General features: G+C 47.9%; 54 protein-coding genes, 2 pseudogenes and 1 riboswitch (2 of these 57 running past the window's edge). Of the genes and pseudogenes, 22 read left to right on the top strand and 34 right to left on the bottom strand.

All coding sequences use genetic code 11. The annotated features are described in order from the left end of the window. Positions 1-1,161, bottom strand: the 5' portion of a protein-coding gene (locus ACQ5DJ_RS04860) for a spore germination protein (protein WP_429841435.1). Its footprint begins 384 nt before the window's first position; the window shows 1,161 of its 1,545 coding nt (coding positions 1-1,161); it begins with the start codon at positions 1,159-1,161; its stop codon lies off the left edge, out of view. A gap of 64 nt (positions 1,162-1,225) precedes the next feature. Between ACQ5DJ_RS04860 and ACQ5DJ_RS04855 the strand changes: the two genes are divergently transcribed. From ACQ5DJ_RS04855 to ACQ5DJ_RS04845, 3 genes are read left to right on the top strand one after another with little or no spacing between them, the layout of a single operon-like run. Continuing rightward, complete coding sequence (locus ACQ5DJ_RS04855; RefSeq protein ID WP_429841434.1) at positions 1,226-2,410, top strand: endospore germination permease; 1,185 nt, start codon at positions 1,226-1,228, stop codon at positions 2,408-2,410. Further along, complete coding sequence (locus ACQ5DJ_RS04850; protein WP_429841433.1) at positions 2,397-3,905, top strand: spore germination protein; 1,509 nt, start codon at positions 2,397-2,399, stop codon at positions 3,903-3,905. Before ACQ5DJ_RS04855 ends, ACQ5DJ_RS04850 begins: the two co-directional genes overlap by 14 nt. A 1-nt stretch (position 3,906) precedes the next feature. Next, entirely contained in the window at positions 3,907-5,058 is a 1,152-nt protein-coding gene (locus ACQ5DJ_RS04845) for a Ger(x)C family spore germination protein (protein WP_429841432.1), read from the top strand. A 56-nt stretch (positions 5,059-5,114) separates the two neighbouring features. Here ACQ5DJ_RS04845 and ACQ5DJ_RS04840 read toward each other — a convergent pair whose 3' ends face one another. From ACQ5DJ_RS04840 to ACQ5DJ_RS04810, 7 genes and pseudogenes are all read right to left on the bottom strand, one after another. Continuing rightward, positions 5,115-6,893, bottom strand: coding sequence for an acyl-CoA dehydrogenase family protein (locus ACQ5DJ_RS04840; RefSeq protein WP_429841431.1), 1,779 nt, complete (start codon positions 6,891-6,893; stop codon positions 5,115-5,117). A 26-nt stretch (positions 6,894-6,919) separates the two neighbouring features. Continuing rightward, a pseudogene (locus ACQ5DJ_RS04835) lies at positions 6,920-8,097 on the bottom strand (acetyl-CoA C-acetyltransferase). An 18-nt stretch (positions 8,098-8,115) separates the two neighbouring features. Beyond that, positions 8,116-10,524: a 3-hydroxyacyl-CoA dehydrogenase NAD-binding domain-containing protein gene (locus ACQ5DJ_RS04830; protein WP_429841430.1), complete on the bottom strand. Its 2,409-nt coding sequence runs from the start codon at positions 10,522-10,524 to the stop codon at positions 8,116-8,118. A gap of 371 nt (positions 10,525-10,895) precedes the next feature. Continuing rightward, positions 10,896-12,017: an S-layer homology domain-containing protein gene (locus ACQ5DJ_RS04825; RefSeq protein ID WP_429841429.1), complete on the bottom strand. Its 1,122-nt coding sequence runs from the start codon at positions 12,015-12,017 to the stop codon at positions 10,896-10,898. A 230-nt stretch (positions 12,018-12,247) separates the two neighbouring features. Then, positions 12,248-13,915 (bottom strand): putative ABC transporter permease subunit, encoded by a 1,668-nt coding sequence (locus tag ACQ5DJ_RS04820; RefSeq protein ID WP_429841428.1) that lies wholly within the window; start codon positions 13,913-13,915, stop codon positions 12,248-12,250. Further along, positions 13,908-14,633 (bottom strand): ABC transporter ATP-binding protein, encoded by a 726-nt coding sequence (locus ACQ5DJ_RS04815; RefSeq protein WP_429841427.1) that lies wholly within the window; start codon positions 14,631-14,633, stop codon positions 13,908-13,910. The genes ACQ5DJ_RS04820 and ACQ5DJ_RS04815 overlap by 8 nt, the downstream gene beginning before the upstream one ends. Before the next feature lie 128 nt (positions 14,634-14,761). Continuing rightward, a complete protein-coding gene (locus ACQ5DJ_RS04810) occupies positions 14,762-15,178 on the bottom strand; it encodes a hypothetical protein (RefSeq protein ID WP_429841426.1) in 417 nt (138 codons plus the stop codon). 152 nt (positions 15,179-15,330) lie between these two features. Between ACQ5DJ_RS04810 and ACQ5DJ_RS04805 the strand changes: the two genes are divergently transcribed. From ACQ5DJ_RS04805 to ACQ5DJ_RS04775, 7 genes are all read left to right on the top strand, one after another. Then, a complete protein-coding gene (locus tag ACQ5DJ_RS04805; RefSeq protein ID WP_429841425.1) occupies positions 15,331-15,948 on the top strand; it encodes a hypothetical protein in 618 nt (205 codons plus the stop codon). Between the two features lie 350 nt (positions 15,949-16,298). Continuing rightward, positions 16,299-17,399: a glutamate 5-kinase gene (gene proB, locus ACQ5DJ_RS04800; RefSeq protein ID WP_429841424.1), complete on the top strand. Its 1,101-nt coding sequence runs from the start codon at positions 16,299-16,301 to the stop codon at positions 17,397-17,399. Between the two features lie 39 nt (positions 17,400-17,438). After that, a complete protein-coding gene (locus tag ACQ5DJ_RS04795) occupies positions 17,439-18,707 on the top strand; it encodes a glutamate-5-semialdehyde dehydrogenase (RefSeq protein WP_429841423.1) in 1,269 nt (422 codons plus the stop codon). Positions 18,708-18,727: 20 nt separating this feature from the next. Further along, positions 18,728-19,567 carry a pyrroline-5-carboxylate reductase gene (gene proC, locus ACQ5DJ_RS04790; RefSeq protein WP_429841422.1) on the top strand — a complete coding sequence of 280 codons (840 nt, stop codon included), beginning with the start codon at positions 18,728-18,730 and terminating at the stop codon, positions 19,565-19,567. 81 nt (positions 19,568-19,648) lie between these two features. After that, complete coding sequence (locus ACQ5DJ_RS04785; protein WP_429841421.1) at positions 19,649-20,455, top strand: hypothetical protein; 807 nt, start codon at positions 19,649-19,651, stop codon at positions 20,453-20,455. 102 nt (positions 20,456-20,557) lie between these two features. Then, a complete protein-coding gene (locus tag ACQ5DJ_RS04780) occupies positions 20,558-20,878 on the top strand; it encodes a ferritin-like domain-containing protein (RefSeq protein ID WP_007718471.1) in 321 nt (106 codons plus the stop codon). A gap of 13 nt (positions 20,879-20,891) precedes the next feature. Beyond that, complete coding sequence (locus tag ACQ5DJ_RS04775; RefSeq protein WP_429841420.1) at positions 20,892-21,224, top strand: spore coat protein; 333 nt, start codon at positions 20,892-20,894, stop codon at positions 21,222-21,224. A gap of 44 nt (positions 21,225-21,268) precedes the next feature. On the opposite strand, the gene ACQ5DJ_RS04770 is transcribed toward ACQ5DJ_RS04775, so the two are convergent. After that, a complete protein-coding gene (locus ACQ5DJ_RS04770; RefSeq protein WP_429841419.1) occupies positions 21,269-22,717 on the bottom strand; it encodes a PLP-dependent aminotransferase family protein in 1,449 nt (482 codons plus the stop codon). A 146-nt stretch (positions 22,718-22,863) separates the two neighbouring features. Here ACQ5DJ_RS04770 and ACQ5DJ_RS04765 point away from each other — a divergent pair, with 146 nt between their 5' ends. The 3 genes from ACQ5DJ_RS04765 (at position 22,864) to ACQ5DJ_RS04755 (ending at position 25,201) form a co-directional block, all read left to right on the top strand. After that, positions 22,864-23,475, top strand: a complete 612-nt coding sequence (locus tag ACQ5DJ_RS04765; RefSeq protein WP_429841418.1) for a LysE/ArgO family amino acid transporter — start codon at positions 22,864-22,866, stop codon at positions 23,473-23,475. An 81-nt stretch (positions 23,476-23,556) separates the two neighbouring features. Continuing rightward, entirely contained in the window at positions 23,557-24,174 is a 618-nt protein-coding gene (locus tag ACQ5DJ_RS04760; protein WP_144619322.1) for a DUF47 domain-containing protein, read from the top strand. Between the two features lie 19 nt (positions 24,175-24,193). Beyond that, on the top strand, positions 24,194-25,201 hold the full coding sequence (locus ACQ5DJ_RS04755; RefSeq protein WP_376893646.1) for an inorganic phosphate transporter: 1,008 nt from the start codon (positions 24,194-24,196) through the stop codon (positions 25,199-25,201). A 155-nt stretch (positions 25,202-25,356) separates the two neighbouring features. On the opposite strand, the gene ACQ5DJ_RS04750 is transcribed toward ACQ5DJ_RS04755, so the two are convergent. The 6 genes from ACQ5DJ_RS04750 to ACQ5DJ_RS04725 form a co-directional block, all read right to left on the bottom strand. Then, entirely contained in the window at positions 25,357-25,914 is a 558-nt protein-coding gene (locus ACQ5DJ_RS04750) for a DUF4825 domain-containing protein (RefSeq protein WP_429841417.1), read from the bottom strand. Then, positions 25,895-26,584 carry a permease prefix domain 1-containing protein gene (locus ACQ5DJ_RS04745; RefSeq protein ID WP_429841416.1) on the bottom strand — a complete coding sequence of 230 codons (690 nt, stop codon included), beginning with the start codon at positions 26,582-26,584 and terminating at the stop codon, positions 25,895-25,897. Before ACQ5DJ_RS04745 ends, ACQ5DJ_RS04750 begins: the two co-directional genes overlap by 20 nt. After that, complete coding sequence (locus ACQ5DJ_RS04740; protein WP_429841415.1) at positions 26,584-26,931, bottom strand: PadR family transcriptional regulator; 348 nt, start codon at positions 26,929-26,931, stop codon at positions 26,584-26,586. Before ACQ5DJ_RS04740 ends, ACQ5DJ_RS04745 begins: the two co-directional genes overlap by 1 nt. A gap of 141 nt (positions 26,932-27,072) precedes the next feature. Further along, positions 27,073-28,521 carry a hypothetical protein gene (locus tag ACQ5DJ_RS04735; protein ID WP_429841414.1) on the bottom strand — a complete coding sequence of 483 codons (1,449 nt, stop codon included), beginning with the start codon at positions 28,519-28,521 and terminating at the stop codon, positions 27,073-27,075. Beyond that, positions 28,502-29,044 (bottom strand): RNA polymerase sigma factor, encoded by a 543-nt coding sequence (locus ACQ5DJ_RS04730; RefSeq protein ID WP_087343560.1) that lies wholly within the window; start codon positions 29,042-29,044, stop codon positions 28,502-28,504. The genes ACQ5DJ_RS04735 and ACQ5DJ_RS04730 overlap by 20 nt, the downstream gene beginning before the upstream one ends. Before the next feature lie 16 nt (positions 29,045-29,060). After that, on the bottom strand, positions 29,061-30,680 hold the full coding sequence (locus tag ACQ5DJ_RS04725; RefSeq protein ID WP_429841413.1) for a YcdB/YcdC domain-containing protein: 1,620 nt from the start codon (positions 30,678-30,680) through the stop codon (positions 29,061-29,063). A 237-nt stretch (positions 30,681-30,917) separates the two neighbouring features. On the opposite strand from ACQ5DJ_RS04725, the gene ACQ5DJ_RS04720 reads away from it, so the two are divergent. Continuing rightward, on the top strand, positions 30,918-31,307 hold the full coding sequence (locus ACQ5DJ_RS04720) for a cupredoxin domain-containing protein (protein WP_429841412.1): 390 nt from the start codon (positions 30,918-30,920) through the stop codon (positions 31,305-31,307). Here the strand turns inward: ACQ5DJ_RS04720 and ACQ5DJ_RS04715 are convergent. The 3 genes from ACQ5DJ_RS04715 to ACQ5DJ_RS04705 form a co-directional block, all read right to left on the bottom strand. Beyond that, the gene (locus ACQ5DJ_RS04715; RefSeq protein ID WP_429841411.1) at positions 31,297-32,517 is read right to left on the bottom strand and encodes an MFS transporter; all 1,221 of its coding nucleotides are present in this window, start codon (positions 32,515-32,517) and stop codon (positions 31,297-31,299) included. The genes ACQ5DJ_RS04720 and ACQ5DJ_RS04715 overlap by 11 nt on opposite strands. A gap of 68 nt (positions 32,518-32,585) precedes the next feature. Continuing rightward, complete coding sequence (locus tag ACQ5DJ_RS04710; protein WP_429841410.1) at positions 32,586-33,521, bottom strand: 4-hydroxy-3-methylbut-2-enyl diphosphate reductase; 936 nt, start codon at positions 33,519-33,521, stop codon at positions 32,586-32,588. A 60-nt stretch (positions 33,522-33,581) separates the two neighbouring features. Further along, positions 33,582-34,511 (bottom strand): ketopantoate reductase family protein, encoded by a 930-nt coding sequence (locus tag ACQ5DJ_RS04705; RefSeq protein ID WP_429841409.1) that lies wholly within the window; start codon positions 34,509-34,511, stop codon positions 33,582-33,584. Between the two features lie 225 nt (positions 34,512-34,736). Between ACQ5DJ_RS04705 and glnA the strand changes: the two genes are divergently transcribed. Next, positions 34,737-36,155 (top strand): type I glutamate--ammonia ligase, encoded by a 1,419-nt coding sequence (glnA, locus tag ACQ5DJ_RS04700; protein WP_429841408.1) that lies wholly within the window; start codon positions 34,737-34,739, stop codon positions 36,153-36,155. A gap of 187 nt (positions 36,156-36,342) precedes the next feature. After that, complete coding sequence (locus ACQ5DJ_RS04695) at positions 36,343-36,984, top strand: L,D-transpeptidase family protein (RefSeq protein ID WP_429841508.1); 642 nt, start codon at positions 36,343-36,345, stop codon at positions 36,982-36,984. A gap of 381 nt (positions 36,985-37,365) precedes the next feature. Here the strand turns inward: ACQ5DJ_RS04695 and ACQ5DJ_RS04690 are convergent, their stop codons facing one another. The 7 genes from ACQ5DJ_RS04690 to ACQ5DJ_RS04660 form a co-directional block, all read right to left on the bottom strand. Continuing rightward, positions 37,366-37,452, bottom strand: coding sequence for a YjcZ family sporulation protein (locus ACQ5DJ_RS04690; protein ID WP_016742908.1), 87 nt, complete (start codon positions 37,450-37,452; stop codon positions 37,366-37,368). Positions 37,453-37,598: 146 nt separating this feature from the next. Further along, complete coding sequence (locus ACQ5DJ_RS04685) at positions 37,599-38,531, bottom strand: iron-hydroxamate ABC transporter substrate-binding protein (RefSeq protein WP_429841407.1); 933 nt, start codon at positions 38,529-38,531, stop codon at positions 37,599-37,601. 27 nt (positions 38,532-38,558) lie between these two features. Continuing rightward, entirely contained in the window at positions 38,559-39,578 is a 1,020-nt protein-coding gene (locus ACQ5DJ_RS04680) for a FecCD family ABC transporter permease (protein ID WP_429841406.1), read from the bottom strand. After that, on the bottom strand, positions 39,579-40,514 hold the full coding sequence (locus tag ACQ5DJ_RS04675; RefSeq protein WP_429841405.1) for a FecCD family ABC transporter permease: 936 nt from the start codon (positions 40,512-40,514) through the stop codon (positions 39,579-39,581). A 148-nt stretch (positions 40,515-40,662) separates the two neighbouring features. Beyond that, positions 40,663-42,339 (bottom strand): AraC family transcriptional regulator, encoded by a 1,677-nt coding sequence (locus ACQ5DJ_RS04670; protein ID WP_429841404.1) that lies wholly within the window; start codon positions 42,337-42,339, stop codon positions 40,663-40,665. Positions 42,340-42,453: 114 nt separating this feature from the next. Then, a complete protein-coding gene (locus tag ACQ5DJ_RS04665) occupies positions 42,454-43,008 on the bottom strand; it encodes a delta-aminolevulinic acid dehydratase (RefSeq protein ID WP_429841403.1) in 555 nt (184 codons plus the stop codon). A gap of 228 nt (positions 43,009-43,236) precedes the next feature. After that, on the bottom strand, positions 43,237-43,731 hold the full coding sequence (locus tag ACQ5DJ_RS04660) for a hypothetical protein (protein WP_069848909.1): 495 nt from the start codon (positions 43,729-43,731) through the stop codon (positions 43,237-43,239). 113 nt (positions 43,732-43,844) lie between these two features. Here ACQ5DJ_RS04660 and ACQ5DJ_RS04655 point away from each other — a divergent pair. Then, positions 43,845-43,979 (top strand): annotated as a pseudogene (locus ACQ5DJ_RS04655) (DIP1984 family protein); the annotation flags it as partial. A gap of 281 nt (positions 43,980-44,260) precedes the next feature. On the opposite strand, the gene ACQ5DJ_RS04650 reads toward ACQ5DJ_RS04655, so the two are convergent. The 6 genes from ACQ5DJ_RS04650 to ACQ5DJ_RS04625 all read right to left on the bottom strand — a co-directional run bounded on the left by ACQ5DJ_RS04650 (position 44,261) and on the right by ACQ5DJ_RS04625 (position 48,729). Then, positions 44,261-44,425: a hypothetical protein gene (locus tag ACQ5DJ_RS04650; protein ID WP_167403227.1), complete on the bottom strand. Its 165-nt coding sequence runs from the start codon at positions 44,423-44,425 to the stop codon at positions 44,261-44,263. 56 nt (positions 44,426-44,481) lie between these two features. Then, positions 44,482-45,330 carry an energy-coupling factor ABC transporter ATP-binding protein gene (locus ACQ5DJ_RS04645; protein ID WP_429841402.1) on the bottom strand — a complete coding sequence of 283 codons (849 nt, stop codon included), beginning with the start codon at positions 45,328-45,330 and terminating at the stop codon, positions 44,482-44,484. Between the two features lie 2 nt (positions 45,331-45,332). Then, positions 45,333-46,124, bottom strand: coding sequence for a cobalt ECF transporter T component CbiQ (cbiQ, locus tag ACQ5DJ_RS04640; protein ID WP_429841401.1), 792 nt, complete (start codon positions 46,122-46,124; stop codon positions 45,333-45,335). Beyond that, positions 46,121-46,405 carry an energy-coupling factor ABC transporter substrate-binding protein gene (locus tag ACQ5DJ_RS04635; RefSeq protein ID WP_007718520.1) on the bottom strand — a complete coding sequence of 95 codons (285 nt, stop codon included), beginning with the start codon at positions 46,403-46,405 and terminating at the stop codon, positions 46,121-46,123. The genes cbiQ and ACQ5DJ_RS04635 overlap by 4 nt, the downstream gene beginning before the upstream one ends. Further along, a complete protein-coding gene (locus ACQ5DJ_RS04630; RefSeq protein ID WP_429841400.1) occupies positions 46,402-47,166 on the bottom strand; it encodes an energy-coupling factor ABC transporter permease in 765 nt (254 codons plus the stop codon). Before ACQ5DJ_RS04630 ends, ACQ5DJ_RS04635 begins: the two co-directional genes overlap by 4 nt. 144 nt (positions 47,167-47,310) lie before the next feature. After that, positions 47,311-47,504, bottom strand: a riboswitch (cobalamin riboswitch). Between the two features lie 133 nt (positions 47,505-47,637). Then, entirely contained in the window at positions 47,638-48,729 is a 1,092-nt protein-coding gene (locus tag ACQ5DJ_RS04625) for a quinone-dependent dihydroorotate dehydrogenase (RefSeq protein WP_429841399.1), read from the bottom strand. 151 nt (positions 48,730-48,880) lie between these two features. On the opposite strand from ACQ5DJ_RS04625, the gene ACQ5DJ_RS04620 reads away from it, so the two are divergent. From ACQ5DJ_RS04620 to ACQ5DJ_RS04610, 3 genes are read left to right on the top strand one after another with little or no spacing between them, the layout of a single operon-like run. Continuing rightward, positions 48,881-49,981 carry a GerAB/ArcD/ProY family transporter gene (locus ACQ5DJ_RS04620; RefSeq protein ID WP_429841398.1) on the top strand — a complete coding sequence of 367 codons (1,101 nt, stop codon included), beginning with the start codon at positions 48,881-48,883 and terminating at the stop codon, positions 49,979-49,981. Beyond that, positions 49,971-51,353, top strand: a complete 1,383-nt coding sequence (locus ACQ5DJ_RS04615) for a spore germination protein (protein ID WP_429841397.1) — start codon at positions 49,971-49,973, stop codon at positions 51,351-51,353. The genes ACQ5DJ_RS04620 and ACQ5DJ_RS04615 overlap by 11 nt, the downstream gene beginning before the upstream one ends. Then, the gene (locus tag ACQ5DJ_RS04610; protein WP_429841396.1) at positions 51,350-52,531 is read left to right on the top strand and encodes a Ger(x)C family spore germination protein; all 1,182 of its coding nucleotides are present in this window, start codon (positions 51,350-51,352) and stop codon (positions 52,529-52,531) included. Before ACQ5DJ_RS04615 ends, ACQ5DJ_RS04610 begins: the two co-directional genes overlap by 4 nt. Before the next feature lie 56 nt (positions 52,532-52,587). Here ACQ5DJ_RS04610 and ald read toward each other — a convergent pair whose 3' ends face one another. The 3 genes from ald to ACQ5DJ_RS04595 form a co-directional block, all read right to left on the bottom strand. Then, on the bottom strand, positions 52,588-53,712 hold the full coding sequence (gene ald, locus ACQ5DJ_RS04605; RefSeq protein ID WP_144619298.1) for an alanine dehydrogenase: 1,125 nt from the start codon (positions 53,710-53,712) through the stop codon (positions 52,588-52,590). A gap of 131 nt (positions 53,713-53,843) precedes the next feature. Further along, positions 53,844-55,082, bottom strand: a complete 1,239-nt coding sequence (locus ACQ5DJ_RS04600) for a PucR family transcriptional regulator (protein ID WP_429841395.1) — start codon at positions 55,080-55,082, stop codon at positions 53,844-53,846. A gap of 81 nt (positions 55,083-55,163) precedes the next feature. Beyond that, positions 55,164-55,733, bottom strand: a complete 570-nt coding sequence (locus ACQ5DJ_RS04595) for a helix-turn-helix domain-containing protein (protein ID WP_429841394.1) — start codon at positions 55,731-55,733, stop codon at positions 55,164-55,166. Positions 55,734-55,958: 225 nt separating this feature from the next. Here ACQ5DJ_RS04595 and ACQ5DJ_RS04590 point away from each other — a divergent pair, with 225 nt between their 5' ends. Further along, positions 55,959-57,260, top strand: coding sequence for an MFS transporter (locus ACQ5DJ_RS04590; RefSeq protein WP_429841393.1), 1,302 nt, complete (start codon positions 55,959-55,961; stop codon positions 57,258-57,260). A 17-nt stretch (positions 57,261-57,277) separates the two neighbouring features. Then, positions 57,278-57,671 carry the 5' end (the start) of an ornithine cyclodeaminase family protein gene (locus tag ACQ5DJ_RS04585; protein WP_429841392.1) on the top strand. Its footprint extends 593 nt past the window's final position, so the window shows 394 of its 987 coding nt (coding positions 1-394); the start codon lies at positions 57,278-57,280; its stop codon lies off the right edge, out of view.

The raw sequence follows: 57,671 nt of genomic DNA, 5'->3' as shown, positions 1-57,671 counted from the left end.
GATCCCCCCTACGATACCGACTGTTTGTCCGATAGGCGCTGGCAAGCGAATTCCCGATTCCCTAAGCATTTCAAGCGTGAGCTCCATAATGAATGCTTCTAACAAGGGAGGGAATGGGACCTTTTCGCGGGACTCTCCTACTGACAAAATTAAATCCAGCGGGATAACCTCATAATTGAAAGAAATCAACGCAATATAAATCGCAGGCAAAAAAGTAGCAATCAAGAAAGCCAAGTAACGAAGCAAGCGGATGAACGTAGCGACTGGCCAGCGAGTACCATAATCGTCAACGTTTTGAAAAAAGGAAACGAAAGTAGCCGGACCGATTAATACACTTGGAGAGCGATCGACAACGACAGCAATCTTCCCTTGCAAGATGTGAGAGGCTACTGTATCTGGCCGTTCTGAAGTCAAAAACTGCGGAAACAGAGAGTAAGGATTATCCTCGATATACTCCTCCAGTTCAGACGCATTGAGAATCGAGTCAACCTTGATGCTCTTGAGCCGATCTTCCAGCTCCTGTAATATTTCCGGATTCGCCACATCAGCCAAATAAATGATCGAGAGCTTTGAAAGGCCTCGCTCTCCTAACCATATTTCTTTGATTTTCAATTCACGGTTGGGAATATAGCGGCGAATGAGGGCAATGTTCTGCGTGTCCGTTTCGACAAACCCTTGGTGCGCACCCTTCAGGGCAGCCTCCAACTGCGGGTCTTCTATCGCCCGCTGCGGCCATCCATTCGTTTCGATCACAAGCACTTCTTTCCGACCCTCGATAAACAAAAGACTGCCCCCAAGCAAAATCTCGGTTTCTACTTTCCGAAAGTCGTAGGCAACTGATACCTTTCCCACAGATAACAGGTCAAAGACACTCGATTTCTCACCCTCTGTGTGTGACAAAAGCGGACGAAGTACATTGTTGTTAATCGAGTTTTTGTCAACCAAGCCGTTCAAGTAGACGAGGGTAACCATGCTATCTATCTGCTTGCACGCAAACGTCCGAATGACTAAATCGGGTGTCAGCGTGAATATCGCATTTAGCTCCGCAATGTTTTCACTTAATTGCTCACTGATTTCACGAACCCGGATAGGCGCACCCGAGTGGCTCATCCTGTCTTTGACAGATGTCTTTTTTCTTCTCAGCCACCCTCTCATCGCCATCTTCTACAGCTCCTGCCCTTTTACGAAGTATGTTCCATTAGCGTTCGTGAGAGCTTCCCAAAATATGCATGCGACTTGGCACATTCTGCCGATTGATCGAATAAATCCCAAATCCCTGCAAATACTGTTGGGAGTACGAGATTACTATGGCGGGGAAATCATGAAAAACGGATTATCTTTTACACAAATCGTCGTCATGCTGCTTTTAACCAACGGATTGATGAACCATGTTATCGTCATTCCGATGATGCTAGATTCGGCCAAAAGAGACTCCTGGATCTCGGTTTTGTTAGCTGGGGTGCTTTACTTGTTGTGGACTGGTTTACTCTATTCGGTCTATAAAAAAACAGAAAATGAGCATCTATTCCATTGGATCAAAAAGACTTACGGTTTCCCGCTCTATTGCGTATTGGCGCTTCTAACTTGCGTCTACTGCTTTACAATCGCCACCATGACGATGACCGATACGATTACGTGGGTCAATTTATCGTTTGCTCCAGAGACACCGCTGGAGGTACATACAATCTTGTTTGCAGTCCTTTGTCTCGTCAACGCGATGTTTGGAATCCGCTCCATCGCAATGACCTCTTCTGTACTTTTGCCATTCGTTGTCCTTTTGGGATTTTTCGTGATGTCTACTAACTTTCCAAACAAAGATTACAGTCTGCTCCTCCCTATGATGGAAAACGGGATTGCCCCTGTTTTACGAGGAATGATGTATGCGGGCACAGGCTTTGTCGAACTGATCCTCCTGTTATTTATGCAGCATCACCTTCAATCGAGAGTGCCGTACTATCAACTTTTCATTTTGGCGTTTGTCATAATTGGCCTCACATTCGGGCCAACCTTAGGTGCTATTGTAGAATTCGGTCCGGATAAAGCCGGAAAATTGCGCTATCCTGCCTATGAGGAATGGCGACTCGCCAATATTGGCCTATATATCGAGCATCTCGATACTCTGAGCATATACCAATGGTTTAGCGGTGCCTTTACGCGCATTTCCCTCTCGCTTTTGCTGATTGTCGAAATACTGATGATTCCGTATGGAAAGAAACGGATTTGGTGGTTAATCGGGCTATTTTCCTTATCATCTGCCCTCTCCCGCTATCCCATAAGTGCGATCCAATTTTACAGCCTGTTATCAAAAAAGCTTTTGCCCAGTCTTTTCGTATTGGCCCTGTCTCTTTCCATCGTTTTTGCTCTCTTGACAGCCTTCGCCTCTAGGAGGAAACAACATGACGAATCGTAGGTTTGCCAAGGTCAAAGGGTACACGCCAGCAATAACCGTTAAAGAAATGCCTTCGATTTCGCTACAGGCATTTCAAAATTTATTTGAAGACTGCAATGACATATGCATAGATACGCACTCCCTCGTCCCAGGACACTCTCCCACTCGCGTGCATTTTATCTACGCCGACTGCTTGTGCGATTTGAACCAGATCAGCGAGTATTTGATGCCGCAGCTCGTGCAGCTTTTTGTGAACGAAGACATCCTAGATGCTGAGGATTTATTTAAAAAACGGCTCTTTTTCATGAATGAGCTGACACAGCCGACGAATATTGACTGGATATGCAGACACGTTTTCTCCGGAAATTTGTTGATGGTGTTTGAAGACTTTCATACTGTCTATTATGTAGAGACGGGAAATCCCCCCCGCCGCGAACCTGAGGAAACCAATACCGACGCATCGATTAGCGGCCCCCGCGATGGATTTACGGAAGAAATCAATACGAATCTGGGTCTGATCCGAAAAAGGCTTCGGACGTATCAGCTAAAATTCGTTCCGTATATCGTCGGGAGCCACACTCATACGCGCATTGGTTTATTGTATTTGCAAGACCAAATCGATCCGATTTTGTTGAAGGAAATTCACGACAGAATGGATTCGCTTGATAGCAAGGGCATTGTAAGCGGTATGCAAGTAGAAGAACGGTTATCTCGATCTCCCTTTACTCTTTTGCCAGAATTTCAGTACACCGGAAGGCCTGATTATGTAGTGAACGCTCTTTTAAAAGGTCGGTTTGCCATGTTGATCGATGGCTCACCTATTTCATTAATTGGCCCGGTTAACTTTTTCATGCTGCTAAACGCTGCCGAGGATACCAGCTCATCTGTTTTTTCCGTAGTGTTTGTCCGTATTCTGCGGATAGCTTGCGTGATCATTGCGCTCTTTTTACCCGGACTTTGGGTCGCGCTTATTACCTATCATCAGGAACAGCTTCCCTACACCTTGATTGCCACCATTGTGAAGTCACGACAAGGCGTTCCGTTGCCAGCTGCATTGGAAGTTTTGCTCATGGTGCTCTTGTTTGATTTGTTTAAAGAGGCTGGTTTGCGCCTTCCTCTATCGATTGGTCAAACACTGTCCGTTGTTGGAGGCCTGATCGTTGGACAAGCAGCGATATCTGCCGGTTTGACCTCTACAGGCAGTCTTGTCATTGTCGCGCTTTCCGTAATGGCTACCTTTACGTTATCGAATCAACATATCGTCTCGTCTGTTACCTTGTTTCGGTTCGGGATATTGCTCTTATGCTCCCTTCTCGGGATGTTTGGCTTCATGATGTCGCTTCTAGCAATGGTTCTATTCTTTTCCAACATGCGCTCCTTTGGCTTGTACTATTTATCGCCGCTTGCCCCGACCTCTTGGCCTGACTTGTATAAAACACTGTTCCGCACACCATGGCGAAAAGTAGAGAAAAGCCCTGAATTCCTGCATGATCCCTCAAAAAGGAAGGGCTCCTGATATGGCTCGCATCCGCGTAATGGTTGTCATCCTCCTCCTCCCACTCCTGCTAAGTGGCTGCTGGAACGCACGTGAAATTGAAAATCTGCTTTATGTCAATGCACTTGGGGTCGATTATGTTGACAATAAATTCGAGGTGTACGCCCAAATGCTGAACTTCTCTACCATCGCCAAACAAGAAGCGGGAGGAGAACGATCTGCAAGCGGGGTGGCCATTGCAAAAGGAAGCGGCGATTCTTTTGTGAGCGCCCTTTTTAGTCTGTATCCCACGAATCAGGCGCAAATGACTTGGAGTCATATTCGTTCCTTGGTTCTCAGTGAACAGGTATTGAAACGCCCGCTTCTCGATCAAGTCATCGATGAGCTCGACCGGTTTTACGAATTTCGTTACACCATCTGGACGTATGTGACCAAAGAACCACTGATGGATATTCTTACGCCCAAGCAAGTATTCAACCAGCCTGCCATTTACTCGCAATTGTCCAATCCACAGGATCTTCACAAGCAAAACTCGGCGATTTACCCGATGAAGCTGTTTCAATTTGTCAGGAAAAGAGATGAACCCAACAAAGTCGTTTATTTGCCAATGCTCTCCATTAACAGAAAGACCTGGTCGGAGGACAACAAACGATTACCCCAACTGAAAACAACGGGTGCCTGCATGCTTCAAAACAAGGAGGTGAAGGGTTGCTGGCCGCGCTCTGAGCTGCTCGGATTGCGCTGGCTAGACGAGCATACCAATCGATCGTTACTGACCGTAAAAAAGGGCAAACAACCTCTGGCAAATCTCGTCTTGCAAAAACCAAAAGTAAAAATACTGCCGCTGCTGCGCGACAATCAAGTCAGGTTTCAGATCGATGTGGAGCTGCTGGGCTTCATACCGCTATACCATCACATAAGCCCCGTTCGGGAAATCGAGAAAGAAGCCGCGAAAAAAATTGAAGAGCAGATTCGGGGGCTGTACGAAAAAGGACGGAAGCAACAGATGGACACGCTTCAACTGGGGCACACCCTTTATCGCAAATATCCGCAAGAATGGAAACGAATGCAGCAAAATGAAGCGCTACCGCTTAACCCGTCCTCTCTGGAGGCGGTGAACGTCAAAGTGACGATTTTCGATGGCGGGATTTCGAAGGTGAAGCAAGAGCGTTAAAATGGAAAAGGAGCAAAGCTTTGAGCTTTGCTCCTTTTCCATTTAACTATTTAGAACTACACCACATATGCTCCCGCTTCGATCACACGATCCGCAATCGAACGTTTGAGTGCCACCGTATTGATCGGCGTGCGGCGGGTCAGCTTTTTCAGGATCGAGAGGCGTAGACGAAGCTCGTCACCCTCTTCCATCGTCGCCAATGCTTCCTTCGCCCAGCCTTCGATACGGTCGAATGCCTCATGCACATAGACAGCGGTCATTTCCAGCTTTTGCTGCTCGGCTTCGATGCCATTTGCCGCCATTGCTTTCTCTGTACGCTTCACGATGCTATCCATTGCATATAGCTCGATCAGCATGTCAGCTGCGAATGCCAAGAGTTCCTGTTCTTTGGACATCGCTTGTTGGTATTTCATCATCGCAGAACCAGCCACCATCAAAATGATTTTGCGTGTGATGTTGATCAGATGCTTCTCCATAGCTAAAGGTGCATCTTCAATCTCTTCTGGGTAATAGCTCATCAGCTCTGCTTGCAGACTACCTGCTGCTTGCATGAGCGGCAATTCGCCTTTCATCGCCTTTTTCACGAGCGTATCCGGGATGAGCATGCGGTTGATTTCGTTCGTTCCTTCGAAAATGCGGTTAATCCGCGAGTCACGGTACATGTTCTCGATCTCATACTCGGACATAAAGCCGTATCCACCATGGATTTGCACACCTTCGTCCACGCAGTAATCCAAAACCTCAGTGGCAAATACTTTATTGATCGAGCATTCAATCGCATAATCCGCAATCGCCTTCGCAACCTCCGCGCCATCATCCGCTTTTTCACCCAAGCGAGTCAGTGCTGTATCAAACAGACCCACTGTCCGATAGACGGAGCTTTCAGCCGCATACGTTTTCACTGCCATGTTCGCCAGCTTGTTTTTGATTAAAGTAAAGTTGGCAATTGGCGTTTTGAACTGCTTGCGTTCTTTTGCGTAGTTCGTCGCGAGTTCCACCGCTTTTTTCGCGGAGCCGACTGCGCCCACCGCGAGCTTGTAACGACCAACGTTCAAGATGTTGAACGCGATCACGTGACCTTTTCCAGGCTCACCGAGCAGATTATCTACTGGCACAGGTACATCTTGTAAAATGACCGTACGTGTCGAGGAGCATTTGATCCCCATCTTCTTCTCTTCCGGTCCAAACGAAACACCTGGGAATGTGCGCTCGACGATAAAGGCAGTAAATTTCTCGCCATCAATTTTCGCGTATACGATGAATACATCAGCAAAGCCAGCGTTAGTGATCCATTGCTTCTCTCCGTTGAGAATATAGTGCGTGCCATCTGCGGAGAGAGTCGCTGTCGTTTTCGCACCCAGCGCATCCGAGCCAGAGCCTGGCTCTGTCAGGCAGTAGGCAGCGATTCGTTTTCCAGACGCCAGATCAGGCAGATAGCGCTGTTTTTGCTCCTCGTTTCCAAAGTACACGATCGGCAGTGACCCGATACCAACATGGGCGCCGTAGCTGAGCGCAAAGCCGCGAGCTAGAGAGAACTTCTCTGTGACGAGTGCAGTGCTGACTTTATCCAGCCCCAGTCCCTCGTATTTCTCTGGAACGTCACCAGCCAACAGACCGAGCTCCCCTGCTTCCTTCAACAGACGAACCGAAATATCAAATTGGTGGTTTTCAAGCTCTTCCAGATGAGGACGAACTTCATTATTTACGAAATCCTCCGTCGTCTTGGCAATCATCTTTTGCTCTTCGGTGTATTCTTCTGGCACGAATACATCATCTGCTGAACCTGCATCGATCAAAAAGCTTCCACCGCGGATCAAATCTTTTGTTTCTGCCATTACTATCCCACTCCTTATTTTTAAAATTAGATCATCTCAAAAACGCCAGCTGCTCCCATTCCACCACCGATACACATCGTAACGACTCCGTATTTGCCACCTCTGCGCTTCATTTCATTCAAAAGCTGGACGGTCAGCTTGGCACCACTGCAACCGAGTGGATGCCCTAATGCAATTGCCCCACCATTTACATTGACCTTTTCAGGATCGAGTCCCAGCTCGCGAATGACGGCAATCGATTGAGAAGCAAAAGCTTCATTTAACTCAAACAGATCGACATCCTCCAAGCTAATTCCCGCTAGCTTCAAAGCTTTTGGAATCGCGACAACCGGACCAATCCCCATGACATCAGGGTCTACGCCGCCAACCGTAAAGGAACGGAACTTGGCAATCGGCTCGACACCCAGCTCGGCTGCCTTTTCGGCAGACATCACGAGAACTGCCGCCGCGCCGTCGCTCGTTTGCGAGGAGTTTCCTGCCGTTACGCTGCCTTGCACATGAAAGACCGGCCTGAGCTTGGCGAGTGCCTCCATCGTCGTGTCCGAACGCGCTCCTTCATCTTTGTCAAAAACACGTTCCTGGACGTGAACCTTGCCAGCTTCATCTACAAAATGCTGCTTGATTTTCAATGGTACGATTTCATCTTGGAATTTCCCTGAAGTTATCGCAGCCGTCGCACGCTGATGGCTTTGCAGAGCAAAAGCATCCTGATCCTCACGAGAAATGTTGTACCTCTTCGCTACTTCTTCAGCCGTATGGCCCATGCTCATGTACGCTTCCGGCTTCGTTTCTACCAGAATCGGATTGAGTGCGATTTTGTGACCGAGCATCGGCACCAGACTCATGCTCTCCACCCCGCCAGCGACAACCACATCGGAGCTGCCAACCATGATTTGCTGAGCAGCGTAAGCAATCGTCTGCAAACCAGAGGAGCAAAAGCGATTGATCGTGATTCCCGATACATTTGTCGGCAATCCGGCACGCAGTCCGATCAAGCGAGCCATATTCATGCCTTGCTCAGCTTCCGGTACAGCCGTCCCTATGATGATATCCTCGATATCAGCTGGATCGAGCTGTGGTACGCGGCGCAACAGGTCACTTACAACTGCAGCTCCCATATCGACTGGGTGAAAATCCTTGAGACTTCCTTTTTTCGATTTACCGATAGCGGTGCGGCGCCCGCGACAATAACTGCTTCTCTCATCGTTATCCCTCCCTCTCCCTAGTTACGCAAAGGCTTGTTTTTGGTCAGCATGTGCTGCATCCGTTGCTGGCTTTTCGGTGTCTTGATCAGTTCGAGGAACGCTTGCTTTTCCAACTCCAGAATGTAGCTCTCTGTCACTTCTGTACCCGCTGGCACGTTACCACCAGACATGACATAAGCAACTTTGCTTGCGATCAGCTCATCATGCTCGGAAATATATCCACTCTTCTTCATGGCATAAATATTTTGGCGCAGGTTCGCATAACCCGTTTCACCGATGACGCGAATTTTGCGTGGCGCTGGCGGCGTGTAGCCCTCTTTATCCATCGTGAGCACCAGCTGCTTCGCATCGTATAACAAATGATCGGCATTCACGCTGATGCGGTCAGTCGGTCGAAGGTACCCCAGGTTGATAGCTTCCTGACCACTCGTAGATACCTTTGCCATAGCAATAGCTTCAAACGCCTTCGCCACGAACGGGAACGGATCAACTGGCACGCTGCCTCCCTCTGGAACGTTTTCCATTGCTCGGAACAGCATCTCCTTCGTTCCTCCGCCACCAGGCAGAAGTCCTACTCCCACCTCTACCAGTCCAAGGTACGTCTCTGCTGATACCTGTACACGATCCGCGAGATAGGCCACCTCAACACCGCCGCCAAGCGTCATCCCAAACGGTGCTGCGACGACTGGACGATGCATGTAGCGCAGTGCCCGTGCTGTTTTGTGGAAATTCGAGACGAGCATATCGAGCTCCAGCCAGTTCTCATCCTGTGCTTCCATCAACGCCATTGCGAGATTCATCCCGACGCAGAAGTTTTTGCCTTGATTACCGATGACCAGACCAGCGAAGTTCTTCTGCACTTCTTCTGCGGCCTGACTCGCCATGTGCAGAACATCCATCCCGAGCGCATTGTGCGGAGAGGTGAATTCCAGACATGCGACTCCATCTCCTAAATCGATCAAGGCGGCACCCGCATTTTTCTTGATCAGCTTGCCTTGCTCCTTAAGTGCTGCCAAGTTGATGTTTTCCTTGCTCTCTTCGACGTCCTTGTAGGTGCCTCCGATAGAAAACACGCTGCGCTTCCCTTGCTCTTGTTGATAAAAGGAGGTTTTCCCACTCGCGAGCAGCTCCTCGACGAGTGCCGGAATCTTCTCGTTTTCCTCACGCATTCTCGCCACTGACTTTTCTAGACCGATGGCATCCCATGTTTCGAATGGTCCCATCTCCCAGCCGAAGCCCCACTTCATGGCCTGATCAACAGAGACGATATCATCTGCGATCTCATGAGCCTTTTCCGCAGAGTACAGCAGTACCTTTTTGAAAACACTCCAGACAAACTCACTGCCCTTGTCCTTGCCGTATGCGAGGACTCTCAACTTCTCAGGCAATGTCTTGGCTGTTTTCGCTGTTTCGAGGGAAGGGAACTTTGGCCTCACACTTGGACGGTATTCTAACGTGTCAACCGACAGTGCCATGATCTCTTTGCCTTTCTCCGTCTTCACCTGCTTGAAAAAGCCTTGACCAGCTTTTTGCCCAATCCATCTTTTCTCTACCATTTGCAGAACGAACTCCGGCACTTCGAAAACCGAGCGCTCCTGTTCATCCGTGCTTTTGTTCCTGACGTTACCCGCCACATGTACGTACGTATCCAGTCCGACGACATCCAGTGTGCGGAACGTAGCGCTCTTCGGACGGCCGATGACCGGACCTGTCAACGCATCTATCTCATCTACCCCAAGCCCCAGTCGCACCATTTCGTGGATCGAAACCTGCAATCCATATGTACCGATGCGATTGGCGATGAAGTTAGGCGTATCCTTGCAAACGACCATTCCTTTTCCGAGCACATGCTCACCAAAATGCTTCATGAAAGAGATAACTTGCGGGTCTGTATCTAGACCTGGGATCAGCTCCAACAGTTTCAAGTAGCGCGGTGGGTTAAAAAAGTGCGTGCCAAGGAAATGCTTGCGGAAGTCATCAGAACGTCCCTCTGCCATTTCATTGATAGAAACACCGGACGTATTGGAAGACACGATTGTCCCTGGCTTGCGATGCGCTTCTACCATAGCGAAGACGCTTTTCTTCACCTCGATGTTCTCGACAACTACCTCAATAATCCAATCGACCTCGCTCAAGCAAGAAAGATGGTCTTCGAAGTTACCAACTGTAATCAGGTCGATGTTCTTTTTATCGTAGAGCGGCGCCGGCTTCTCCTTCAAAAGTCGGTCACGGCCCGCTTGTGCGATCCGGTTTTTCACCGCGCTATCAGACAAAGTAAGTCCTTTATTACTCTCATCTGCTGTCAATTCACGCGGCACGATGTCCAGTAAATAAGTGGGAATACCGACGTTGGCTAAATGTGCTGCGATCCCAGCGCCCATGACGCCTGAACCGAGAACTGCCGCCTTGCGAATTTTGCGTTCCATCTCCAAATCCTCCTTTTTAAAAACCTAGTCATGGCTTATTCATGGTAAAAAGAATGGCCTCGCAACAGTGAATACCTAATATTCAGACTAGCAGAGCATTTTTAAAACTTCTACTTTCTCTATAGATATTCCTGTGCACATCAGCACATGTCTCTTGTTGAATGAATGCTCATTCAGTATGTGGGTTAAAAAATGACATCCCACGTTTTGGCTGTCTTACACGCCCGGAGATGTTACGCTCCCACCAACTGAATCACCGTTCAGTTTTTATTGTAATCGAAAATTCTGTCAGTTGCAATCGTCTCTTGTCGCTTCTTTGTAAGAAAGAAAAGAAAAGGGACACTCGATTGTCCGGTGCCCCTTATTCTGTACTATTTTTGCGAGTAAATCAGCGTGGTGATCTTGCGTCCGTAAGCGTTGGACGCGTCTCCTTCCAATCGGTATTCAATCTGGAAGTCACCGTTTTTCGGGTCTAGATAATGAGCAATCACCCAGAGGGTTTTCGAATTGTTTTCGTCTGCCTTGACCGATACTTTTACGGGTCCGTTGTACGTGGGCACTTGCTCCAGCTTTGCCATGCTTTTGAGCGTATCGTCTGTAAAGAGTACAGACAGCTGCTTCTGATTTTTGGTTTCGTATGCCAAATTCGCTGCTCGTACATACACCTGCGCAATGTGCTGCTGATTCGCAGGTGAACCACGGAACTGCGAAGCTGCATCCATCCGGTAATAATCAATCAGTCGATGCATCACGACAACGTATTCTGCACGCGTCAGGATCTTGTTTGGAGAAAAGGTCTTGTCCGTGAGAAACAGATTGAATTCCCGGATCGCCAACGGGTACGGTGAATATGTATCCCGATAGAATCGGTCGCGCTTCCATTCGTAATAGCTGTTAAAGAAAGAGACTGTATCTTGTGGTTTAATATTGGCTGTACGGAATTTTTGCGGTGCCAGCATATGAAACAGCATCAAGCTGGCCTCTTCTCTCGACAATGGCCACTGCATGCCGGCACTGGACATCCACCAGTCCGGATTTTCCTTCTCTTGCCTTTTCATCAGGTGTCCGGTTTCAGCCAAATATAGATAGTACAGCATCCGGTCTCCTGGATCAAACTTGCCCAGATCGTCTGTTTCGATTCTCATCATGGTCTTTAGATTGCTCAGCAGTTGATCTACTTCCCCCCGGAGTAGATAGCGATGATCCAGGTTTGGCTTGCGTTCTGGCTTTTCTATCGGTCCATATACCGTCTCAAATACGCGATTCAGCATAGCCAAAGCTTCGCCTCGAGTAACTGGCTTGTTTGGGTAAAAAGGCTGATATCCCTTCCTCTTTACGATGCCCAGATCCGCCATTTCGTTGATGTGCTCACGCGCCCAATGTTCTTGTATATCCGTATACATGCCAGGTGCAGCCGCATTCGCACTCCCTGAAAAAACGCTTTGCACCACTAGCAGTGCCAAGAGAAAAACGATAGCAAAACGCTTTACCATGACTTACGATAGCTCCTTTCTTTCCATGATCAATTCCTTACTCCCTTTTTTTTGGAATTCGTCCCCAGTAGCATCCATTCCTGCCATATTGGTCTATTTTCCTGGGTCTGATCTCTCCCTTTCTTGTATCGGGATGAAAACGGAACTTTGTTATACTTTTTCAAAACAAATGAAAAAGAGCCGCACTTTGTAGTAGCGGCCCAATTATATCCTTTTTCACTATGCACTGACTATCCTTCAATCTGCTCTAACCAGCCTGGTCCCTTGGTCACAAGCAACCGATATAAGAAAATGTTAATGAGAGTGAACAGGACAAAAATCCCAAGAGCCGTTTCTAACATCGATGTCCCCAACGAAGAGCTGGCTAGGACGACTAGGCCTCCTGCCATAAGGCCTATTACCAGCGGGAAAAGGGGATTGAGATTTTGCTTGACGGCCTCTTGTTCGGAGCTCCAACGCAGCTTAGGCAACTGCAAATCCACCAAGATTCCGACCATGTTGATAAAAATCAGCCCCGGAATTCCACTCACGATGGCAAGTATGATAATGGCAGGAGAAAGCTGTAAAAACCATACGGCCTCTGCAAGCAGCAGCAGCATACTCAGTGCACTTAGCACGAATCCTGGGAACAGTTTTGCCAACAGGATGTCGCGATATGGCATGGGCAGTAGCTTGTTCGTAAAGAATCCCTGTCCCTCTCTGGATATGGCAGTTACAGAGGTGCTATTCATGGCACCCATGATAAGGAAAGCAGCAAAGGCGATCGCTATTACCATACCCGCTACCGAGCCCCTCTGCATGACAGTTTGAACGAATGAAATCATTTCCCCACTGTCACGACGGCTAAGAAAGGGGATCAACATGAGTATCGGAATCAGAATGCTGGATAACGTACAATTCATCAGAAATGCCGGTGTCCGCCATAACATTCTCCATTCCTTGAGCGCGTATGCCAGTATAGCCGGACGTTTTTGGACAAGCTTGGCGAAAGCAGTATCGACAACTTCTTTTCGTTTGGCGACTGACTCGCTCATTCCCATCACACCCGAAAAATAGAGATACGTTCCGGCGTAGAGAAAGGCGGCTATAGCTATAATCGCCACGAGAAGGAAAGCAAACAGATAGCCGAGAGAACCCCAAGTACCGCTGTCTATCAAAGCAAGGGCAGCCAGATTACTTCCAGGGAACAGCTGGGTGACTAAGCCCAACAGCCCATTTTCTTGTGTCAACAGCATTTGCTGAATTTGCTCAATACCAAATTCACTTCCGCTAGACTGACGTTGGAACAGCGCTTGAAAACCCACGACAATTCCAATCCCGATCAGCCCTCCGATGATACGGAAGCGCTCCTTGTATTTTTTGACGTTTGTAAAACGCATGAACAGCATCACAACAAGAGCAGCCAGCACAAGCGGCAAAACAGGAACAACCAAAAAGACAAGGATTGCTAGTAGATAATACATGATCCCTGCGCCGCTTTTCACGCCGTACGTAATGAACAAAGGCCCCAGGAAAACCAGCGCTGTATAATATTCATACACGAGTGCAAGAGAAAATTTGGCTCCGAGAATATGTCCTGGAGCAAGCGGCATCGGCAACAAATGCTCAACATCCTTGGAATAGTAGAAGACACTCAAGACGTACAAAATCCCGAATAAAAAGATGACAAGCGATGTCACGGCTACGCCAAATCCGAGTATAGCCCCCTGCTGTCCGATCAGCGCCAATCCGTCATACAACTCAGAAATCACCAGTACAGCCGAAGCCATCATGGGAAGGACGCCTAGTGCAATGACAATAAGTAACAGAGCGGTCTTCCAGCCACTCCCTTTCTCCACTCTCCAGGCTGGCTCCGCGTTTTTCATCATCATCTTCGTCAAAATCAGCACTTTATTCATGCTTGGTCAACTCCAGGAACAAGCTTTCCAGTGATACGTCTGACTGATAATGCTCGCGCAGCTCAGCAAAGGTTCCACAGAACAAGATTTTACCTTTGTTGATGATTCCGACTCGATCGCACAGCTTCTCAGCAACCTCCAGTACGTGTGTCGAAAAGAATACGCTTCGACCGCTATCCGCATGTTCACGCATCATTTCTTTTAACGTAAAGGATGACTTGGGATCGAGCCCGGTCAAAGGCTCATCGAGAATCCACACTTCAGGCTGATGGATGAGCGCCCCTATGATCATGATTTTTTGTCGCATGCCATGCGAATAGCTCTGAATCGGATCCCCTAAAGCGTTCTTCATGTCAAAGCGATCCGCCAACTGTAAAATCCGTTTTCCTCGTACCTCTTGGGGTACTTCGTAAATATCTGCCATGAAGCTGACATACTCCAGACCTTTCAGGCGCAAAAAAAGATCAGGGCTATCCGGTACATAACCGAATTGGCGTTTTGCTTCGAGCGCTTCGGATCGAATATTTTTTCCATTGATCGTGATCTCACCTTGATCCGGACGTGTGATACCTGTGATCATTTTGATCGTGGTTGTCTTACCAGCTCCATTTGGGCCGAGGAAACCAAAAATTTCTCCTTTGGGCACTGTGAGATTCATTTGATCAACTGCTTTTATCGTGCCGTTATAGCTTTTCGTCACATTGACAAGTTCTATCATCGCTGTTTCTCCCCTCTCCCCGCCGTTTCCATTTTCCAATTTACTTCCACTCCATTTACTACGAGTAGCTCTAAGAAAAGTTCCGGGAAAAGAAAAAGAGCCGTCGGTTATCCCAACGACTCTCATGATTAGTTTTGTGGTACAAAGCTACCATCACGCAGCATAGTCAGCTCGCCCATGATGAATGCTAAATCTTCGTTTCCGTCCAGTTTTCCATTTTCCTCCAACGCTTCCAAACGACGCAGAAGCATATTGGCAAAATCTTGAATTTGTACCGGCTGCGCCTCCATATCTGCATCATCCAAAATTTCAAAACTAGTCAAGGCTTCTAAGTGGGTTACGATACGGAAACCGCCGATTTCCCCAAGGAACTCTTGCTTGTTCATTTTTGATTTTTCCAATTTTTGCAGCATGGACAAAATATCATTCGCTACCACGCTAGGAAAAGCAACCTGATAAAAGTTGCGATTTTTCGCTTCGTCGGTTTTGATAATCAAAACATCAATACCGTCCGGCTTTTTTGCCTTTTTGCCAAACCCAAACATATATTCCACCTCAATCGTTCGATCTGTCCAACTCTCTCCATGATAGACATAATCCGAGAGTCAGACAACCCCTATCCATATATTAACTGGGCTATTTCTCTTTTTTGACACACAGGCTAACGTAAAACGACTGCTCCCAAGTGAGGTGCGCCATGAAAGTCAACTGGAAAAACTGGATGTTTATTCTCGCTCTTTCTTTGCTCGTCACTGGATGCATGACGCAAGTAAAGCAGCAGCAAGCAAAGACCAAGGTCAAAACACAGAGCAAGCCTGCCAAACAGTCTGCCATCCAAAAGCTTGGCGATAACAAAATGGATGTGGTCCTCTTTTTGACGCAAGCCGAGCATCAGCTGGAAAATGTATATTATGCTGCTGCGGACAATGCGAAAGGAAAATCTATGATTGAGGATGGTCTCGTCTTTCGTGAATTGCCTAAGCGCTTCGACAGTAAAGACAAGATAACGGGGTACTTCGGTCGTTTTTGGAGCCGTCCACTGGCAGAAGCCATGTACGACAACATGACAACCAAGCTGGTGAAGGAAAAAGTATACGTAGCAATCCCACGCGTCGACTATCCGACTTTGATCTCGGTACGAAACACGACTGTCCAAAAAAACAATGGAGAACTCAGTGTGACCGTGGATGATGTAACCGATTCTTCCTTTGCTTCTGACCGTACGCTTCGCTACCGGCTCGTACGCGATCAAAAGACCAAACGGTTCGAAATCAAATCACGGATGGGCGCTTATGGGAATGAACAATTTCAATAAGCCTCTTGACATTTCTTGCAGACCAAGCGAATAATAGTGAATTAATAAGCACATAGTGAGCGGCAATGACGGGGAATAGTAAAACCGCCCTTCAGGTCCAGAGAGCGAAATCCACCGGCTGAGAGGTTTCGTCCTTGAATCGGTTTGAACCCACCCCAGAGCATCCAGGGAAGACCTGGACAGGTTTCTTTCACCTGTTATCAAAGAAAGAGAGCCGGGCGTTTCTTGGCTGAAGTATGTCTTCAGTCCAAAACGTCAAATAAGGTGGTACCGCGTGAGGTTATCAAGCCCTTTCGTCCTTATCAAAGAGACGAGAGGGCTTTTTTGTATGCAAGAAGGGGGTTTTACGCATGAAAAAGACTAAGTTGCGTTTGGTAGTAAAGGTGGGGAGCAGTTCGATTGCAGCAGCTACAGGCGGTGTTGATCCGGCGAAAATGTCGCTGCTCGTCTCGGCTATCAGCCAATTGCGCGAAGCGGGTCATCAGGTTGTCTTAGTCTCCTCGGGAGCTGTCGCCAGCGGCTATCAAAGTCTCGGCTATCAGCAGCGACCGCGATCCTTGGCAGCCAAGCAAGCAGCGGCGGCCATCGGGCAAAGCTTGTTGATGCAAACCTATACGCAAATGTTTGGTGCTCATAACTTCAGCGTGGCGCAAATCTTGCTGACACGCGGTGACTTTTCACATAAGGAACGGTATCAGCACGCATTTTCTACGTTGTCACTTCTTTTGGATAAAAACATTTTGCCGATCATCAACGAAAACGACACGGTATCCGTTGCGGAATTGACCTTCGGAGACAATGATATGCTTGGCGCACTCGTCGCTGGTCTCATCCATGCTGATTTGTACACGATCCTGACTGATACGAATGGTTTGTATGATAAAGACCCACGTTATCATGCTGATGCAAAACATATGGGCTGGCTCGAATGTGTGACGGACGAAATCGAGGCACTTGCCGGCGGAGCTTCCCAACTGGGAACAGGCGGTATGCGCTCCAAGCTGATCGCAGCAAAAACCGCCCAATCATTAGGAATTCCGAGCTTTATCGGAAAATTAACGAATACCACTGATTTGCTGGATGTCCTTACTGGCAACGGGAATGGTACCTATGTCAACTATCATCCAGAAGCACCTGCAACGAACAGCGTTCCTACACGCAAGCAATGGATTGCGCTTCACTCCCCTACCCGCGGAAAAATCACGGTTGATAGCGGTGCAGCGGAAGCGATTTTGGAAAACAGCAAAAGCTTGCTCTTGGCAGGTGTCCGCGATGTATCCGGCATGTTCGAGCAAGGTGAGGTTATCGAGGTTTACTATGAGGGTACGTTGATTGGTCGCGGTATCAGCAGATTTACTGCAGCACAGTTAAGTGATTTTCTTTCCCCTGATAACGTAACGCGACACAGCGGTACTGTTATACATCGGGATGAATGGACGCCTGTCATCTAAACGAATCCATGTAGATAGAAAGAAGGAGTTGGAGAAACCATGGAAAGCTTGAAAGAAAAAGTGCATACACGAATGACCCTGGCCAAACAGGCTTCACGAAAAATGGCAATACTCTCTCGCAAAGAAAAAGACCAAGTGCTCGTCGCAATCGGCAACCAGTTGCTGGCTGATGAGACCGTCATTCTCTCAGAAAACGCCAAGGACCTCGCCATCGCGGAAGCAGACGGTCAGCCAGCCTCCTATCTGGATCGTCTCCTGTTGACGCCTGAGCGAATTGCACAGCTCGTGGATAGCATGACGCAGCTAGTATCCCTCGATGATCCAGTCGGAGAACGCATCGACTCGTGGACACGTCCAAACGGACTTTTCATCGAACAAATCCGCGTCCCTCTCGGCGTCATTGGAATGGTGTACGAAGCCAGACCGAACGTCACCGTTGACGCAGCAGCTATCGCTATCAAAACGGGCAATGCGATCGTCTTGCGCGGCAGCCACAGCGCTGTTCACAGCAATCTCGCGTTGGCGACTAGCATTCGTCAAGCACTCACTGCGACCGGACTTGACGCAGAAGCGGTGCAGTACTTGCCTTTTGCCGAACATGCCTCTGTTGATTACTTGTGCACCGCCAATGGTCTCGTCGATGTCATCATCCCTCGGGGTGGCGCAGGACTGATCCAGCGGGTTCTGCAAATCGCAAGTGTTCCTGTACTCGAAACAGGCGTCGGCAACTGCCACATTTATGTGGATGTAGCGGCTCAGTATGACATGGCTGAAAGCATCGTGATCAATGCCAAAACGAGTCGGCCTGCCGTATGCAATGCTGCCGAAACACTGCTCGTGAACCGCAGTTGGCCACAGGAAAATCAACGAGCCTTGCTCCAAAAGCTACTGGCGAAGGGCGTTGAGCTCCGTGCTTGTGAGCGTACGATAGAGCTGCATTCCGACCTCAACTCTCAACTACAGGATGCAACGGCAGATGACTGGGATACGGAATACTCTTCGCTAATTCTGGCGGTTCGCACTGTCGATAGCCTGGGCGATGCCATTGAACATATTACAGCGCATACTTCCGGCCATTCAGAGGCAATTGTAACGGAAGATGAAGTCGCAGCCCGTCAGTTTTTGACTGCGATCGATGCCACAGCGGTATATCACAACGCCTCTACCCGCTTTACAGATGGTGGAGAATTCGGCTTCGGTGCCGAGATCGGCATCAGCACGCAAAAGCTTCACGCTCGTGGGCCAATGGGCTTGCCAGCGCTCACTTCTTACAAGTATGTCGTACGCGGAAACGGCCAAATCCGATAGTCCAAAGGGAGGGAATCACCATGAGTAACCAAGCAACAGCGATTACAGAGGGACGGATCGGTTTTCTCGGTGCAGGCTCGATCGTGGAGGCCATGCTTTCCGGTATTGTAAAGAAAGGCTTACTCCCTTCTGAGCGTATTACCGTCTCCAACCGCAACAATATGGAGCGTTTGGAACAGTTGGCAAATGACTACGGGGTAATTGCTACTCAGGATAAATTTGAGGTAGTCCGTTCTTCCGATATTTTGATTTTGGCCATCAAGCCGAAGGATGCAGCAGAGGCTTTGCACGATTTGCGTGGAGTTGTTCGTTCCGACCAATTGATCATTTCAGTGGTTGCCGGCGTCTCCACCAGCTTGATCGGAGAGTGGCTCGGTGCAGAGTGCCCGATCATCCGTACAATGCCCAACACTTCGTCCGCGGTTGGTTTGTCTGCTACAGGACTGTCCGCGAATCCTTTTGTCCAGGAAGAGCATCGCGAGCTGGCTACCAAACTTTTCGAAGCAATTGGCACCGTATATGAAGTCGCCGAGGAAGAACTGGACATCATTACTGGATTGTCTGGAAGTGGTCCTGCTTATATTTACTATTTGGTAGAAGCCATGATGGGGGCAGGTGCCACAGCGGGACTCGATCGGGAAATGGCACGCCAATTAACGCTGCAAACCGTGATCGGCGCGGCACATATGCTGCTCGATACACGCGAAGAGCCTTCTATTCTCCGCAAAAAAGTAACGAGTCCGGGTGGAACAACCCAAGCAGGACTGGAAGTATTGGAGGCTTATCAATTCCAGGAGGCCGTCACTGCAGCCATCCTGCGTGCTGCGGAAAGATCGCGGGAGATGGGGGCACAATACTAGTAAAGTCGTTTTGTCCCCCCTCCTTGTCATGTATAATAAAAAAGATCAAGCATAGTCGAGAAAAATGACGAAGGAGGTCCCATGGAAATTTACGCCTTGTACGGCACCAGTGGAACAGGAAAAAGCACCAGTGCATTAGAACTTGCTCACCGAATGAACATCGACGCCATTATTGATGATGGCATCCTGATTTACCAGGGACGTAAGGTGGCCGGAACCTCTGCCAAATATGAGAAGACAAAAATTCAGGCGGTAAAACGAGCTATTTTTCATTATAAGGAACACGCTGAAGAAGTACGGCGAAGTCTTGGCGAGATTCAACCAAGCCGACTACTCGTGTTAGGTACTTCGCAGCGGATGATTGGTCGTATCGTCGAAGCGCTGCATTTGCCTTTTCAGGTGGACTTCATCCCGATTGAATCCATCAAGCCTCCGCAGGAAATCGAAGCTGCCCGCTACGTGCGGGAAACAATGGGCAAGCACACGATACCGATTCCGCGTGTGGAGGTAGAAAAAGACTTCCTCCAGCGCCTCATCTCTTCTGCCCAACAGATTTTCAGCTCGAAAAAAGAAGTGATTGGGGAAACAACCGTGGTTCATCCTCCGTTTTCAGGTGGACGTATCATGATTCATCCTCAAGTGTTGCGAAAAATCGTGGATGCGACCTGCAACCAGTTTGACGAGGTCCATCATGTGGTCAAGATCGTCTCCAGTTTTGAGGATTTGCCACGGTTTCAGGTTTCGATTGCTCTTCATCTACCTTACATGACAAATATTCCAGCACTTATCCATGAACTTCAATCTACGTTGTACAAAGAAGCTCAATATTGTCTCAATATCGCTCCCGCCAGCATCGACATCATCGTTTCTTCGCTGGAGCTATCCTGATCCGGTCCTTTGCGACCGGATTTTTTTGGCTGCAATCCTCAGGGGTTACTTCCTGAGTTGTTGCTCATCCTATATATGATTCCATCTGAAAGGAGCAACCCGATGCCATCCATCCTGTCTTCCAAACCCTTTACACAAGCTCCGATTCCCGAACCGCCTAAGGTCATTACGACAAAGGACTTGAGCTATCTCAAGGATGCTTTGTCATGGGAACTGATCGCTTTCAAAAAGCTACATGCTTTCGCACAGCAAGCTACTGATCCCCAGGTCAAGCAATGTCTAGAACAGCAAGGACAAATGCACCAGCGACACTACCAAAAACTACTGAGTCACCTGCAAAACAACAACACCGCAGTGATGGCGACCATTCCACAGACACAGTCCCAGCAACAGCAATCCCAGCCACAACATCAAATGCAATAAGGGAGGAATCGGGATGCCAAACCAAAACCAGATCGCCAATCCGCAATCCGGTCAGCTACCACAAGTAAAAGGCCCGGAAATGAACGATCGTGACTACCTCAACGACTGTCTGGCTACATGCAAGTATTTGACGGATAACTTTAACGTTGCCGTTCGGGAAGCCAGCCATCAGCAGCTTTATGATGACATGGTACAAATTTTGAATGAAACCCATCAGTCAGCACGCGATGCTTTCAATCTCATGTTCCAAAAAGGCTGGTACAAGCTGGAGGCTGCCGAACAGCAACAACTACAGCAAGCTTATCAGCAGTTTAGCGGGTACTCCACGCAGTTCCCTTATCATTGAAATAGCAGAAGACACATGCCCCAAAAGCAGGTGTCTTCTTTCCATTAACCCCTGCCACGCAGGAGCTGCGCTAAGACAAATAACGCCTTTTCCATGTCGGCTTCCTCTGCGTACACATAGGACAAGCGAAGATGATGACTATCCGTCTGATCATAAACAAAGCCGGGATTTAACAGGACACCTTTTGCCAATGCTTCCGTAAAAAGCTTGCGCATCGAAACCGCCTGATGCAGACGCAGCCAAATATAAAAACCACCATGTGGAATACGCCAATCTGCTAAATCGTCAAACCAGCGAGTAAGCCATTCGCACATTCTGTCCCTTCTGTGTCGCAGTGCCGCTCTTAGCTGATCCAGATGCCGGGAATATCTCTCGCTTGTGAGCCACTCTGTCGCCACCCATTGGGAAATAGCACTCGCTCCGTAGTCCGTCTGCATTTTCACATCGGCAAGGCGTTCAATGACAGGCTCAGGCCCTACAATCCAGCCAATTCGCAGCCCCGGACTCAGTGTTTTGGACAAGCTGCCCAAATACAAGACCAGCCCACTCTGATCCCTCGCCTTCAACGGCAACGGCCCTGGTTCGTCTAACCACAATTCTCCATAAACGTCATCTTCCAACACAGGCAGTCTCTCCCGTTCACATGCAGCCAGCACTTGCTCCCTTCGATTCTCTGATAGGCTAATCCCCGTCGGATTGTGGTAAGCCGAAATCGTATAGAGGAGTGCCGCGTTATGCACCTGTTTTTGTCTCGTAAGCACTTGGGGAGAGATTCCTTCTTCATCCATCGGTACACCAACCAGACGCATACCCGATGATTGAAACAAAGGCAGTGAGAATAAATACGAAGGCTGTTCGAGCAAGATGGCAGATCCACGGTGAAGGATGCCAATCGATATCAACTGCAAGGCTTGAAGGGCCCCCGAAACGACCAAAATAGAAGCCGGAGAAGCTTCGATCCCCCTGCTCCGCAAATGGTTGCTGATCGCCTGACGCAAAGGCAACAGTCCTTTTGGCTCTGAATATCCGAGATGTGTCATTTTGCCCTGCAAGCTAGCCATGACCTCTTCCATCTCCGCAACAGGAATCAAGCCGGGCGACAGCTCACCTGTCCCCAATCGAATGTACCTCGGGTCTGGCTCATAACGATTGATATCCTGGATCGTCTGCGAGTTGGGTAGATGCGCCCCTGCCTGAACGTATCCCAGCCAATTCGGAGGAGGTGCAGTCGTCAGCAGGGACCACGTGTTGTTGCTAACGACGGAGCCACTGCCTACTGTTGCTTCAATGAAGCCATCCGCTTTTAGCTCTTCCAACGCCGTCACCACCGTACTGCGGTTTACATCAAAGGCTTGCGCTAACGCTCTTTGTGTTGGCAATTTACTATTGATCGGCCACTCACCGCCTGCGATTTTCCCCTTGATATATGCCACAATCTGTGCGTAGATCGGTATGTCAGATGATTTGTCAGGCTTCCAGTCTATCGTCAACACAAGCACATTCCTCCTCGTCTTATCATTGTACAAATTGGTTGGTTTGGATGTAAACCAATTGGCTGGAGACAACAGATTCACAACCGTGAATAATGACAGTAATGCAAATAGCCTTTGCATCCAGAGAGAAACGGGGAGGAATGATCATGCTGGAAGCGATTTTGCACGGTTTTGTGCTTGCTTTTGGACTTATTTTACCGCTCGGTGCACAAAATGTTTTCGTTTTTAATCAAGGGGCTCTACAACCAACATTACTTCGTGCCATGCCCGTCGTACTGACTGCGGCACTCTGTGATACCCTGCTCATTTTATTGGCGGTATTGGGAGTCTCTTTGGTTGTATTGACAGTCACATGGTTAAAAACAGTTCTATATGTCATCGGCTTCTTCTTTTTGATGTACATGGGATATTTAACGTGGCGTAGCCGTCCCAATACTGAGGAGGGAGAGAAAGAACGCTTTTCCGCCAAAAAGCAAATCATGTTTGCTGCCTCTGTCTCTTTGTTGAACCCGCACGCGATTCTCGATACGATCGGCGTGATTGGCACCAGCTCACTCAGCTATACCGGAACAGAGAAATGGGGCTTTACGATTGCCTGCATCCTCGTATCCTGCTTCTGGTTTTTCGGACTTTCCGTAGCTGGTCGTACGGCAGGACGATTGGATCGGTCTGGAAAAATGCAGCGTGGCCTGAATATGGTTTCCGCTGTGATTATGTGGGGAGTGGCTATCTATATGGCAGCCCAATTACTCCCGTAAAGAGTTAGTGAAAAAGTGCATAATCCCCACCTCCTCCACTCAAAATACTCCTATTCGGGTTTTCGAAGTGGAGGTTTGTTTATGCTTTTTACCAAATCGGACGCACTCTTGGATGACTTGTATGAGATTGCGAAAAATGTGCATCAAACAGCGATCTATTTTAATGAATACAAGATTACTTCATTGGAGACTGTCAAAACCTTTTCTACTGAAATGAAAGAGTACGAAACAAAAGGCGACAAGCTCATCCATGAAATCATCGTGCAAATCAACAAGACATTTATTACCGCTATCGAGCGTGAGGACGTTCTGGACCTTGCCGTCAAATTGGATGACGTACTGGACGGTTTGGAGTTTTGCGCTTCGAGACTCTATATGTACGACATCATGGAAGCAGATGAAACGATGGTGAGATTCGGGCAGCTCATCGAAGAGGCTACCAAGCAAATTCTTCTCGCCATCGAGCTGCTCCAAAAGCAAAAGCTGTCTGCTATGAAGGAGTACATCATCCGCATTAACGATTTAGAAAGCGAAGGAGATGAATTGGTGAGAGGGAGCATCCGGCAATTGTTCAAAACCTCAAGCGATCCGATTCACATCATGCAGCTCAAAGAAATTTACGAAGTGCTCGAAGATGTCATGGATCATTGCGAGGATGTCGCGGATGCGATGGAATCCGTGATCATGGGCAACTCTTAAACCAAGGAGACCTACTTTCATGCATACGAGCCTTCCTCTAGTTATTGCGGTTATCATCCTGGCTGTTTCCTTTGACTTTATCAACGGATTTCACGATACAGCCAATGCCATTGCAACCACCGTATCCACCAAAGCTCTCCCACCTAAGATTGCCATTGGTCTAGCAGCTATCATGAACTTTATCGGTGCCCTGACATTTACCGGGGTCGCCAAAACGATCGGTGGAGATATCGCCGATCCAGCCAAGCTGGAATTCGGAGTGCTTGTGGTTATGGCTGCTCTCCTATCGGCGATTCTTTGGAATTTGATTACGTGGTGGTACGGTATCCCGAGTAGTTCGTCTCACGCTCTCATCGGCTCACTTGTAGGTGCAGTCCTCGCTTCCGCTGGGAGCGCGCAAATCAACTGGGCTGGATTTTTAAAAATCTTCCAAGCGCTCATTGTGTCACCGGTTATCGCGCTGGTTGCCGCTTACCTCATGATGAATTTGGTTTATTTCATTTTCAGTCGGATCATGATTCCCCCTACCAAGGTCAACCGGGGATTTCGCCTCTTTCAGATTTTCACGGCGGCTCTACAATCCTTTACACATGGAACGAATGACGCACAGAAAGCGATGGGCATCATCGTGTTTGCTCTCGTAGCGGCTGACCTGCATGCAGATACGAGCACGATTCCTTTCTGGGTGCAGTTCATTTGTGCCCTCGCGATGGGCTTGGGAACCTCTGTCGGAGGCTGGAAAATCATCAAGACGGTCGGGGGCAAAATCACCAAAATTGAACCAATCAATGGAGCCACGGCCGATCTCACATCGTCCTCGATCATTTTTACCTTTACGCAGCTAGGATTGCCTGTCAGCTCTACCCATGTCATCTCTTCCGGGATTATGGGGGTCGGCGCAGCCAAACGTCTAAAGAGCGTCAATTGGGGCGTCGCCAAACGCATCGTGATCACTTGGTTTATTACGCTGCCGATTTCTGCCTTGCTCGCTGCAGCTACGTATTTGTTGCTACATGTATTTATCTAAAAGCAAAAGGGACGAGTAACAGGCTCGCCCCTTTTTTCTTTATTCTATTGAAAAGCCTAAGTAAGACTCTCCATTCTGTAAAGATAATCGCATATTGGTTTTTTACCGTATCTGATACCATTGCTCATTTCCCTTCTTCCGTTTTACCTCTTTCCCTATATACTCTCTATTTTCTTCATACCCTCTTCAATAAATTGGTCATTCCGTAACTTGTCCTGCACACCTGTCCGCCACTTTTCTTTCGTCAACAGCGATGCCAAATCATCACCGAAGAGGCCTTGAATAGCAACTCGTGTGGCCACAATCGTCGTATCAGAAAAACGATATTCGACTGTTTGCAAATTGTCTACCAGCGCAAAGGCTGCCATAGAATTATACAGCATCGCTTGCTTGAACAATTTCGCCTCGATGTCGGTCGTCATGTCCTCGTAATGAATCTCAATTGTAAACTTCTCCGGACGGAGCTGGAAGGTGCGCTTGAGATCACTCAACGGCAGATGATTGAACATGACCAGATTCGAAGTAGCGCCCATGTACTTGTTTTTGTATGGCAAAATGGATTCCAAATCGTGAGTCAGTGGGCTTTGCTGAGCCAATTGATATTGCTCGGATTGCGCTTCGTTCTCCGGGAGAATGACAATCTGAATGACCATGAACAGGACAACCCCGACGAGAACCAAGGCAAGTATGATTTTATTTCGCAATGATGTCACCTTCCCCTGCATCGTATTTCAGAATAAGCCGTGGAATGGCGTGGAGCCACAGTGGAATGAGGATAGAAAGAAAAGGCAGCGCATACGCTACGGCAATGGTAGCGAATTGATACGGTCCAGTAAGATTCACTGGCGTTGAAAACCATAGATTGCTGCCAAAATAGAGCGCTGTCGTAAAACCGATTTTCCCGACCATATAAAGCGCCCAAAGTATCCAGCCCGTTTTCCGCAGCAAAAAGGCAGACCGTACATTCATACTGGTCAAATTTTGCGAGGAAGCCGGTCGGTTGATCCCGAGTAAAATCAAATAGACGATTCCAATGAGTATGCAACTCGCAAACAGACCATAGTTCAAAAAGATACCCATGCCCCAAATTCGCAGTGGCATAGTCACAATCCAGGCAATGAGTGTGTACAGCAATCCGAGCTGCAACCATTCTTGCAGGAGTGGAAGTATGTATACGTTGCGGCGTTCTCCGACAATCGAATCAATCGAAGGCAGATTGGCCTTTGCTTTTTTCACGGCTTCATCCAGTGATAGCCCATCTGCGACCAAGTCGGCGACCTTTGCCTCCAAATTGCTCAATACTTCCCATTTGAGCTCCTCGATTTGTTTACTTCCTCTATATTTTTGAAACAATTGATCGACATAGTGCTGTAAACTCTCCATCACACTTCCTCCCGCCTTTCGATGAGCTGGTCAATCAATTCTTTGGCGACCTTCCAAGATGCCAGCGCTCTTTCGTACGACTCTCTCCCCGCTTCTGTCACCTGATAATATTTGCGTCTGCCCCCCTGGCTCTCATCTCCCCAGTACGAAGCGATCAGCTTTTGTGACTCTAATCTTTTCAGACTGGTATACAAGGAAGGCTCTTTCAGCTCGTAACGCCCGCCGCTGTTTTTGAAAATGGCTTTAATGATTTCGTATCCATAGTTATCGCCGTCACACAGGACACGGAGAATAATCGTATCGATATGACCGCGGATAATGTCACTGCTGATACTGCTGTCACTCATCTCGTTCACCTCGCAGCTATAGCATAACACATACTACTATGTGTGACAAAGTAATATGTGTTGAATTGCTTTTTCCCTTCATAAAAAAGACCCCTCAAAAAATCTTGAGTGGTCTTAAGCGGATCATTACTCTATCGTTTCTTACTGTTTTACCTGATACACAAGATAAGGTGCTGACGTCCTTTTTCCGTTTCTTTCCGGCCAAACATAAATCAGTTCCAGTGGGGGACCGTTACCTTTAATAGGCTCAGTTAATACCTTCCCGCCCTCAGTAAAATCCCCCTCCATCCCTATTACTTGCTTGCTCGTGCCATCCACCCAGACTTTATACGGGTGACTGTCTAATCGTACTCCCTGTGCAATGGCAGTAAAATCAAGCCTGATGGCAGACCCCTCCACCGCCGCACCATCCATTGCAAGCTGCGTGATCGATGTTGGCAGATAGGACTCCAGTTTTTTAGCCCCCATTTGGGCAGCTTCTGCTTGGGACAGTTCCGGGAGAGTTTCTGAATCCGTCCGTTTTTTCATTCGATATGTCAGCAATTGACCAGACGGGCTTGCAAATCGTGCAGTGAGATAGGTAGCATCTGCGACTTTCCATGTGTATTCCATGTACGTTTTGTCCTCAACCGTTGCCACAGGACGATTTTCCCCTCCTATATGAACACCGAACTCATGCTGGATAAGGGAGGCTATCTCTTCTTCTGAGCTGGCCTTTAATGGCCTCGCTTGTGCCTGAATCGGGATGAGGTTGTAGCCGCTACCTGCTGTCAGGCTTTGAAAATGTTTGTCCAGCACTTCTCCATTCAATGCATTGATATAGCCAGAGAAGGTCGCCGCTTCTTCTGGTTTCAAATTGACCGTCAGTCTTTGAAGGGCCTCTTCTTTGGAAATCGCCTTTGCTGGACTGGGAAATAATGAAAGCTCCACCTCTGCATGGATACTCTCTTCCATAACCATGCCCTTTGGCCTTCCATCCTCCGCCAGTCGAACCTTCACGATGCTATCTACGAAAGGAACACCGTTGATCTCGCGTTGAAAGACGGCTGTATTCGTTTCCTGTTGGCTCGAAACCATTCGATACTGCTTGCTTCTATCACCCAGTTTTTGTTGCATATATTTCTCTATAGACAGCGCAGGCCCATTGCTGTTGGATGTTGCTTCCTTTTGCTGTGCTTGTTTATTAGCGAACGACTGCGTCTTCGGTTCAACAGCTTGTTCTCTGCTTTGTTTGGTCTGTCCTTCCTCCCGCTTCACTGGCTGTTGTTTGCTAACAGGTTCTTGCGGTGTTACTCCCATTTTTTCCGATAGAGGTACAGTCACTGGGCGCTCCTCGGAACGGATACCGCTCGTTCCCTCTGGCGATTCTTTTCCGTCAGGCACAGCTACCAAGAGAGCCAGTACGACAGCTGCAGCTGCACCTCCTGTCATCGACAAGATACGGCCCACTTTTTTCCGCTGCTTCATCTGTCTTGCCTGTTTAACCAGCGTCTGATCCAAATAGGTGACAAATTCCTGACGGGGGGGTGGGTCTTGCCTTCTTAACCCTCGCAGTTGGACCGTCAGCTTCTCATCCTCTAGCCCACTCATTTAGAAAGCCCCCTTCCTCCGTATCATCCATCATTTCTTTGACCAGCTTTAATGCCCGATGGGTGTTTACTTTCACCTTGGATTCCGATACACCCAGGATTTCTGCCGTCTCCTTGATGCTGTATTCCTCGATGCAGCGCAAAATCAGAACCAGACGATAATGGGGCGCTAGCTTTTGGATCGCTTGCTTCAGCTCACGAACGTTTTCCCTCTTGGTCAGGACGTTTTCCGGACTCCCTTCCTTGGTCGCCAGCTTCATCAGCCAGTTTTCCGAGAAAAAGGACTTGACCTTCTGCTTGCGATGTTGGTCGATCGCCGCATGCTTGGCAATGGAGAAGAGCCATGTTTTCAGAGTGACTCTGCCATCAAATCCGGCGAGCCCTTTTAACACTCTCGTAAAAACCTCCTGCGTCAAATCCTCGGCATCATTCTGATTTCCGGTAAAATGGAGCAGAAAGTAGTAAACGTCCTGATAGTGAGCATGATAGATCGCGCTAATCCGCTGCTCGATATCCTCCTGCACGGGTTAGCCTCCTGTCTTAGTACGGACTTTTATGAAATTCAGCTGCAGTAGTAAATTTGCCGGTTAGGGCATCCATTTCTCGGTGGTCGAGAGATATGGCTGTTCTGTACACCAGAATGGGTTGATAGTTTGGGTTATCCGACAAAATATCGGCATCCGATGTGAAATATTGCAGCTCCAGTGGACGCACTTTCAAGTATTCCTTTAGTGCCTGCTCATGTGATACAGCCTTTTTGGGATCAGGCAGAATGAGTGGTTCCCAAGATACATCATACATATGCAGACCTATCACCTCTCCCGTGATACGGTCTATTCTGATAGAAATCACATCATCCAGAACTGGAATCCCTTCGTGCACATTTACAAACTTGAAGCCCTGCACAGCGCCTCTCTGTCGAAACTCTGCTGTCCCAATCGGCATCACTTCTTTTACATGCTTTGGTCCGTACTTTTCCAGCGCAGTAATAGCTAGTTTCATCGATTCTTCTGGCGTTAGCCATTTCTTTCCGTTTGGATCTTCTTCAGGGTATTCTTTTTCTCCCTTTCTCTTGTCAACCACACCGTAGCTCATGAATCGTCCTGTTTCTTCCTCCGTTACAATGATAGCCTCCAAGTCTTTATTGATTTCATGTGTATATTCCTTACCTTTCGTATCTTCAGAAATGCCTTCTTTTATTTTTTCAGCTTTGCTCTCGATCCCAAAAGCAGCGAACATAGCTGCTGCTTCCTCTGTCGTCTTTACGATTACTTCCTTACCGACAGGATTCACTCTGACAATAGGATTATAAGCACTCCCCGAACCTTCATAATCAGGAACTTCCTTGCCTGTTTTGGCATCGATAAATTCTGAAAATTCCGATTTGTATCGTAAGGTAGGAGAGCCATACAAGTATTTCTTCGTTTTCTCGTCCCATCCCTCTGCTGGCTGTTTCAAATAAAAGAGCTTCAGGTGTTTGGCGAAGGCTTTTTCAGCCTGATCCTTGGATATGGCTTCCTTAGGATCAGCAAACTTCAAATCTTCGAGGGCTGGTGCATCATTGCCCCCGAGATTATATAAGCCTGACCCTTTCGATATGACTTCCCCCTTGCTGTTTACGGTTAGACGAACATTGATATTCAGATACGGAAGTCCGTTTACCAGTTTTGTAAAATGGGCCACGTTGTCGTGTGAATAGTTAGGGTTATAGGCAAATCCGCCCATATCTGGACCATACCATTGTTTCATAAAATCTGTTGCCTTACTCTTTACTTTGTCATGCTCAATCTCGGGTCTTCCTTCTTCGGGAAATTCCTCGTAGTAGCTAAACCCCTTGGGATTCCCTTGTTTATCCAAACTGAATTCAAAAGACGGTTTCTTCTTCTCCTTGGACGTTTGCAAGATGATGCTTATACGACTCGTTCCATCATCTTTTTCTAAAATCTCAAGCGTACTGTAAGAAAAATCGGCTAAATACGGCAGCCTTTCCTTTACCTTTTGGATTGCAAGCTCTACCTTCCCTTTCCATTCAGGTGTAAGCTCCTTTGCCTTGCTCTCCTCCGCCAGCACTTGACCATTATTCGTCAGAAAGATTGGCGTAGTAGCAAGTAGAGTTGCTGTTGTTACCAAAAAAATCACTTTATTCAGCTTTTTCATCATTTACATCCTCCCGTATTTTTTTCAACGTTAATTAATCGTAAAAAATAGCAAAAGGTTACAAAAAATACAAAAAAGGCTGTTGAATCAATCATCAACAGTCTTTTTTATTTTGCATTTTTCATACGTTTTTCCATCCCTTCTTCAATCCAACAGGGAAAAAGTGTTTATCCCCTTCACTCCGAGGACAGGATAATAGTAACTTCCCATGCTATTGTCCTCAAAGGAGTTGAAAGCACAATGTCTCGTCACTGGTATCGGCTGCTTCGTTATCCAATCATCGCTCTGGCTGTGACATTAACGCTACTTTGGACGCATCATTACCATCGCCTGCCCGCCTCGTATGCTGTCGCGACGCGGACACATACCGTTACGATTTCTAGCGCTGGCTTTTTACCCAATCAATTGACTGCACACGAAGGAGAGCGGGTCTCGTTGATGATCGTCAACACCGATACCCGCCCTCACAATCTATCCATTCGTGATCTAAACCTTACATCCACAGAATTGAAGCCGACCCAATCGACTCTCTTACAGTTTTCAGCCGCCAAACGCGGTCGGTATCATTTCGTATCAGACGCACCTGGCTATCCGGAAACAGGCTTCCAGGGCATGCTCGTCATTGACTAGCTTGCACTTCTTCGTCTGGTGAGATTTGCTTCCACCGTCCGAATTTTATCATGAGCAGAGGAATGATCCCGATCGCGGTGATGATTCCAAAAAACAAATAAATGGCTAGCACCGAAAACGAATCTTTGATCCACCCTGCTACCAAATTGCAAAACATCGCACCAAGCCCGCCTCCTACTGAAAAGAAGATGGCCAACGCTGTCACCTGAAGGGATGCGGGCGTATTTTCGCGCACAAATTGGGCTGCCGTCGCCAAATAAAAGCCTACTGAAATCCCTTGCACAAAGAACATGGCAATCACGGCAGTGGTACTCGGCGCAGAGCTATACCAGAACCAGCGCATCGCGCAAAAAATCGCAGATAGCAGCAATGTCAACTCCAGTCCCCATCTGCGGACAATATAACCCGCCAGCTTCATAAATGGAGCCTCGCTGCCTGCAAACAACAAGAAGGCAAGACCAATACCGGCAATCGTCCCGCCGATATCCTGATAAAACAGGGAAAACCAAATATTATTGGCGTTTACAGAGCCCATCATGCAGAACGACGAGATCAAAAACAGCGCAAATCGCGGAATTCGCGCCAAATCTCTGATCCCTGCAAGCATACTAACGCGAAACCGCGAAGCCTCTGTCACTTCTTCCGGAACCTTCTGAAGAAACAGAATGGCAATAAGAAACGCCAAGCAAAACGAGTAAAAAAGAACATGTGGCCCCCACTGCTCGACGAGAAGACCCGTGATGAATGCCGCTAGGGCAAAGCCGATGGCTCCCCACAAGCGAATGTCGCCGAACTGCATGCCATGTCCCTTTGCATAACCTAGAGCCAAGCTATCTGAGATGGGAACGACGGCACTTTGAAAAAACGACAGCAATATGTAGAGCAAAAATACGTAAACAAAGGTGGAGACACCCGTAAAGAGAAGTCCCACCAGCCCAGTGATGATCAATGTCAGAATCAGCACGGTTTTGCGAATTTGATAGCGATCACAGATCATACCCCACATCGGCTGTGCCACAATGGAAACAATCGGCGCGACTGCACTGATGAGACCGATTTGGGTCCCGGTTAGATGGATGGATTCGTAGTATTGCGTAATAAGCGGAGCAAAAGCGCCAAACCCGTAGTAAATAAAAAGATAAAGGGCGCAAAGACTTACGTATCTGCCTTTTGCGCCCCCCAGCCCTATACCGGAAAGTGATTCTGGCATATAACTCTCCTATTTTGAGGTTAATTAACCGTGTAAGAAAACCTAACGCAGAGCATGCCTCAACTTTTTTATTTTACCGTTGGCAATATTTTCGTCATGTTAACGGTTCGTTTTTTCTCCCATGTAACTGGGTTGAATTCATCGAACTGCTCCAGGAAGGAGATGACTTCCTTCGTCAGTGGAGTCGGTGTCGAAGCACCAGAAGTAACCGCCACATTTTTCTTTCCACGCAGCCATTCAATGTCCAGCTCAGACAAATCAGCGATTCGATACGAGGGAACATTCGCGATTTCTTCTGAGACCTGTGCCAAACGATTGGAGTTGTTGCTGCGTGGATCGCCTACGACGATACACAAATCAGCCTCTCCTACTTGCCCCGCTACAGCTTCCTGACGAACCTGCGTAGCGAGACAAATTTCATTATGCACTTCCACACCTGGAAAACGCTTAAGAATGGCGTCCATCAGATGTTTGACGTCCCATTGGCTCATGGTCGTCTGGTTTGTTACGATCAGGTTGTCTGTCGGCAGATCGAGCGCGTCCAGTTCTTCCAGCTTTTGAACCAGATGTACGTGATCCGGCGCGATCCCCATAGCGCCCTCTGGCTCTGGATGACCTTTTTTGCCGATGTAGAGCACATGGTAGCCTTCTGCTACTTTTTCACGGATCAAATCATGTGTCTTCGTTACATCCGGGCAAGTCGCGTCGACGACGGTCAAGCCTTTATCGCGCGCTTTCTTGCGCACCTCAGGAGACACACCATGGGCAGTGAAGATTACCGTTCCTTCATGGATCTGATCCAGAAGAGCCAGTCGATCCTCTCCATCCAATGTTTTTATCCCTTGTTTTTCAAACGCCTCGACGACGTGAGCATTGTGTACGATCATGCCCAAAATGTGAATCGGGCGGGGCAAGTCAAAGTTTTGCGCTGTTCGCAGTGCCAAGACCATGGCATCCACTACACCGTAACAATATCCACGGGGGGAAATCTTGATGACTTCCATCTTTACCCCTCCTACTTTTTATAATGCGTGAGCGAAAGACATTTCACCCCGTATTATACCTTATTTGTCTCCTGCACGCTTCTGTTCATAAACCTTCAGATTATTGTAGACAACTTTTAAGAGCGGCGTGGACAAGCCTTTTTGTTCCGCTCGTTCCAAGAGATAGCCTTGAAGGTGATCCGCTTCCACCGGAAGATCTTTTTCCATATCACGCAGCATCGACGATTTCGTTTGAGGACGCTGATTCTGGAAAGTCTCCATCTGCTTGTCGACGATATCCGGCTTGATTGGTGCCTCCAAAGCGTTCATGACAGATGCGATTTCCTCAGCGAGCTGACGTGTCAACTCTACGCCCAAAGCCGATTCCCGGATTGGACCGACAGCGGAATTCATCAGCGTGGTAATACCGGAAAACGTCGCAATAAACAAGTATTTGTGCCAGGCTTCCCGTTGAATATTTGCGCTTGCACGCATCGTCCCGTTGATCTTGGAAAAGGCTTGCTCGATTCGCTCTACACGCTCGCTTTTGCCACCTTCCCACTCACCGAAAACCGTATCATGAATAGGACTTGTCTGCACGACATCTCCGTCAGCATTCAGTGTCGTTTCAATGAAACACAGACCCCCGAGAACACACTCCCGGCCAAAACGATCCCACAACAGTTCCATATGCGCAATTCCATTCAATAGCGGAATAACGACCGTGTCCTCGCCTACATACGGAGCGATGGCATCGACGCTATCTTCCAGCGTGTACGCTTTGTTGGACAAAAGCACAACATCAAAAGGTCCTGCTTCCTCACCTGCTTGAATCAGTTGTGGCTGCTCCAAAAGCAAATCCCCATGAATGCTCTGAATGCGCAATCCTCGCTCCTGCAGCTGTTTGTATCTACGTTCGCGCACAAGAAACGTTACATCTACCCCTGATTCAACCAGCCTGCCCCCAAAATAACCTCCAATGCCCCCCGTTCCCAGTACAAGAACCTTCATCTATATCGCCTCCGCGTTTATAAGTCTTGGTTTGTCTACATTTTATTAGAAAGTAACCATTTTCTAAACCCCACAATATAATGTTAGAAATTCTGACATTCAACGTAATAAAACCTCTTGACGAACAATGAGAATTGTCGATATAATTCGGAATATAGAAATCAAGGAAAACCCGAACGTTGATAATGAATCCATAACTTTAATTCGTGAATGGAGTGAATCATCTTGGATATGAAAACAGTCTTGTCCACAATTGATACAGAAAAAGTAGAATATGTAGATTTTCGCATCGTTGACCTGCTCGGCCGCCAACACCATGTCACGGTTCCTGCCTACGCGGTAGATGAAGGAACATTCCGCAATGGCGTCGCATTTGACGGCTCCAGTCTAACCGGCTACAAGTCCATTGAAGATAGCGACATGGTAGCAATGCCCGATCCGGCAACTGCCTTCATCGATCCATTCGTAGAAACCAAAACCATGAATATCATCTGCAACATCGTCAATCCAGACAACACCGTCTACACACGCGATCCTCGCGGCATTGCCCTCAAGGCCGAAGCCTATCTGCAACAATCCGGCCTCGCTACCGCTGCTTACTTTGGTCCAGAATCCGAGTTCTTCCTCTTTGACAACGTACGCTATGCCTCTGGTCCATCCGGCTCTTTCTTCCACATCGATTCAGAGGAAGCTTTCTGGAACACAGGTAAAGAAGGACAAAACCTCGGCTACAAAGTACGCAACAAGGGCGGATACTTCCCTGTTCAACCAACCGACTCCCAAATGGATATCCGCAATGAAATGTGCACGTTGATGACGAAATGCGGCATGTATGTGGAGCGCCATCACCATGAGGTGGCAACAGCCGGTCAAGGTGAGATCAATTTCCGCTTCGATACACTGACTCGTACAGCAGACAATTTATTACTGTTCAAATACATCGTTCGCAACGTAGCTGCCAAACACGGCAAAACTGCTACCTTCATGCCAAAACCAATCGTTGGAGACAACGGATCTGGAATGCACGTTCACCAAAGCTTGTTTAACGGAGATACCCCGTTGTTCTATGAGCAAGGCGGTTACGCAAACCTAAGTGAGACTGCGCTGCACTACATTGGCGGCATTTTGCACCACGCCCCTGCACTGATCGCCTTGACGAACCCAAGCACCAACTCGTTCAAACGTCTGGTTCCCGGCTACGAAGCACCCGTGAATCTGGTCTTCTCCAAAGGAAATCGCTCTGCTGCCGTTCGGATTCCGATCGCTGCCGTTACGCCAAAAGCGTCCCGCATTGAGTTCCGCACCCCGGACTCTACGGCTAACCCGTACTTGGCTTTTGCTGCTATGCTGATGGCTGGCCTCGATGGTATCAAGCGCAAGCTCGACCCGCGTGAACTGGGCTTTGGACCATTGGATAAAAACATCTATGACTTGTCCGATGCGGAAAAACACGAAATCAAGAGCGCTCCCGGCTCTCTCGCAGAAGCACTTGTCGCACTTGAACAAGACCATGACTTCTTACTCGAAGGGGATGTCTTCACAAAAGAAGTAATTGAAGGCTGGATTGCACAAAAACGCGGTGAGATTGAGCAAGTTGAACGCACTGTGAATCCGAAAGAGTATGAGCTGTATTACGACCTATAAGTTGCAGGAAAAAGCCCTTCTCTGATGAGGAGGGCTTTCATATGCGTTCGAATAAAAGGCGCCTCTCCATCACAAATTAAAATCATATTGCGAAAAACAGATGATGGGATGCGCATTGATTATGCTGACTCAAAAGATAACCCGCTCTCTCATACAAGGTTCTGCCATTCTTCTTCTGACCATAAGCATGTCAGCCGCTATCGGTCAGAAGATGGCTTACGCCGATCACTCGTTACCAATCATAAGCGATCAAGGCATTTATTCAATTGAGGTCTATCCGAGAAAACATCAGCTGATCATACGGAAGCATGGGAAAGTATTGAAAACCTATGTGGTTGCAGTTGGCAATCCCTCTACACCTACACCTGTTGGAGAATATAAAGTCATAGCCAAAGGAAAAGATTGGGGACCCTCATTTGGTCCGAGATGGCTGGGGTTAAACGTCCCTTGGGGAATTTATGGCATCCACGGCACAAACAAGCCACACTCCATCGGACAGCATTTGAGCCATGGTTGTATCCGCATGCGAAACAACGACGTCATTGAATTATTCAGGATGATTCCACTCGGAACAAAAGTAACGATTTATGGTCATGTATTGGGGGACCCGAGCCACGATCCTAGAAATTTAGCGGAAGGCGACGTTGGTGGAGATGTACAGCTCATCCAATCTCGCTTGAAGAGCGCTGGTTATTATCACGGGGTATGCGATGGCAAGTTTCGATCCTCGACAACTACAGCTCTAAAGAAATTTCAACGGAATCGAAAATTAAAGCCAAACGGTGTCGTATCAAGAAAGGTTTATGAAGAGTTGGGATTAGTGGAATAAATCCTGGCAAGGTTCATGTTTCTACTACATAAACCTTCTAAACATACTTCCAATCCCATTCGATCCTTGGAAAGTTTTGAATACCTCGTTTGCTATGCGTACACCATTTAAAATGGTATCCATATCAAGGTTTAGATTGGAAACCCTCGGCGGTCGAGACTCTCTTTTCGTCCTACGGCTTGTTTTTGACCACTCTTGATAATACTGCCCAAGCGATTCTGGATTCTTCTGCAGCTTTCTGACTGAGACCTTATTTGATTTCAGCCAATCTGCAAATTCAGGGCTAAAGCCATTCATTTGTCTAGCCACTTTTCACTCTCACCTCGTTTCATAAATGAATAATGCAAAGGGATCGTATGTCCCTTTGCATTACTTCTTTACCTAATTACAATCACAACCGACAATTACCAACAAAATGAAAAGGACCAGGATCAGAGCAAAGTCGTCAAAGCCATCAAAGAAACCCATTCTGTCTCCCCCTTTCCTTAGACACCCTACTGTATGCACATTTCTCACGATTTGCCTGTACACTCACCTAAAAGAAAAAGGACGCAAGCATTTGCCTACGCCCTTTTTCAACTACTGCATCATGCAGCAAGAGAGAATCAACTCAATTATTCAGCAAACAGTTTTTCTGCATCATCCAATGCAATTTTGTGTCCCAGTGATGAGTAGTCCAGCCACGGCTGTCCATTCAGCACATACACATGATTGTTTTTCACTGCTTTCAAGCCCTGCCAAATCGGATTTTCCTGAAGCTGCTTCCCGATTTTTTGGGCGTCACCGTCTTTGTTGACAATCAAGAAGATGGCATCTGCATCGAAATCAGGCAAAACCTCCTGTGATATAGCCTCGTACGCCTTGTTGATTTTTTCTACACCATTTGCCGGCTTCAGCCCCAGATCGTTATACAGTAGCGGTCCCATCGGGCGCTTCATCCCCATCACACGGACTTCTTTCGCTGTGACACGAATAGCCATCACTGTTGCATCTTTTCCGATCTTCTTCTGAATCATCGCTTTTACGCGTTCTGCCTGCGCGTCATAATCCTTCATAAAGTCTTCTGCCTGCTGCTGGCGATTTACCAGTTCGCCCGTCTTTTTCAAATGATCACGCCATGTTCCCTCATCGAGGTTAAAGACTTGGACTGGCGCGATTTTTTCGTACTTCGCCAACTCGGCTCCAGCGTATTTTTCATCGAGATAAATCACATCTGGCTTGAGGGCCAAGAGCGCCTCCATATCAGGATCAGCAACAACTCCCAGCTTCTTGGTGTCTGTCAGTCGGTCTTTGACATGCGGCAAAAAGTCTTTGACGTCTCCCCCAATGACTGAGCCTGTTGGGGTAATGCCCAGAGCCAGAAGGTTATTCGTCAAGTGAATAGACATAGAAGCAATGTTTGGTGTCTTAGCTGAGTCGCCAGAGCCACTCGTTGCAGGTGCTTCCTGTTTTGTCGTATCAGTTACCACTGGTGTCACTGCCTGCTGTCCGCAAGCTGCCAGCATAAGTGTTGCTGCCAAGCTTAGTAAAATTCCCATTTTTTTCATAGTGAACTCCTTTTCGATGCCAAAGATTTATGATTTTGTTTTAACCAGCAAATAAAGAAAATAAGGGGCGCCCACCGCTGCGACGACGACACCCGCAGGAATCGCATTCGGTTCGAAAATCGAGCGGCCAATCGTGTCCGAAGTCACCAGGATCACGAGTCCAACCAAGCCGGAAATGGGCAAAACATACTGCTGACGCGGCCCAACCAGTCTGCGCGCCAGGTGAGGGGCAACGAGTCCGATGAAGCCAATTCCTCCGACCATCGCGACACTCGCCCCAGACAATCCAACAGCACACCCCAAGAGAAGCAGACGCTTGCGCCGCACAGCTTCTCCTACACCAATCGCTATCTCATCACCAAGCGAAAACAAGTTCAGTGCTTGTGCACGCATCCACGCATATGGCACCAAGAGCACCATCCAAGGCAACAATGCTATGACATGTATCCAATCCCTGCCCCAGACACTCCCTGCCAACCATCTGGCTGCAAACGTGTACGTGGTTTCATCCAGTCGCAGAGAAAGATACAACGTAATAGCACTGAAACCAGCGGCAATCGCAATCCCGACCAAAAGCAGACGTATCGGCTGCAAGCCTCGATGACGGTCATTCGCCAGCAAGACGATCAGACAAGTAGCCAAAATCCCGCCACCAAATGTAAATAGCGGGAGCATGAGAGCGGATGTACCCTTCATCGAAGAAAAAAGAGTAACGAATACAATAAGTCCAAAAGAAGAACCTGCGTGCAACCCAATAATCCCGGGATCAGCCAGCGCATTTCGCGAGATGGCTTGCAGGATCGCCCCCGAAATGCCAAGACCAATTCCAGCAAGCATCGTAATGATAATACGCGGCAATCGATATTCGAACAAAACGAGCTCGTCATCAGGTGTACCATAACCGAAAAGAGTTTGCACAACGGTCACCGGACCTATTTTGATGGAGCCTGTATTGAGACTAATCGCAATGACGACGAATGCGATGGCCAAGAGACAACTGCCGATCCATATCGCTCTTGCACGTTTGCGAGACGCCAAATCCTGCATCTACAGATTCCTCCCTTCCTTGCGAGCCAAGTAAAGAAAGAAGGGAACCCCAACCATTGCCACCATTACTCCAATTGCCAATTCCTCTGGTGGATTCACAGTTCTCGCGGCCAAATCGGCCAAGACAAGCAAGATCGCCCCCAGCACAGCCGACATCGGAATGATTGCCCGATAATCAACACCGACCAGCTTGCGGGCCATGCTCGGAATGACAAGACCAACAAACCCAATCCCGCCTACGGCTGAAACAGACACCCCTGCTAGAACCACCGCTGCCGCCATCCCGAAGAAACGGACCCGTTTTGTTTTGACTCCGAGACTTGCCGCCACCTCTTCTCCTAGCGAAACCAGCGTGACAGAGCGGCCGAGGAGGATCGCCCACAAGATTGCCAGCAAAATGACAGGCACCAGCAATTGCAGATGCGACCATTTAACTCCCGCTACACCCCCCGCATACCAAAAGGCGATATCCTGACTTAGCCCGTAGTAAATCGCAATTCCGGTGCTCAGTGAATGGAGCATCGCTGCAACGACTGAACCCGCCAATGTCAATCGAATAGGGGTCAAGCCACCCGGCGCACTTGAGCCAAGCAAAAAAATAAACAGGGTACTCGCCACGGCACCAACGAATGAAAGGATCATCAATGAGGAATACGACACATCAGGCATAAAGGCAAAGCACATCGCTACAACGAGCATTGCACCTGCATTGATCCCCAAAATCCCTGCATCCGCCAACGGATTACGCGTCACGCCTTGCATGAGTGCTCCCGCCACAGCGAATGCTGCGCCGACAATCGCTGCACCGATTACCCGTGGTAACCGTAGTTCATGAATAATCTGATGGGCGGTCAGTGTTGGATTGTATGTAAAAATGGCTGTCCAAACCGTTTGTATGGTCAACTCCTTCGCACCGGAAGAGATTGCCCAAAACATGGCTGCGAGTAAGCCTACCCCTGTTAGTAAAAGAAACAGCCCTACTCTTGCCAGATTGATTTGTTTAATTCGAAAACCTCCTAATAGTGATAATCATTATCACAATGACGATTATAGCGACTCGCCTTTTTAGCGTCCATGAAAGAAATCAAGCATTTTTGCTTGGACTTTTTATAGAAAACGATTTGTCCATGAGCCTTGCGAACAGTTCATACGACTCCTCCAATTGCTTCTCAATCGAAAGCGGCGCATAGACCATCCACTTGTACCAATCCAAAAAAGCATAGCGTCCAGCTGCGATTGCAGAATGTTTCTTCCAGCTGTCCAACGTTTGGATATCATACTCGACCATTTTCACTTCATCTTCTGAACGTACGACAAAAAATAAGTAATCAGCCTCATACTGAGGCAGCTCCTCTTTCGGCATCCCCACCCAGTTGAATTGTGTACCAGGCGGATACGGGTCCAGCTCTCGCTGAATTTTTTCAGGTACACCAAGCTCGAGTGAGCGATAAAAAACATGTCCGATATTGCGTGTGCTGTACATCCGATACGCCTGATCGCGGACAACACAGATCGCTACCGTCGCTTCACCCAATAGAGCTTTGACTTTTTTTTGCATGAACTCCGTCTTCTTCGTATGGTGATCCAGCCATGTACGTGCTTCGCGCTTGCGATCGACGAGGTGAGCGATCTCCATTAGATGACCAAACATGTCTGTCTGTTTCCACGAAATACTGAAAATAGGGGCAATATCCCCTAAATGCTCGCTTGCCTTTGTCAGCACATGATCCTTGCAGATAATCAAGTCTGGCTTCGTCTCGACGAACGATTGGCGGCTAATTTCCCACATTTCCGAGGCATGGTAAGGCAGGGGCAGTGAAACAGTATCGATGGAAAGATGAGGATGAGTCTGTGCCGCGCATGGTGTGAGACCTAGCGCCAGCAAATGCTCAGTATACGGGAAGGAAAGGGAGATGACGCATGGTTCATGCCGACTTTTTTTATATGTAGAGGGCGAGTAACCACTGTTTTCTTTAAATCGGCGGCTAAAGTAAAACTCATCCAGATATCCGACGCTACTGGCAATTTCGCGAATATTTTTGTCGGGAGAAGCGGTGAGCAATAGCTCTTTTGCTTTGTTCATGCGCAGCTGGGTCAAGTATTCGATTGGGGTCTTTTTCATCTCACGCTTGAAAAGCTGCGAGTAATAAGCGGGATGCATCCCTGCCATTTCCGCCAAACTCTCCACCTTGATCTCCTGCTGATAGTTTTGGTGTATATAGCCCACGGTTTGCGGCAACCAGTGTTCTTCTCCCTCGGGCCTACGCGGCAGATGATCGGTCATTACCTTCTCCAGTAAGGCATGCAAATTCTCCGTTTGCCTCATTCGGTTGTTTTTGACAGCATTCGTTTGACCAGAAACAATCGTTGCAATCATTCTCTGCAATCTGGTATGGCTGTTTGCAATCAAGCCTTGAACCGGAAAAGATTGTTCACGCTCATACACCCGTCGCTGTTCGGTTACTTCGACTTGCCGAAACAAGTCAAAGCTGATCCAATGCGCCTCCACATCTTCTTTGTCTGCCAAGTTGCTTTCTACATTAGTACCCGGCAGCAACAAGAAGACCGACTTGCGTGTAATTTTGATCGGCGTACCATTGATGATCAAGATTCCTTTCCCTTTCGCAAAAGCAAGCAGTACATGATGCCTCAGCACAAGTGGCTCCTTCAGCTCCCAATCGGCGCGCTCCATTGTTTTCGCTTCGCACAATTCTAGTAAGGTATGTTCAAGAAAGTTCTGTTGTTCTAACCATTTATTCATCTGGTAACACTCACCTACCAAAATCATTGATAATGATAATCCTTTTCGATTATATATCAAATCTCTCAAAAAAACGCAAAAAGAGCCTTTTAAAAGGCTCCCTTTGCGTTGCCATTACTCTTTTACATAAAGCTGATACATCTCGGTTTCTTCATCCGTTGCTTTTGCGATTCGAAAAGCTTCTTCCACGCTTTTCTTGTTTTGAATGACCTCGTAGAAAAAGCGCAGTGCGAACATCAGCGCAGAATTTCCATCCGGGTAATCATCTGGCCCGATATACGTATGGCAGCCACTGTCCAGAAAGGCCTTCGCTAATTTAGGATCACCAAGCGAGCATCCGTTACCTAACACGATTTTTCCATCCAGCTTGGCAAACCGTCTAACGTCGTCAGGACCAAAATCACCCTTTGGTTCTCCTTCCTCGTAAACGTCCTCGCCCAGCTCTGGCATGATGAGGCTTCCCTCATCGCCATGGAAATTCAGAACAATCATGTCGGTATTTGGGTAGAGGTCGCTGCCATTCAATACATCAATCAAATCGCTTGGTCGACCAATCCAGTACGTAAAGACTCGTGCTCCAAAATACTCAAGTGTACTCCGGATTGCTTGGCTGTCCAGATCCGTATCCGGACCAATTACTAAGGCAACATTCATTTCAGGTTTACTCATCGTGATATTCCTCCATTTTGTTGTAAGTGTTTTAATTTGTAGGTAAATAAAACCGTTTACATGGAGGGGGTCGGGCCAACTGGTAAATGGCAAGACGTTACTTCTTAGTCATCATGGAATAGGTAAACTCCTCTTCAATTGGAAAATTTTAAAATTTATAGCAGTATATCACTCGTCACATGTCATGTAAAGTTTTTCCGTCAATCAAACATTCTCGTTTTGCAGCAATTACGCAAACCCTTTTTTGATTTTGGTCTTCATGTCACGATATAGCTCTCCGTATGTAATCGCATGCTCGATATGCGAATAGGAAAGCACGGAATCGCCATCCTTGCTCTCGCAGCACGCAAAGAACAAGCTCTCCATCAGATTGTGATTTTCGATGGAATTGGTTATGTGGACGCAATCCTCAATCGAATCATGAGCGTCATGCTTGTAAAAAAGAAATGTCCCTTCTTTGAACGCCCCTTTTTTGTTGGCGTCTTTCCAAATGAGCATGCCCAAGGTTATAAAGTACCCTTCCTGGAAACGGATGACTCCTGTAATGACAGAATTAATCGTGGTCGGAATGATCGCAATCGAGTCATTGAGCTGATTGACGTATTCATACAACGCTTTATTGGATTCTTGAAGATCAGCGATTGGTACATGAAGAAGCTGCTTGTCTCTTAATTTTTCTACGAGTTGTTGAACGCATAGCGTCTTATTCAAAGTTGAAATCACAACCTCATCACTTCTCCCATTGTAAGTAAGTGTCTTCTTTACGTTATTCGTGATGATTGGACATATCCCTACAAAATCCGCGCAAATCTTCTTAACTTTTCCGCTATAGCCGCTCAGAGGTCAAGATTTGCTCGACCGTAAATATTGGCCAGTTGCAAAAGCAAGTCGATGAGCTGTCTAAACAGTACCGGGAATTGGATGCAAGCATTCAACAATTCAACTGGTTAACAGAACTGCAAGAAGCTTAACGTAAGAGGCATGGAAGTCGGTAGTCTGTCTGTAAAAGGCGAACACGTCCCCCTTCAACAGGGCTAATGTTGAAAATTCCGGCAGGGTCGAGGGGCCACCCTGAGGGTTCAAATCCCTCTCTTACATAAGACGCCCAGTAATGTGACATGAGTAATGTGTACGTAGTATTGTAACTACCGTGTGTTGATTTTGCCTGACAGACGAGGGTGGGTACGGGGATCAATCCATGTAAAAAACCCTTCACGCCTTGATGTGGCGAGAAGGGCTTTTTGGCGCAAATTTACGCTTTTCCTTTTAAATAATCATCTTTTATCTTCTTTTCCTGCTCGACGGTAGTCATCTCTTTCTCCAATACTTGATACATCAGTTCGTCCTTCACCTTGCGTGAAATTCCTTTTTCCTGGTGATTCGGGACTGATGTACTCATGACAGAGTCTTGTTCCATATCAGCGTACCTCCATGGCTTTTTGGGGTTAGCTTGCCCGAAAGCCACCACTCCATTCACCACACCCGCTGAACACTGAGCATTTTTCGCAGCTCGTCGAGCGAGCGTGGAATATTTCCGCCAAGTTCCCGCTTCCACTGCTCAGGCAGTGCCTCCCACACATCAACGAGCACCGGCATACCCAGATGAAGACTCTCCAGCATCGTTCTATTTTCCAATGCCTCCTGCGGATCTCCCGCGAAAACAAGCCTGCCTTCATCCATGATACAAATCCATTCCGCCCATTCAAAGGCAATATCCATATCATGTGTCGCCATCAAAACAGTCGTTCCTTGCCGGTGAATGGTATCGAGCTCCCGCAGCAAATTTTTAGTCTGATAGCGATCCAGATACGCAGTAGGCTCGTCCAACAGCAACAGCTCTGGCTCCATGACCATGACCCCTGCGAGTGCCAGGCGCCGTTTTTGTCCCAGGCTCAAATGATGAATCGGAGCTTCTGCCAGCTCTCTCAACCCGAAGGCATCCATCACCTTTTCTACTTTTGCCCGGATTATATCCGTAGGCAGCTTTTGGTTGCATAAACCGTAGGATATATCTTCCGCGACCGTGCTTGCGATCAGCTGATGCTCGGGATCTTGAAAGACCAAGCCTACCTTTTGCGTCATCTCTAGCAGTGCGGCTCGTTTGTAGACTAGCGGTTTCCCCTTCCACAGCACCTGTCCCTGCTGTGGCTCGATGATCCCGTTCCCATGCAAGAACAAGGTCGACTTCCCACAGCCGTTTCGCCCCAAAAGGACACATTTTTTCCCCTCTGGAATCCATAAGGACAGCCCGGACAGGACGGGTCCCCGCCCTCCCGGATACGTGTACTGCAAATCGATGAACTCCAACAACCGTGATGTCATTACTACCAACCTCCTGTCCACCACTCAAGCAGTACCAGCAGCATACAGCCTGCGATTGACTCCCACTCATAGCGTCGCGAACGAACATGGGTATGAAACGCGAGCACCTGCATGCTCTCCCCAAAGCCTCTAGCCGCCATTCCTTTGTGCAAGGCTTCGTATTTGCGCATCGCTCTGACAAACAATTGCGCAACGAGAACCCCTGCATCCCGAAGCGTCGCGCGGAAGCCTCGATGACCTCCGCGCGAACGTTGGGCAATCCATAGCTGGTGAGAAATCGTTACTAACACAAAAATAAACCGATACATGATCATTAATAAGTCAGTCACAAGGACAGGCATACGAAGTCGGCGAAGCACCTGCAAGATTTCGGCAAACGGCACGGTAAACAAAATGAAAGCAAAGCAAGATAAGCTCGCTATGGTACGCCAAAATAAGATCCAAACTTTACTGAATGATGACATCGGCACATAGAGCACATACGAACCCACGTCCCATGCTGCCGCGATCTGGACATGGACTTCTCCTGCTCTCGCCCCTTCTACCAATAGGGCAGGGAGCCCCGCCACGAAAAACGATAGCGACACAATCATAAAGGCACAATAGATACGGACAGGAATACGGGCATACACCACTACCCATACCGTCATCCAGATAACGACAGCCATCTGCATCCATACATGTCCCACCAAGACGAGCAGTAACAATGCACTCGGCAGCAATAGCTTATGAGCTGGCGGCAGATGTTTCAGCCTGCTTTGATAAGAGAGAGAATCAATCTGCAGCCCGTTCATTTTTTCCGCTTATCCAACCGACCTTTGTACAAGCCCACAGCGTAGCCAACCACTCCCGCTCCCAACGCCGCCTGCACCGCAAACAATAGGCTCTCCGTCTCTCCCCCTGGCGGTTCTATCAGTGGCTGGAACCACGGTTCGTAGTTCGGAGCAATTTCCTTGATCGCTTCCTCCGCCACACCGTCTGCGCCACCAAATTCCGAATCCTGCACCAGCAACAGCGGGACAATCGCCAGTACGATTACCCCCAAGAGTAAAAGCCAGTTCCATCCTTTTTTCACAGCGATTCCTCCCGTTTGAGCAAACGAAGCTGTGTAAGCTCTTTTGCGTTGTAAGATAATAACCAGTTCCAAACAAGAACGGTCAACAGACCTTCACTGATTGCGAGCGGTACTTGCGTGAATGCAAAAATTCCTGCAAATTTGGCAAACGAGGCCAACACTCCACCAGATTCAGCTGGGAATGCGAGTGCCAATTGAATTGAAGTCACCACATAGGTAGCGAGGTCAGCCAAGGCAGCCGCCGAAAAAACAGCCAGACGTTGGCTTCCGTTCACTTTCATGATAAACCGATAGATTCCGTATGCCACCAGGGGTCCTACTACTGCCATGGATACAGCATTTGCCCCTAGCGTAGTCAAACCTCCATGTGCCAAAAGCAAGGCTTGAAATAAGAGCACCATGCTCCCCAACACAGACATCGCAAAAGGCCCAAACATAATAGCGCCAAGGCCCGTTCCAGTCGGGTGAGAGCTGCTGCCTGTAACCGAAGGGATTTTCAGTGCAGATAAAACAAATGCAAACGCTCCTGCAACACCAATAAGGAGCTTCATTTCGGGATGTTCTTTTACAATCTTGTTAATCGAGCGAATCCCAAGAATAAAAAATGGCAAGAAGACAGCCCACCAAAATAAGGCCCAGGATAATGGCAAATACCCTTCCATGATGTGCATCGCATGTCCTGTCTCTGGTTCATTGAGCAGGAAATACAGGACAAAGCCCGCGATCATCAGACAAGTAGATACGAGACGAGATCGATTCATGTTCCTTCCTCCTTCACTGACTTTCGTTCTTATCCTACAAATAAAAAAATCCCATCCATCAATGGACGAGATGTGCACACAAAACAATAGACTGACTACACAGCCTCACTGCCTCGTATTCACCGCTCCTTTCCGCGAAGGTTTTCTGGGTGTGGCTACTAGGTAGGTCTCCTGGCTTCCAGATCCATACGCTCTTTGTCCTTCCCCATACGAAAATGAGTGGTTTCCTTCTCAAAGAGAGCTCCCTGGTTACAGTGGCGGGACCGCTCGGGACTTTCACCCGATTCCCTGTTACCCTTTATGCGTCACATAAAGGCACCTAACGCCGACAATATGTAATTGACAGACAATTCATGTTTGTCCCACATCATTATACCGGATCACTACATAAATCGGAAGAATATAAGCAAAAACGCATAAGCCAATGACCCACTAACAACGGAGCCATCGACCTATGCGTACTTGTTCTATCTATTCTTTTGCGTCTACGCCAATTACTTCACTAATATGTTTAAAACCATCGCGCTGCATGAGCTTGAGTAGCTTTTTGTTAATTTGCTTGGCGATACCTGGGCCTTGATATATCATCCCCGTATACACCTGAACGAGACTGGCTCCTGCTCGGATTTTCGCGTAGGCGTCTTCACCGTTATAAATGCCTCCGACACCGATGATTGGTACCTTGTCTCCTACTTCTTGATAAATCTCCTTCACCCAAGCAGTGGAACGCTCCGTAAGAGGTCTTCCGCTCAAGCCACCCGCTTCCTCGGCAAATCGATGTCCGGAAACTGCCTCGCGTGACAGTGTCGTATTGGTAGCGATAATTCCGGCAATGCCTTCTTCAACAGCAGCGTGAACAACATCGCGCATGTGCTCATCCGACATGTCTGGTGCTACTTTCAGCAATATCGGCTTTTTCTTGATGGAACGCGCTTCCATTTCAGTCGCCTTTTCCCTTACAGCCCGCACCAAATGACGCAAGCTCTCTGTTTCCTGCAAGTCACGCAGATTCGGGGTATTCGGAGAACTGATGTTAATGACGAAATAGTGACCGTATGAATAGAGCATGTCCATACATTTGCTATAGTCGATGGCCGCCTCTTCATTCGGCGTTACTTTGTTTTTCCCAATGTTAATCCCAATCGGGACATCTGAGTACGCGTAATCGACCAAATGCTGGGAAGCCAAATACGCACCGTGATTGTTGAAACCCATCCGGTTAATGACAGCTTGATGTTCCGGCAATCGGAACAAACGCGGCTTCGGATTGCCTGGCTGCCCCTGCGGCGTTAACGTCCCGATTTCTACAAACCCAAAACCAAGAGCACCCAATGCATGATAGACTTCGGCATTTTTATCAAAACCGGCTGCAAGTCCGACTGGATTCGGAAACGTCAGTCCCCACAGCTTGTTCTCCAATCGCTGGTCTTTTACTTGATAGATCATCTTCAGGATGCTTTTGCCTGGAGCAGAATCCTCCACCAGCCTTAAGGCACCAATTGTCTTTTCGTGTATCTCTTCCGCATCTTGCTTGAACAGATAGTTTCGTATGAGTTGATACATCGGCTGCACTCCTTACTCCGTTTCTACCTTTTTACCTCATAGTAGAATACCATACTTTTTCGGGAGGATGTAACCTTTATACGTGATACATATTTCCAAGCAAGCAGGCAAATCCTAACAGCACCACCACGCACAGGGGGATAAGTCTTTCATGAAAGTGGACGGAAAAATCGGGATTGGTCAAGCCATTATGGTGATGATGCTGACGATCGGCATTACGAACCACGTAACCGTCATCCCCCTCTTATTGAGTAAAGCCGGAAGAGATGCTTGGTTGAGCGTGTTACTTGCTGGTATCCCTTTTTCCTTCTGGGCGTACTTGCTGTTTGTGGTTAACCGAAATATGAAGCAACGGTCGGTGCAAGAATGGCTTTCGAGACGATCAGGAAAAATCGTTAGCAATCTCTTGCTCGTTCCAATCATGATTTGCTTGTACATGATGGCACTAACGAATCTGATCGATACCCAGACATGGACGACCGTCAACTACTTGCCTCGAACACCAGAGTGGGTGACTGCATTAGCCTTAATGGGCCTATGTATACTCGCTGCTATTGGGGGAATAACCTCCGTAGGAATCACAGCTGGAATCTTGCTGCCCGTCGTGGTTTTGCTCGGATTTTTCGTCGCTTTTGGCAATATTCCTAAAAAGGATTATAGTCTTTTGTTGCCACTTTTCCAGCATGGGTATCCTCCTCTTTTTCACGGGATGCTCTATGTAGGTGGCGGTATTTCAGAGATGTTCCTGCTGCTATTGCTCCAACCTCACGTACGTAAACCATTGCGCTTCGTACACTTTTTGGTCATGCTCGGCATCACACTTCTGCTAACACTCAGTCCGTTGACAGGAGCGATTGCGGAATTTGGACCTGTGGAGTCTGCGCGTCAACGCTTTCCGGCATTTGAGCAATGGCGGCTGCTCACAATTGGAAAAGACATCGAGAACATGGAGTTTTTCTCCATTTTTCAATGGCTCGCTGGGGCTTTTATACGCATCACCATTTGTTTGCTGCTCTTGGGAGATTTACTCACGTTCCGTACCCGAAAACAGCGCAAATTCATGATGATATTCCTAGGCGGAAGCATGATCGCCTTTACCAGCCTCCCCTTCAGTGACATGCAGTTCGTATCATTTCTGACGCACGTATACTATCCGCTTTACTTAGCCATTATCGTTGTGGTTACTCTCGCACTCATGCTGGTTACTCTGCGCAAGCCATCCAAACAGGAGGGAATAGGCCATGACCCTTGAAGAGGAACTCCGGGAAAAATTCGCGCATTGTGCGGACGTCGTTTTTATACGTACGGTCACATCCGAGGACCAGCCTGTATTGATGCTTTATTGCGAAGGACTTGCAGACGTTCGTCAATTACAAGATACGGCCTTGCCGCAATTGGAGCGATTCCTGGCTATTGGTGATTTGCGTTCTCTGCCTCTTTTCCCGCTCTTCACGAACCCAGAGTTGTGGATTGAGCGACTGTTTGCAGGAGATTTGCTGATTTTCATTGGAGACTCCCCACCATTCGCCTGGGATATCTCCAATCGGCCGGAGCGTGGCCCTGAGGAAGCCAATACAGAGATATCGATCAAAGGTCCCCGTGACGGCTTCGTCGAGGATCTCTCCACGAACGTGGCTCTCATTCGCAAGCGTATGCGAACGATTACCTTGGCCTACGAGCCTTTTATTCTCGGAACGCGCTCGCGTACAAGGATTGCGATGATGTATATCACAGATGGGGTTTCTTCAGATCTCGTGGAGATGATGCGCGAGAGGCTCCTCAAATGTACGTCAAAAAAAATCTTGAATAGCGCTATTCTGGAAAGATTGCTCAGTGACAACGCTCATTCGTTGTTTCCATTAGTTGATTATACGGGTCGTCCTGACTTTGCGATTTACATGCTGCTGCAAGGTAAAGTGATCGTGTTGGTAGACGGTTCACCCTTGGCACTCGTGGCACCTATTACCTTGCTCGAGCTGATCAAATCTCCCGAAGATGATCAGTATCCTGTTACGTATGTTTGGCTGGAACGCATGCTGCGCCTCGGTGGATTTTGGATCGCGATCTTTCTGCCCGGCTTCTGGATTGCACTGTCCGCCTATAATGTTGAGCAATATCCTTTTCAATTGCTCGCTACTGTTACACAAGGCCGAAAAGGGCTGCCGTTTTCCGCACCGATGGAGCTATTTCTCATTTTGTTTATCTTTGAATTTCTACGTGAGGCAGGTGCCCGTTTGCCCAAAAACGTCGGGCAAACATTGGCACTAGTTGGCGCATTGATTATCGGGGATGCTTCCATTCGTGCAGGACTGACATCGCCCTCGATGCTGTTTATCGGCTCCCTTACAGTCGTCGCCTCTTTCACACTGGTCAACCAGGCATTAAGTGGAGCTGTTACCGTGGCTCGATTCGCTGTTTTCTTCCTTTCCGCAATCATCGGCATGTACGGCTTTATCCTCGGGATGATTGCCATCGTATACTACTTGTCCACCTTGACCTCCTTTGGCAGATCGTATATTTTGATGGGTTCATCCAACTCCTTGTCCACACTATTCAATGTCTTGTTCAAGTCCATGACCGGTTTTTTTCGGACGAGAGCTACTAAGGGTGGCGGTAACAAATGAAGTGCATGCGGATTGCTTCTGCTATGCTGCTGTTGGCAACGACTCTTCTTAGCGGCTGCTGGGACCAGAAATCGATTCAGGACCTTCGCTACTTAACTGCCATGGGCATAGATTACGTCAACAATGAGTATGTTTTATACGCCCAATCCACCGATCTGTCTAGCGTCGCCAAGCAGGAGTCATCAACCAGCCTTCAATCACCACCTGCAACCATTTCAATCGGAAAAGGGAAAACGCTTCAGTCTGCCTTTGATAACCTGCAAAAAAAAGCACAGGTACCCGTGTTTCTAGGCTTTGTATCCTCCCTCGTATTTCATGAGCGCCTCTTGCAAAAGGGCATTATCTCCGCACATGACATTATGAACCGATACGGTCTGATTCGTTACACCAAATGGGTATTCGGAACGCGGGAGCCGATTGACAAAGTGTTAAGCTCTCATTCTTTGGTCGGATTTTCTCCATTGAACTCTCTCTTGCATCAGCCAAAGGATGTTTACGAGCAGCGTTCGTTTATCGAGCCGATCCAATTTTTTCGGTTTATCTCGAGCTTTTGGGAGCCGTCAAACACCGTGTTATTGCCAAACATCACGTTGTACGAGCATTCCTGGAAAGAAAATAACAAGTTTATTTCTCGTCTCTCCCTCGATGGAATCCACGCCATCCATCGGGGACAGTGGAAGGGTTATTTCCCAAGTCGTGATTTAATGGGGCTTCGGTGGATGAATAGTGACACGGAATTTGCTGGCCTCATTATTTGGCAAAACAACTCGGCCAAAGCAACGATGCGCATCGAGCACGTTCAATTGGAAATCGATCCGATTACTACCGGGGAGCTTCCTCGTTATGAAGTCACTGTCTCTCTGAAGGGCTTTGTTCGGGAAATGATGAAGAAAGTTACACCTGATTACATTCAAAAAGACGCTGAAAAGCAGGTAGCAGACCAAATTCGCGGGACCTATCTCAAAGGAGTCAAAGCAGGGACTGATCTGTACGGATTGGAGGAAAGCCTGTTTCAAAAAGACTACCAGGCTTGGCGAAAATACGAAATGCGCAAGCGCAATAAGCTCACACCCGACTCCCTTACCCAAATCAAGGTCCATATGCACTTGAGTGATTCGGGAAAAATGAAGATGGATACAGTCAAATACCCCGACCCGCTCGGGCGTGAGCAAAAATAAAAACTGCTTGCCATCGCTGGAGGCAAGCAGTTTCTTTTGTTGTTTATTCGTTTCGACTAGTTTTTCACCAGCAAAACTTCTTCGATAGAAGCATACGGCAGGTTATGCGCATCAGCTACAGCCTTGTAAGCTACTTTGCCATCGATGACGTTTACGCCTTTTGCCAATGCTTTGTTGTCGCGAATAGCTTGTGCGTAGCCTTTGTTCGCCAATTGTACCGCGTAAGGAACGGTTACGTTGGTCAGGGCCAGTGTAGATGTACGAGCCACTGCACCAGGCATGTTGGCTACCGCGTAGTGAATCACACCGTGCTTCTCATAGGTTGGTTTGTCATGCGTAGTGATACGGTCAACAGTTTCAATCGATCCGCCTTGGTCAATCGCAACGTCTACGATCACAGAACCAGGTGACATGTCTTTTACCATATCTTCTGTTACCAGACGTGGAGCACGAGCACCCGGAATGAGTACAGCGCCTACCAGCAAATCTGCTTTTTTCACAGCGTTTGCGATGTTGAAGGAATTGGACATCAGCGTCTGAACGCGGCCTTGGAACAGGTCATCCAGTTGGCGCAGACGGTCTGCGTTTACATCGATGATCGTTACATTTGCACCCAGTCCAATCGCCATTTTCGCAGCGTTTGTCCCTACGATCCCGCCGCCGATAACGACTACCTCGCCTTTTGGTACGCCAGGTACGCCACCGAGCAGAACGCCTTTTCCACCGTATTGCTTCTCCAAGAATTGCGCGCCGATTTGAACGGACATACGGCCTGCTACTTCAGACATTGGCATCAACAGTGGCAGAGCGCCATTGTCGAGCTGGATAGTTTCGTAAGCGATTGCAATCACTTTTTTATCGATCAATTCACGAGTCAATTCAGGCTCTGGTGCGAGATGCAAATACGTGAACAGAATCAGACCCTCGCGGAAAAATCCGTATTCAGCAGGGAGTGGTTCTTTTACTTTCATCACCATGTCAGACGCCCATGCCTCTGCTGCTGTTTCTACGATCTCAGCGCCTACTGCCTTGTAATCTTCATTTGTAAAGCCGCTGCCTTGCCCTGCACTTGTTTCTACACGAACCGAATGTCCGTTTTGTACAAGAGCAGCTACACCTGCTGGGGTAATGGCTACGCGGTTCTCATTATTTTTAATTTCTTTTGGAATTCCAACGATCATGATAAGTATGTCCTCCTTGGAAACGCCGTTTTCTTTGCGGTTACTATTATTGTACAGCGTATCTTCCGGCATACTCCTTGGAGATTCCTTTAATTTTAGCGTCTTTTCATTTGTGAAAATTCACAAACAAACTACTGTTCCCCATCTAATTTGGCTATTTTCAACTCTAAATATAAGGCAGCCCGCTGGTTCATATTGTCGAGATCGACACGCATGATCTCCTCAATTCGTCTCAGTCGGTAGCTCAACGTATTAATGTGGATATGCAGGCGCTCTGCTGTCTTGTTGACTTTTCCAGCGGCATCCAAAAAAGTCTCCAATGTCGTCAAGAGCGTGGTCTGGTTGTCACGATCGTACTGTCTGAGCTTTTCCAGCCGTTCATTCTGATAGCCCTGCTCCTCTTCCCACTGCTTCAGTTGTAGTAGATATCGATAAATCCCAAGCTCGTGGTACCCGTGAATCCCCTCATTTTCCTGCGGAAACAGCTTTTTGATCTTATGCGCATGCAGCGCTTCCCTGTAGCTTTTCACAATATCCGTATAAGACTTGTAATCTCTCCCGTACCCAGCAATCACCTGGCGTCCTTCCGTGACATGTGCTTCGAGCTTACCGAGCGAGTCTGCGAGGAACTGTTCCACCTTGCGAATGAGCACGTCACTCTTGTCTTTTTTCGCATCGGACAGACCGATCAATAAGATGATTTGTGAACCGTCGACAACCCAGAGCAGCTTGTCACGCATTAATAACGGATACAAGTACTGGTCCAGACGCGCTCCTGCCGCTTCAATAATACAAATTAAATAAGAGGTCGGAAGCTGCATCTGCAAGGTGTCCGCTTTTTGGCGAATGACAGCCTCACTGCTGTGATTCCCCAACAACAGCTCCCACAGAAATTCCTTGCGTCGCTGTTCCTCCGCCTTGCGTTTTCCCTGCCGCTGGATGAGACGCGAGACGGCTACCCGTGCTGCCTGACGAAGAATTTCATCATCTTCCCGGGTAATCGGTCGATTCACCTCTTGTGCCCAAATGTAACCGAGCACGTCGCTCCCTCTGCGAATGGCAATCGCCACACGCTTACCCAGGCCGATTTCGTCCTTGGCCGGGATGTGTACGGGGTCGTCTTGCGTTAACAGCTCCTGGAATACGCCGTCCTTCCAAAGGCGCGTCAGCACTTTTTCCGGTACCCGTCGCCCCATGATGGTAGACCAGCGCGCTTCATCTGTGCTTTCTCCGTGCGAGCTGTAAGCAATCAATTTATGATCGGCATCTTCAACCGTTATCGGATTTTGCAAAAGTTCTCCAATGACATCAGCTAATTCGTCGATATCAGCATGCTGATACTGTTGAAAATAGTTAGGCTCTACGGGCACACTTTCACCTCTTTACCGCTCTTTTGTACGCGTTCCTCTATTATAGTAGAAAACATGACTTCGCTAAACGCTCTCGGTTAATTAATAAGGAGCGGTCGGAATCATATCGCTGTCATGAGAATTGACACAAAGGAATCGGGTGACCTCGCCTGTACGGTTCACCCAGTTGTGCGGTACGGAAGAATCCATGTGAATGCTGTCGCCAGGTAACAAATCATACTCCTCTTCCCCCAGTAAAAGAGTCAGCACACCCTCGAGGACGTATATAAACTCTTGACCCTGATGTACAAAAGGCGTGCCTTTTTCTCCATATGGTGAAAGCGTGACGAGAATCGGTACCAGTGATGGATTCTCCAAATCACCGGACAGGTCCTCGTACACAAAAGGCGCATGCAAAAGCCCAGATCGCTCTTTGCTCGCACGGCGTACCTGCCCATTCCCTCCACTCGACTCACCCGAAAAGAAATAGCCTGGGCTCACTCCCAGGGCTTCCGAAATTTTTTTCAATGACTCCAGCGTAATAGAAGACTTCCCACGCTCTACTTGGGACAAAAAGCTGATCGACAGCTGCGTTTTTTCTGCAATTTGTTTGAGTGTCTTCTTTTTGCCGACACGAAGCGATTTGATTAATACACCAATGGTAGGTTCCATTTGCATACCTCGCCGTAAAAAGGATAGGTCTATCATACTCTTTCTCGAAAAAAGTTGTAAAGTTGGCATAAGTATCAATTTTTACTATTGCTACAAATTGTATCGCATTTTATAATCTTTATTATTATCAGATTTGTAATCGCTTTATTTTTAAAAATTGAAGTGCCACTTTACTTATGAATTGAAGTGGCACTTCAATTTCTACCGACAAAGGAGGATTACCCGATGGCATTACAAACACAAGCGGGCGTTTCCAAAAAGGTTCAAAACAAAGCGTTGGTCGCGAGCCTTATTGGCAGCTCCATTGAGTGGTTTGACTTTTTTCTGTATGGAACCATGGCATCGCTCGTATTCAACAAGCTATTTTTTCCTTCTTCTGATCCAAGTGTAGGCTTACTGCTCTCTTATCTCTCATTTGGTCTTCCCTTTTTCATCCGGCCATTGGGTGGCGTGATCTTCAGTCATATCGGGGACAAAATCGGTCGTAAAAAAACGCTAGTCTTGACGTTGTCGCTGATGGGAGGCGCTACCGTCTTGATCGGTTTACTGCCTGATTACAATGCCATTGGCATCTGGGCTCCGATTCTTCTCGTCCTGATGCGCTTGATTCAAGGCCTGGGGATCGGCGGGGAATGGGGAGGGGCATTGCTTCTCGCCGTAGAGTACTCCGGCAAAGGCAGACGTGGCTTTTTTGGAAGTATCCCGCAAATGGGTGTAACGATCGGTATGCTGCTTGGTACGTTGGCCATTTCTTTGATGAGTGCGCTTCCCGATGATCAATTCATGTCTTGGGGCTGGCGAGTTCCGTTTCTGTTGAGTGCAGCACTTGTCTTTTTAGGACTCTGGATTCGTAATGGTATCGATGAAACACCAGCTTTTCAAGAAGCAAAAAAGACGGGGAACATTGCGAAAGTTCCCATCGTAGATACATTCCGCTATCACTGGAAAGCTGTTCTGATTGCCGTCGGAGCCAAAGTAGTAGAGACGGCGCCGTTCTATATTTTCTCGACGTTTATTATTGCCTACGCGACGAATTACTTGGGCTACGACCGAATAACGGTACTCAATGCCGTGACGATCGCCACACTAGTGACAACCATCGCGATTCCTTACATGGGTATGCTGTCAGATAAAGTAGGCAGAAAGCCTTTGTATATCGCGGGGACTATAGCGATGATGCTGTTTGCATTCCCTTACTTTTATATGCTGTCATTGAAATCAGCCCTTTGGCTTACCGTCGCAACCGTCATCGGACTCGGGATTCTCTGGGCTCCGGTCACAGCTGTATTGGGTACGATGTTCTCGGAGATTTTCAGCACGAATGTACGCTATACTGGGGTTACGGTTGGCTACCAGCTCGGTGCTGCTTTGGCGGGGGGTACTGCTCCGCTGATCGCGACTGCCTTGTTAAGCTCCTTTAACTCCTGGGTGCCAATCGCTTTGTACATCATAATTTCCGGGGTTATTTCTCTCATTGCGGTTTCTGCTACGAAGGAAACAAAGGATTTGGATTTGGACGAATCCTAATGGAAAGGAAGAATGAGATGCTCATATTAAGCCGTGAAAACATTGAACAAATCTATACAATGAAAGATTGCTTGGACGATGTGGAGCACGTCTTCCGTGAACATATGCTAGGAAACGTCACCACCCCTGTTCGTACTGCCATTGATCACCCGAAATACGGAGCAACCAGTCTATACATGCCGGCCTATTTGGAAACGGACGATTACGTAGCGGTTAAAATCATCAGTATTTTCCCGGAGAATCACAAGCATGATATCAAAGCACTCCAAAGCGTGATTGTATTGACCGAAGCAAAAACGGGACAGCATGTGGCGATGATGGACGCGAGCCTGTTGACGATTATGCGCACAGGTGCAAGCAGTGGCGTTGCAACCAAATACTTGGCAAAAGAAAATGCGCAAAGCTGCGCTG

Source organism: Brevibacillus sp. FIR094 (assembly GCF_050477165.1).
In the GTDB taxonomy this organism is placed as follows: domain Bacteria; phylum Bacillota; class Bacilli; order Brevibacillales; family Brevibacillaceae; genus Brevibacillus.
Note: the sequence above shows the minus strand (reverse complement) of the source record. Positions and strands in the feature narration are given on the sequence as shown.

Coding starts and splice junctions, on each gene's coding strand:
- ACQ5DJ_RS04855 (WP_429841434.1), top strand. CDS start 1,226: ATGCATGCGACTTGGCACATTCTGCCGATTGATCGAATAAATCCCAAA.
- ACQ5DJ_RS04850 (WP_429841433.1), top strand. CDS start 2,397: ATGACGAATCGTAGGTTTGCCAAGGTCAAAGGGTACACGCCAGCAATA.
- ACQ5DJ_RS04845 (WP_429841432.1), top strand. CDS start 3,907: ATGGCTCGCATCCGCGTAATGGTTGTCATCCTCCTCCTCCCACTCCTG.
- ACQ5DJ_RS04840 (WP_429841431.1), bottom strand. CDS start 6,893: ATGGCAGAAACAAAAGATTTGATCCGCGGTGGAAGCTTTTTGATCGAT.
- ACQ5DJ_RS04830 (WP_429841430.1), bottom strand. CDS start 10,524: ATGGAACGCAAAATTCGCAAGGCGGCAGTTCTCGGTTCAGGCGTCATG.
- ACQ5DJ_RS04825 (WP_429841429.1), bottom strand. CDS start 12,017: ATGGTAAAGCGTTTTGCTATCGTTTTTCTCTTGGCACTGCTAGTGGTG.
- ACQ5DJ_RS04820 (WP_429841428.1), bottom strand. CDS start 13,915: ATGAATAAAGTGCTGATTTTGACGAAGATGATGATGAAAAACGCGGAG.
- ACQ5DJ_RS04815 (WP_429841427.1), bottom strand. CDS start 14,633: ATGATAGAACTTGTCAATGTGACGAAAAGCTATAACGGCACGATAAAA.
- ACQ5DJ_RS04810 (WP_429841426.1), bottom strand. CDS start 15,178: ATGTTTGGGTTTGGCAAAAAGGCAAAAAAGCCGGACGGTATTGATGTT.
- ACQ5DJ_RS04805 (WP_429841425.1), top strand. CDS start 15,331: ATGAAAGTCAACTGGAAAAACTGGATGTTTATTCTCGCTCTTTCTTTG.
- proB (WP_429841424.1), top strand. CDS start 16,299: ATGAAAAAGACTAAGTTGCGTTTGGTAGTAAAGGTGGGGAGCAGTTCG.
- ACQ5DJ_RS04795 (WP_429841423.1), top strand. CDS start 17,439: ATGGAAAGCTTGAAAGAAAAAGTGCATACACGAATGACCCTGGCCAAA.
- proC (WP_429841422.1), top strand. CDS start 18,728: ATGAGTAACCAAGCAACAGCGATTACAGAGGGACGGATCGGTTTTCTC.
- ACQ5DJ_RS04785 (WP_429841421.1), top strand. CDS start 19,649: ATGGAAATTTACGCCTTGTACGGCACCAGTGGAACAGGAAAAAGCACC.
- ACQ5DJ_RS04780 (WP_007718471.1), top strand. CDS start 20,558: ATGCCATCCATCCTGTCTTCCAAACCCTTTACACAAGCTCCGATTCCC.
- ACQ5DJ_RS04775 (WP_429841420.1), top strand. CDS start 20,892: ATGCCAAACCAAAACCAGATCGCCAATCCGCAATCCGGTCAGCTACCA.
- ACQ5DJ_RS04765 (WP_429841418.1), top strand. CDS start 22,864: ATGCTGGAAGCGATTTTGCACGGTTTTGTGCTTGCTTTTGGACTTATT.
- ACQ5DJ_RS04760 (WP_144619322.1), top strand. CDS start 23,557: ATGCTTTTTACCAAATCGGACGCACTCTTGGATGACTTGTATGAGATT.
- ACQ5DJ_RS04755 (WP_376893646.1), top strand. CDS start 24,194: ATGCATACGAGCCTTCCTCTAGTTATTGCGGTTATCATCCTGGCTGTT.
- ACQ5DJ_RS04745 (WP_429841416.1), bottom strand. CDS start 26,584: ATGGAGAGTTTACAGCACTATGTCGATCAATTGTTTCAAAAATATAGA.
- ACQ5DJ_RS04740 (WP_429841415.1), bottom strand. CDS start 26,931: ATGAGTGACAGCAGTATCAGCAGTGACATTATCCGCGGTCATATCGAT.
- ACQ5DJ_RS04735 (WP_429841414.1), bottom strand. CDS start 28,521: ATGAGTGGGCTAGAGGATGAGAAGCTGACGGTCCAACTGCGAGGGTTA.
- ACQ5DJ_RS04725 (WP_429841413.1), bottom strand. CDS start 30,680: ATGATGAAAAAGCTGAATAAAGTGATTTTTTTGGTAACAACAGCAACT.
- ACQ5DJ_RS04720 (WP_429841412.1), top strand. CDS start 30,918: ATGTCTCGTCACTGGTATCGGCTGCTTCGTTATCCAATCATCGCTCTG.
- ACQ5DJ_RS04715 (WP_429841411.1), bottom strand. CDS start 32,517: ATGCCAGAATCACTTTCCGGTATAGGGCTGGGGGGCGCAAAAGGCAGA.
- ACQ5DJ_RS04710 (WP_429841410.1), bottom strand. CDS start 33,521: ATGGAAGTCATCAAGATTTCCCCCCGTGGATATTGTTACGGTGTAGTG.
- ACQ5DJ_RS04705 (WP_429841409.1), bottom strand. CDS start 34,511: ATGAAGGTTCTTGTACTGGGAACGGGGGGCATTGGAGGTTATTTTGGG.
- ACQ5DJ_RS04695 (WP_429841508.1), top strand. CDS start 36,343: ATGTCAGCCGCTATCGGTCAGAAGATGGCTTACGCCGATCACTCGTTA.
- ACQ5DJ_RS04690 (WP_016742908.1), bottom strand. CDS start 37,452: ATGGGTTTCTTTGATGGCTTTGACGACTTTGCTCTGATCCTGGTCCTT.
- ACQ5DJ_RS04685 (WP_429841407.1), bottom strand. CDS start 38,531: ATGAAAAAAATGGGAATTTTACTAAGCTTGGCAGCAACACTTATGCTG.
- ACQ5DJ_RS04680 (WP_429841406.1), bottom strand. CDS start 39,578: ATGCAGGATTTGGCGTCTCGCAAACGTGCAAGAGCGATATGGATCGGC.
- ACQ5DJ_RS04675 (WP_429841405.1), bottom strand. CDS start 40,514: ATGTTTTGGGCAATCTCTTCCGGTGCGAAGGAGTTGACCATACAAACG.
- ACQ5DJ_RS04670 (WP_429841404.1), bottom strand. CDS start 42,339: ATGAATAAATGGTTAGAACAACAGAACTTTCTTGAACATACCTTACTA.
- ACQ5DJ_RS04665 (WP_429841403.1), bottom strand. CDS start 43,008: ATGAGTAAACCTGAAATGAATGTTGCCTTAGTAATTGGTCCGGATACG.
- ACQ5DJ_RS04650 (WP_167403227.1), bottom strand. CDS start 44,425: ATGGAACAAGACTCTGTCATGAGTACATCAGTCCCGAATCACCAGGAA.
- ACQ5DJ_RS04645 (WP_429841402.1), bottom strand. CDS start 45,330: ATGACATCACGGTTGTTGGAGTTCATCGATTTGCAGTACACGTATCCG.
- cbiQ (WP_429841401.1), bottom strand. CDS start 46,124: ATGAACGGGCTGCAGATTGATTCTCTCTCTTATCAAAGCAGGCTGAAA.
- ACQ5DJ_RS04630 (WP_429841400.1), bottom strand. CDS start 47,166: ATGAATCGATCTCGTCTCGTATCTACTTGTCTGATGATCGCGGGCTTT.
- ACQ5DJ_RS04625 (WP_429841399.1), bottom strand. CDS start 48,729: ATGTATCAACTCATACGAAACTATCTGTTCAAGCAAGATGCGGAAGAG.
- ACQ5DJ_RS04620 (WP_429841398.1), top strand. CDS start 48,881: ATGAAAGTGGACGGAAAAATCGGGATTGGTCAAGCCATTATGGTGATG.
- ACQ5DJ_RS04615 (WP_429841397.1), top strand. CDS start 49,971: ATGACCCTTGAAGAGGAACTCCGGGAAAAATTCGCGCATTGTGCGGAC.
- ACQ5DJ_RS04610 (WP_429841396.1), top strand. CDS start 51,350: ATGAAGTGCATGCGGATTGCTTCTGCTATGCTGCTGTTGGCAACGACT.
- ald (WP_144619298.1), bottom strand. CDS start 53,712: ATGATCGTTGGAATTCCAAAAGAAATTAAAAATAATGAGAACCGCGTA.
- ACQ5DJ_RS04595 (WP_429841394.1), bottom strand. CDS start 55,733: ATGGAACCTACCATTGGTGTATTAATCAAATCGCTTCGTGTCGGCAAA.
- ACQ5DJ_RS04590 (WP_429841393.1), top strand. CDS start 55,959: ATGGCATTACAAACACAAGCGGGCGTTTCCAAAAAGGTTCAAAACAAA.